At 49.0% G+C, this 56,705-nt stretch carries 60 protein-coding genes (2 of these 60 cut by a window edge); 2 read left to right on the top strand and 58 right to left on the bottom strand.

From position 1 onward, the window contains the following. From flgG to smc, 37 genes are all read right to left on the bottom strand, one after another. Nucleotides 1-477, bottom strand: partial view of a flagellar basal body rod protein FlgG gene (flgG, locus tag FGB90_RS02605; protein WP_138809009.1) — the 5' portion only. It extends 354 nt beyond the left edge of the window; only the first 477 of its 831 coding nucleotides appear in the window; it begins with the start codon at nucleotides 475-477; its stop codon lies off the left edge, out of view. A gap of 137 nt (nucleotides 478-614) precedes the next feature. Then, nucleotides 615-992 (bottom strand): TIGR02530 family flagellar biosynthesis protein, encoded by a 378-nt coding sequence (locus FGB90_RS02600; RefSeq protein ID WP_138809008.1) that lies wholly within the window; start codon nucleotides 990-992, stop codon nucleotides 615-617. A gap of 17 nt (nucleotides 993-1,009) precedes the next feature. Next, nucleotides 1,010-1,441, bottom strand: coding sequence for a flagellar hook assembly protein FlgD (gene flgD / locus FGB90_RS02595; protein WP_138809007.1), 432 nt, complete (start codon nucleotides 1,439-1,441; stop codon nucleotides 1,010-1,012). A gap of 9 nt (nucleotides 1,442-1,450) precedes the next feature. Then, nucleotides 1,451-2,704: a flagellar hook-length control protein FliK gene (locus FGB90_RS02590; protein WP_138809006.1), complete on the bottom strand. Its 1,254-nt coding sequence runs from the start codon at nucleotides 2,702-2,704 to the stop codon at nucleotides 1,451-1,453. Nucleotides 2,705-2,741: 37 nt separating this feature from the next. After that, nucleotides 2,742-3,296, bottom strand: a complete 555-nt coding sequence (locus tag FGB90_RS02585; protein ID WP_138809005.1) for a magnesium transporter MgtE N-terminal domain-containing protein — start codon at nucleotides 3,294-3,296, stop codon at nucleotides 2,742-2,744. Between the two features lie 14 nt (nucleotides 3,297-3,310). After that, complete coding sequence (gene fliJ / locus FGB90_RS02580) at nucleotides 3,311-3,748, bottom strand: flagellar export protein FliJ (RefSeq protein ID WP_171051670.1); 438 nt, start codon at nucleotides 3,746-3,748, stop codon at nucleotides 3,311-3,313. 5 nt (nucleotides 3,749-3,753) lie between these two features. Next, entirely contained in the window at nucleotides 3,754-5,064 is a 1,311-nt protein-coding gene (fliI, locus tag FGB90_RS02575; RefSeq protein ID WP_138809003.1) for a flagellar protein export ATPase FliI, read from the bottom strand. A 1-nt stretch (nucleotide 5,065) separates the two neighbouring features. Further along, nucleotides 5,066-5,836: a flagellar assembly protein FliH gene (gene fliH, locus FGB90_RS02570; protein WP_138809002.1), complete on the bottom strand. Its 771-nt coding sequence runs from the start codon at nucleotides 5,834-5,836 to the stop codon at nucleotides 5,066-5,068. Further along, nucleotides 5,829-6,839: a flagellar motor switch protein FliG gene (gene fliG / locus FGB90_RS02565; protein WP_138809001.1), complete on the bottom strand. Its 1,011-nt coding sequence runs from the start codon at nucleotides 6,837-6,839 to the stop codon at nucleotides 5,829-5,831. The genes fliH and fliG overlap by 8 nt, the downstream gene beginning before the upstream one ends. Before the next feature lie 10 nt (nucleotides 6,840-6,849). After that, the gene (gene fliF / locus FGB90_RS02560) at nucleotides 6,850-8,439 is read right to left on the bottom strand and encodes a flagellar basal-body MS-ring/collar protein FliF (RefSeq protein WP_138809000.1); all 1,590 of its coding nucleotides are present in this window, start codon (nucleotides 8,437-8,439) and stop codon (nucleotides 6,850-6,852) included. 237 nt (nucleotides 8,440-8,676) lie between these two features. Next, the gene (gene fliE, locus FGB90_RS02555) at nucleotides 8,677-8,982 is read right to left on the bottom strand and encodes a flagellar hook-basal body complex protein FliE (protein WP_138808999.1); all 306 of its coding nucleotides are present in this window, start codon (nucleotides 8,980-8,982) and stop codon (nucleotides 8,677-8,679) included. 23 nt (nucleotides 8,983-9,005) lie between these two features. Continuing rightward, nucleotides 9,006-9,452: a flagellar basal body rod protein FlgC gene (gene flgC, locus FGB90_RS02550; protein ID WP_171051669.1), complete on the bottom strand. Its 447-nt coding sequence runs from the start codon at nucleotides 9,450-9,452 to the stop codon at nucleotides 9,006-9,008. Beyond that, complete coding sequence (gene flgB, locus FGB90_RS02545) at nucleotides 9,452-9,853, bottom strand: flagellar basal body rod protein FlgB (protein WP_138808997.1); 402 nt, start codon at nucleotides 9,851-9,853, stop codon at nucleotides 9,452-9,454. Before flgB ends, flgC begins: the two co-directional genes overlap by 1 nt. A 729-nt stretch (nucleotides 9,854-10,582) precedes the next feature. Continuing rightward, complete coding sequence (codY, locus tag FGB90_RS02540) at nucleotides 10,583-11,359, bottom strand: GTP-sensing pleiotropic transcriptional regulator CodY (protein WP_138808996.1); 777 nt, start codon at nucleotides 11,357-11,359, stop codon at nucleotides 10,583-10,585. Between the two features lie 12 nt (nucleotides 11,360-11,371). Next, a complete protein-coding gene (gene hslU, locus FGB90_RS02535; protein WP_138808995.1) occupies nucleotides 11,372-12,769 on the bottom strand; it encodes an ATP-dependent protease ATPase subunit HslU in 1,398 nt (465 codons plus the stop codon). Between the two features lie 25 nt (nucleotides 12,770-12,794). Continuing rightward, entirely contained in the window at nucleotides 12,795-13,343 is a 549-nt protein-coding gene (hslV, locus tag FGB90_RS02530) for an ATP-dependent protease subunit HslV (RefSeq protein WP_138808994.1), read from the bottom strand. Nucleotides 13,344-13,424: 81 nt separating this feature from the next. Next, entirely contained in the window at nucleotides 13,425-14,318 is an 894-nt protein-coding gene (xerC, locus tag FGB90_RS02525; protein ID WP_138808993.1) for a tyrosine recombinase XerC, read from the bottom strand. Nucleotides 14,319-14,422: 104 nt separating this feature from the next. Further along, nucleotides 14,423-15,727 carry an FADH(2)-oxidizing methylenetetrahydrofolate--tRNA-(uracil(54)-C(5))-methyltransferase TrmFO gene (gene trmFO / locus FGB90_RS02520; RefSeq protein ID WP_138808992.1) on the bottom strand — a complete coding sequence of 435 codons (1,305 nt, stop codon included), beginning with the start codon at nucleotides 15,725-15,727 and terminating at the stop codon, nucleotides 14,423-14,425. Nucleotides 15,728-16,007: 280 nt separating this feature from the next. Continuing rightward, nucleotides 16,008-18,080 carry a type I DNA topoisomerase gene (gene topA, locus FGB90_RS02515; RefSeq protein WP_138808991.1) on the bottom strand — a complete coding sequence of 691 codons (2,073 nt, stop codon included), beginning with the start codon at nucleotides 18,078-18,080 and terminating at the stop codon, nucleotides 16,008-16,010. 196 nt (nucleotides 18,081-18,276) lie between these two features. Continuing rightward, nucleotides 18,277-19,167 carry a DNA-processing protein DprA gene (gene dprA / locus FGB90_RS02510; protein WP_138808990.1) on the bottom strand — a complete coding sequence of 297 codons (891 nt, stop codon included), beginning with the start codon at nucleotides 19,165-19,167 and terminating at the stop codon, nucleotides 18,277-18,279. A 106-nt stretch (nucleotides 19,168-19,273) separates the two neighbouring features. After that, nucleotides 19,274-20,179 (bottom strand): succinate--CoA ligase subunit alpha, encoded by a 906-nt coding sequence (sucD, locus tag FGB90_RS02505; RefSeq protein WP_138808989.1) that lies wholly within the window; start codon nucleotides 20,177-20,179, stop codon nucleotides 19,274-19,276. Nucleotides 20,180-20,197: 18 nt separating this feature from the next. After that, nucleotides 20,198-21,361 carry an ADP-forming succinate--CoA ligase subunit beta gene (gene sucC / locus FGB90_RS02500; RefSeq protein WP_138808988.1) on the bottom strand — a complete coding sequence of 388 codons (1,164 nt, stop codon included), beginning with the start codon at nucleotides 21,359-21,361 and terminating at the stop codon, nucleotides 20,198-20,200. A 312-nt stretch (nucleotides 21,362-21,673) separates the two neighbouring features. Next, nucleotides 21,674-21,859, bottom strand: a complete 186-nt coding sequence (locus FGB90_RS02495) for a hypothetical protein (RefSeq protein WP_138808987.1) — start codon at nucleotides 21,857-21,859, stop codon at nucleotides 21,674-21,676. Next, nucleotides 21,856-22,041: a hypothetical protein gene (locus FGB90_RS02490; protein WP_138808986.1), complete on the bottom strand. Its 186-nt coding sequence runs from the start codon at nucleotides 22,039-22,041 to the stop codon at nucleotides 21,856-21,858. The genes FGB90_RS02495 and FGB90_RS02490 overlap by 4 nt, the downstream gene beginning before the upstream one ends. A gap of 104 nt (nucleotides 22,042-22,145) precedes the next feature. Next, nucleotides 22,146-22,907, bottom strand: a complete 762-nt coding sequence (gene rnhB, locus FGB90_RS02485) for a ribonuclease HII (protein ID WP_138809949.1) — start codon at nucleotides 22,905-22,907, stop codon at nucleotides 22,146-22,148. A 145-nt stretch (nucleotides 22,908-23,052) separates the two neighbouring features. Next, nucleotides 23,053-23,901, bottom strand: coding sequence for a ribosome biogenesis GTPase YlqF (gene ylqF / locus FGB90_RS02480; protein ID WP_138808985.1), 849 nt, complete (start codon nucleotides 23,899-23,901; stop codon nucleotides 23,053-23,055). 11 nt (nucleotides 23,902-23,912) lie between these two features. After that, the gene (gene lepB, locus FGB90_RS02475) at nucleotides 23,913-24,458 is read right to left on the bottom strand and encodes a signal peptidase I (protein WP_138808984.1); all 546 of its coding nucleotides are present in this window, start codon (nucleotides 24,456-24,458) and stop codon (nucleotides 23,913-23,915) included. Nucleotides 24,459-24,970: 512 nt separating this feature from the next. Further along, entirely contained in the window at nucleotides 24,971-25,312 is a 342-nt protein-coding gene (gene rplS / locus FGB90_RS02470) for a 50S ribosomal protein L19 (protein ID WP_138808983.1), read from the bottom strand. A 123-nt stretch (nucleotides 25,313-25,435) separates the two neighbouring features. Then, on the bottom strand, nucleotides 25,436-26,173 hold the full coding sequence (trmD, locus tag FGB90_RS02465) for a tRNA (guanosine(37)-N1)-methyltransferase TrmD (RefSeq protein ID WP_138808982.1): 738 nt from the start codon (nucleotides 26,171-26,173) through the stop codon (nucleotides 25,436-25,438). Continuing rightward, on the bottom strand, nucleotides 26,170-26,691 hold the full coding sequence (gene rimM / locus FGB90_RS02460) for a ribosome maturation factor RimM (protein ID WP_138808981.1): 522 nt from the start codon (nucleotides 26,689-26,691) through the stop codon (nucleotides 26,170-26,172). Before rimM ends, trmD begins: the two co-directional genes overlap by 4 nt. Continuing rightward, nucleotides 26,681-27,100: a YlqD family protein gene (locus tag FGB90_RS02455; protein ID WP_138808980.1), complete on the bottom strand. Its 420-nt coding sequence runs from the start codon at nucleotides 27,098-27,100 to the stop codon at nucleotides 26,681-26,683. The genes rimM and FGB90_RS02455 overlap by 11 nt, the downstream gene beginning before the upstream one ends. Before the next feature lie 72 nt (nucleotides 27,101-27,172). After that, nucleotides 27,173-27,400, bottom strand: coding sequence for a KH domain-containing protein (locus FGB90_RS02450; protein WP_138808979.1), 228 nt, complete (start codon nucleotides 27,398-27,400; stop codon nucleotides 27,173-27,175). A gap of 86 nt (nucleotides 27,401-27,486) precedes the next feature. After that, nucleotides 27,487-27,759 (bottom strand): 30S ribosomal protein S16, encoded by a 273-nt coding sequence (gene rpsP, locus FGB90_RS02445; protein ID WP_138808978.1) that lies wholly within the window; start codon nucleotides 27,757-27,759, stop codon nucleotides 27,487-27,489. Nucleotides 27,760-27,908: 149 nt separating this feature from the next. Next, nucleotides 27,909-29,261 carry a signal recognition particle protein gene (ffh, locus tag FGB90_RS02440; RefSeq protein WP_138808977.1) on the bottom strand — a complete coding sequence of 451 codons (1,353 nt, stop codon included), beginning with the start codon at nucleotides 29,259-29,261 and terminating at the stop codon, nucleotides 27,909-27,911. Between the two features lie 13 nt (nucleotides 29,262-29,274). Beyond that, the gene (locus FGB90_RS02435) at nucleotides 29,275-29,583 is read right to left on the bottom strand and encodes a putative DNA-binding protein (RefSeq protein WP_246056081.1); all 309 of its coding nucleotides are present in this window, start codon (nucleotides 29,581-29,583) and stop codon (nucleotides 29,275-29,277) included. A gap of 113 nt (nucleotides 29,584-29,696) precedes the next feature. After that, nucleotides 29,697-30,701, bottom strand: a complete 1,005-nt coding sequence (ftsY, locus tag FGB90_RS02430) for a signal recognition particle-docking protein FtsY (RefSeq protein WP_138808975.1) — start codon at nucleotides 30,699-30,701, stop codon at nucleotides 29,697-29,699. 14 nt (nucleotides 30,702-30,715) lie between these two features. Next, the gene (smc, locus tag FGB90_RS02425; protein ID WP_138808974.1) at nucleotides 30,716-34,285 is read right to left on the bottom strand and encodes a chromosome segregation protein SMC; all 3,570 of its coding nucleotides are present in this window, start codon (nucleotides 34,283-34,285) and stop codon (nucleotides 30,716-30,718) included. A 744-nt stretch (nucleotides 34,286-35,029) separates the two neighbouring features. Between smc and FGB90_RS02420 the strand changes: the two genes are divergently transcribed. Beyond that, nucleotides 35,030-35,263, top strand: a complete 234-nt coding sequence (locus FGB90_RS02420) for a DUF1128 family protein (protein ID WP_246056023.1) — start codon at nucleotides 35,030-35,032, stop codon at nucleotides 35,261-35,263. 88 nt (nucleotides 35,264-35,351) lie between these two features. On the opposite strand, the gene rnc is transcribed toward FGB90_RS02420, so the two are convergent. From rnc to FGB90_RS02360, 12 genes are all read right to left on the bottom strand, one after another. Then, nucleotides 35,352-36,116, bottom strand: coding sequence for a ribonuclease III (gene rnc, locus FGB90_RS02415; RefSeq protein WP_138808973.1), 765 nt, complete (start codon nucleotides 36,114-36,116; stop codon nucleotides 35,352-35,354). 123 nt (nucleotides 36,117-36,239) lie between these two features. Then, nucleotides 36,240-36,473 carry an acyl carrier protein gene (acpP, locus tag FGB90_RS02410; RefSeq protein ID WP_110517611.1) on the bottom strand — a complete coding sequence of 78 codons (234 nt, stop codon included), beginning with the start codon at nucleotides 36,471-36,473 and terminating at the stop codon, nucleotides 36,240-36,242. Between the two features lie 64 nt (nucleotides 36,474-36,537). After that, complete coding sequence (gene fabG, locus FGB90_RS02405) at nucleotides 36,538-37,281, bottom strand: 3-oxoacyl-[acyl-carrier-protein] reductase (protein WP_138808972.1); 744 nt, start codon at nucleotides 37,279-37,281, stop codon at nucleotides 36,538-36,540. Next, a complete protein-coding gene (gene fabD / locus FGB90_RS02400) occupies nucleotides 37,282-38,226 on the bottom strand; it encodes an ACP S-malonyltransferase (protein ID WP_138808971.1) in 945 nt (314 codons plus the stop codon). Continuing rightward, on the bottom strand, nucleotides 38,219-39,223 hold the full coding sequence (plsX, locus tag FGB90_RS02395; protein ID WP_138808970.1) for a phosphate acyltransferase PlsX: 1,005 nt from the start codon (nucleotides 39,221-39,223) through the stop codon (nucleotides 38,219-38,221). The genes fabD and plsX overlap by 8 nt, the downstream gene beginning before the upstream one ends. After that, nucleotides 39,207-39,800: a transcription factor FapR gene (fapR, locus tag FGB90_RS02390; RefSeq protein ID WP_138808969.1), complete on the bottom strand. Its 594-nt coding sequence runs from the start codon at nucleotides 39,798-39,800 to the stop codon at nucleotides 39,207-39,209. Before fapR ends, plsX begins: the two co-directional genes overlap by 17 nt. Nucleotides 39,801-40,005: 205 nt before the next feature. Further along, nucleotides 40,006-42,036, bottom strand: a complete 2,031-nt coding sequence (gene recG / locus FGB90_RS02385) for an ATP-dependent DNA helicase RecG (protein ID WP_138809945.1) — start codon at nucleotides 42,034-42,036, stop codon at nucleotides 40,006-40,008. A gap of 11 nt (nucleotides 42,037-42,047) precedes the next feature. After that, nucleotides 42,048-42,929 carry an L-serine ammonia-lyase, iron-sulfur-dependent, subunit alpha gene (gene sdaAA, locus FGB90_RS02380; RefSeq protein WP_138808968.1) on the bottom strand — a complete coding sequence of 294 codons (882 nt, stop codon included), beginning with the start codon at nucleotides 42,927-42,929 and terminating at the stop codon, nucleotides 42,048-42,050. Nucleotides 42,930-42,942: 13 nt separating this feature from the next. Further along, the gene (sdaAB, locus tag FGB90_RS02375; protein ID WP_138808967.1) at nucleotides 42,943-43,605 is read right to left on the bottom strand and encodes an L-serine ammonia-lyase, iron-sulfur-dependent subunit beta; all 663 of its coding nucleotides are present in this window, start codon (nucleotides 43,603-43,605) and stop codon (nucleotides 42,943-42,945) included. 175 nt (nucleotides 43,606-43,780) lie between these two features. Then, a complete protein-coding gene (locus FGB90_RS02370) occupies nucleotides 43,781-44,635 on the bottom strand; it encodes a DegV family protein (RefSeq protein WP_138808966.1) in 855 nt (284 codons plus the stop codon). 18 nt (nucleotides 44,636-44,653) lie between these two features. Beyond that, nucleotides 44,654-46,339, bottom strand: coding sequence for a DAK2 domain-containing protein (locus tag FGB90_RS02365; protein ID WP_171051668.1), 1,686 nt, complete (start codon nucleotides 46,337-46,339; stop codon nucleotides 44,654-44,656). 23 nt (nucleotides 46,340-46,362) lie between these two features. Continuing rightward, nucleotides 46,363-46,725, bottom strand: a complete 363-nt coding sequence (locus FGB90_RS02360) for an Asp23/Gls24 family envelope stress response protein (protein ID WP_110517592.1) — start codon at nucleotides 46,723-46,725, stop codon at nucleotides 46,363-46,365. 271 nt (nucleotides 46,726-46,996) lie between these two features. On the opposite strand from FGB90_RS02360, the gene rpmB reads away from it, so the two are divergent. Then, a complete protein-coding gene (gene rpmB / locus FGB90_RS02355; RefSeq protein WP_138808965.1) occupies nucleotides 46,997-47,185 on the top strand; it encodes a 50S ribosomal protein L28 in 189 nt (62 codons plus the stop codon). Between the two features lie 201 nt (nucleotides 47,186-47,386). On the opposite strand, the gene spoVM is transcribed toward rpmB, so the two are convergent. From spoVM to priA, 9 genes are all read right to left on the bottom strand, one after another. Continuing rightward, nucleotides 47,387-47,467, bottom strand: coding sequence for a stage V sporulation protein SpoVM (spoVM, locus tag FGB90_RS02350; protein ID WP_138809942.1), 81 nt, complete (start codon nucleotides 47,465-47,467; stop codon nucleotides 47,387-47,389). A gap of 116 nt (nucleotides 47,468-47,583) precedes the next feature. Beyond that, complete coding sequence (locus FGB90_RS02345) at nucleotides 47,584-48,231, bottom strand: thiamine diphosphokinase (protein ID WP_138808964.1); 648 nt, start codon at nucleotides 48,229-48,231, stop codon at nucleotides 47,584-47,586. 329 nt (nucleotides 48,232-48,560) lie between these two features. After that, complete coding sequence (rpe, locus tag FGB90_RS02340) at nucleotides 48,561-49,211, bottom strand: ribulose-phosphate 3-epimerase (protein ID WP_138808963.1); 651 nt, start codon at nucleotides 49,209-49,211, stop codon at nucleotides 48,561-48,563. Between the two features lie 2 nt (nucleotides 49,212-49,213). Beyond that, nucleotides 49,214-50,095 carry a ribosome small subunit-dependent GTPase A gene (gene rsgA, locus FGB90_RS02335; RefSeq protein ID WP_138808962.1) on the bottom strand — a complete coding sequence of 294 codons (882 nt, stop codon included), beginning with the start codon at nucleotides 50,093-50,095 and terminating at the stop codon, nucleotides 49,214-49,216. Between the two features lie 24 nt (nucleotides 50,096-50,119). Continuing rightward, entirely contained in the window at nucleotides 50,120-52,198 is a 2,079-nt protein-coding gene (pknB, locus tag FGB90_RS02330) for a Stk1 family PASTA domain-containing Ser/Thr kinase (protein ID WP_138808961.1), read from the bottom strand. After that, complete coding sequence (locus tag FGB90_RS02325; RefSeq protein ID WP_138808960.1) at nucleotides 52,195-52,962, bottom strand: Stp1/IreP family PP2C-type Ser/Thr phosphatase; 768 nt, start codon at nucleotides 52,960-52,962, stop codon at nucleotides 52,195-52,197. Before FGB90_RS02325 ends, pknB begins: the two co-directional genes overlap by 4 nt. A gap of 271 nt (nucleotides 52,963-53,233) precedes the next feature. Further along, complete coding sequence (gene rsmB, locus FGB90_RS02320; RefSeq protein ID WP_138808959.1) at nucleotides 53,234-54,586, bottom strand: 16S rRNA (cytosine(967)-C(5))-methyltransferase RsmB; 1,353 nt, start codon at nucleotides 54,584-54,586, stop codon at nucleotides 53,234-53,236. Next, complete coding sequence (gene fmt / locus FGB90_RS02315; protein ID WP_138808958.1) at nucleotides 54,573-55,529, bottom strand: methionyl-tRNA formyltransferase; 957 nt, start codon at nucleotides 55,527-55,529, stop codon at nucleotides 54,573-54,575. The genes rsmB and fmt overlap by 14 nt, the downstream gene beginning before the upstream one ends. An 18-nt stretch (nucleotides 55,530-55,547) precedes the next feature. Further along, on the bottom strand, nucleotides 55,548-56,705 hold the end of the coding sequence (gene priA, locus FGB90_RS02310) for a primosomal protein N' (RefSeq protein ID WP_138808957.1). 1,260 nt of this gene lie beyond the right edge of the window; only the last 1,158 of its 2,418 coding nucleotides appear in the window; its start codon lies beyond the right edge, outside the window; the stop codon is at nucleotides 55,548-55,550.

Raw genomic sequence — 56,705 nt, 5'->3', positions numbered from 1 at the left:
ACCCAACTCCCCAAAACCAAGATTAATCGGTTCTTCATCAGTATTGATCTCATCTCCATCCGATCCGTATCCCTGAACAATCATCCCTGACCCGTTTACGAGGTTGCCATCATTATCCAGATAAAAATTGCCTGCCCGGGTATATTGTGGCTCGCCACCATCGGACACCATGAAATACCCGTCACCTGAAATAGCCATATCAAGCTGACGACCGGTTGACTGAAGGGAGCCCTGATTCTGAATCGTGTCAATGGAACTCATCCCCGATCCAAGCCCCACCTGAAGGGGATTGGTTCCCCCGCGGTTTTCCGCTGCTGCACTGGCGCCGCCCACCTGCTGGCTTACAAGATCCTGGAACGTGGTGCGTCCCTTTTTAAAACCGTGGGTGTTCACGTTGGCAATGTTATTTCCGATTACGTCAAGCTTTGTCTGAAAGTTTTTCATACCTCCGATACTTGCGTACATGGATCTGATCATAGTAAAAGCTCCTTTTTTACCGGCGGGACACGGCTATCGTGACCCGGCAGTTTATTGTCTGTCTGTATCCCCCACCTGGATGACGCTGCGTCAGTCCGTCAGCAGCATCCGGCTTCCTTCCGGTCCGGCCGAACAGGTTAATGATCGTCGATAATTATCGTTCCGTTAATGTTGGTAAACAGGCGTGATGATGCTTCTTCCCGCAGCATCGCTGTAATTACCGTGCTCGAGCTCGCATTGACGATGAATGCTGCTTCCTTTGTAAGGACAAGGGAATCCTTTACACCTTTATGTTTTGCTTGATTTACATCTGCTTCAACTCTGCTCCAGAGCTGGTCACTGATGGCAATTCCACGCTGGCTGATCCTTTTTTCCGCATGACTGCTTACTTTCAGCCTGCCCCCGGATGCTTCTGCGAGGGCTTCAGCAAATCCAGCACCTGGATCGGAAGCTGTTCTGCTGTTTTTAACCGGCGGAAAAACAGGTTCATGTACGCGATGATTCGTTATTTTCACGGTGCTCCATCACCTCTTCACTCAGCTGCATCTCCGGTAAGGGACATTTGACGCACCTGAGCCGGGCTGATTTTTTTATCCCCGTCAATAATGAAGGCCGCTGTTCCCTCCTTAAAGGTGACAGAAGTGACTGTGCCTGTAATCAGGCTGCTTTCGTCTTCGAATTCCACCCGCTTGCCAATCATTTCAGCGTAATCGGAAATCGTCCCGGTCCCACCGGCCATTTTTTCAACCGATGTGCCAATGTTCGTCAGCTGTTCCAGTGAGGTGAACTGGGCCATCTGGGCGATAAATTCCTTATCTTCCATCGGATTTAACGGGTCCTGATTCTGAAGCTGCGTGATGAGTATTTTAAGGAAAGCATCTTTGTCCAGATCACCTGACGGCTTCTCATTCTTTGCTTTTCTGTAATCATCGAGATAGAGACTGTCTGTAACCGACATAACCATTTTTTTCACCTACACTTTTATGTTGAGCGTTTCTTCAAGGATGTTACTGAAATCCGTAACCTCCCCGGATGAATCATCTGTCTCTGCATGCTGTTCATTCTCTTTTTCCCGGTCCCTTCTGTCCGGTTCTTCATCTGCCTGGCCCGGCAGCTGGCTGATCTCAATCTTTTCAACGTTCAGGTTCTGATGAAGGAATGCCTGGCGAAGCTGATGGATGTTTTGTTCAACCATTTCTCTTGTCAGTGGAGCGGAAACAGCTATTCTTGCTGTGAGCTGCCCTGCGTTCTGCGTGAGCGTCACATCCATTTTGCCGAGGTGTTCAGGATGAAGGCGTACGGAAATCTGTTGGACACTTTCCTGTCTGAAAATTCTCTGGGAAAGAATAGAGTCAAATTGTCTTATAAGCAGACGGACTCTGTCCTCCTGTTTCTGCTCCTCCCCGGCCAGGAGGCTATGCTGCTGAACAGCTGGCATCACCCTGGAAAAAGACTGCAGGCTCTCAGGCGGACGCGCCACTTTGCCTGTATACCCTTCCGGCTCGCCTGTATGGCGGGTAATGATGGACCGAAGCAGCCTTTCACGCTCACTGGGCAGAAGCAGGGCATTCCGGTCCCCTTTTTCTCCTCTGTTCTCAGCTGTGTTCCTTTCTGCGAGCTGTTCTTCATTTTTAGAGAGGAGAGCTTCCAGGCGGTGGAGTATCTTTTCTGCTGTCCTGTTTTCATGAGGCGGATTAACTGACTGGTCCGCGTTCCTTTCCTTCATCCCGGCAGAAATAAAGAACGCCTGCACGGTCTCCCTGAAACCGCTCAGAAGTCTGCTCCGCTCTTCCCGGCTAAGGAAATCGCCTGTCAGCATCCTTTCAACAGCAGAAAAAACGGCTTCCAGTTTCAGCTCATCAGGCAGATCAGCTTTGAGGAGCTCCTGAATGGTTTCAGACTCCGATATCAGCATTTCAGCTTCTTCTTTCAATTCATCCGGCAATTCTCCGATAAGCTCCAGCAGATTTTCCTCCTCAGAAACCACGTCCTGAAAATCTATGTATATGGGCAGCTCTGAAAGAGTTAAAAGGAGATTTCCCAGAATTAAATCCTCCCGGTTACCGGAATCGGGATCACGTGCCACCGGAGCTCCGGCGTTCAATTCTCTGTTTTGCTGAAGATCGAGTAAGCCTGAAAAAAGTTTTTTCCCTGAACCGGTATCTTTTTTCCTCTCAGACTCATGGCTGGGAAACAGATGGGACAGGGTCTGTAATTGAACATTCATGTTTTCACCCCCTTTTCATTCACAATAGTGAACGATATTACTCACTCATCAGCGCTATAATGCCCGCTGCCCTTTCTGCATCGATTCTGGCAAGAATCTGTGACCGTTCGGAAGTCCGCATCGCATCAAGGTAAAGCGCGGCCTGACGATCCTCCATACTCTCCAGAATATCCGCCGCTCTTGAGGCGGTCATACCTTCAAGTGTGCGGACCATCTCCCTCAGCCGGTCCCCGGCCGGCTCCTCCTCTTCGGCTTCTGCGGCCGGCTCTTCTCCGGAATCCGCGGGTTCCTCCAATTCTGAGATCAGCTGATCTTTCTGTTCGATTTCATAAACGAGCTGCGCGATTTCCCTGTTTAAACCTTCGTTTTCTTCCTTAAGCTGCTCGATTCGTGATTCCAGCCCTCCTCTGGCCACCTCTCCATCCGGCTTGATAAGAGGACCCGCAACAGGAATACTGTAAACCACTTCCCTTGCCTCCTCCCCTGCCAGGGTGAAAATAATAAAGCCGAGAATGCCTGCAAAAAGCAGCGGCACAGCAATAAGAAAGAGAACTGCCTGGAACTTGTTTGTTTTTTTCTGTTCGGCCCCCATTGGTTTTCCTCCGATCACTTTCTCAGGTACTGCTGAAGGGCAATATCGTCAAGCTGCTTCGCTTCTCTGTTTTTCTGCTCTTCCTTATAGTCACTCAGTTTTATTCCTCGGATTTTTTCATATTTCAGCACATCTGCAGCTTTCCGGCTTACTTTTGACCTGGATGTCTGCATCCGCATCCTCGCCCTGTCCGTTGTCTTCCTGCTTGTCTCAATCAGTGATTCAAGAAAACCTATCTGGTTTTTCACATCATTAAGGCGGGATATGGTCGTGCCCTCGGCAAGAGCATGTTCGTATGCCTCTTCCAGCTTTTCCTTCTGCTTTAAAAGTTCATAGAGTCCGGTGGCAGCTTTCTCAAAATCCCCGGTGGCTGCGGAGAATTTCTGTTCTGCTTCCTTTTTTTCATGTTCTTTCAGTTTCAGCACGTTCTGAAGGGAAAATGAAAATGTCACCCTGCTCATCCTTTCTGCATGAGAGTTATCAGTTTTTCCACCGATTCATTCCGGCTGACTCCCCCGGAATTACCCTGTTTAATAAAGGAAATAAGTTCAGGCATCATCGCGATCGCCCTGTCCACTTCCGTGCTTGAGCCCCGTTTATAGGCACCAATGTTAATCAGATCCTCTGATTCCGAATAGACTGACAGGAGATTCCTGGCGCTGTCTGCAGCCTGCTGGTGCTCTTCAGTGGAAATGTCCTTCATAACCCGGCTGACACTTTTTAATAGATTCACGGCCGGGAACTGGCCTTTGTTGGCAAGTTTTCTGTCCAGTACAAGGTGACCGTCGAGGATCCCTCTCACCGCATCTGCAACCGGGTCGTTAAGATCGTCCCCATCTACAAGAACCGTATAAAAAGCCGTAATGGAACCGAACCGATTCGTCCCGCTCCGTTCGAGCAGACGGGGCAGGCTGGCAAAAACAGAAGGGGTGTAACCTTTCGTTGTGGGAGGCTCTCCAATTGCCAGTCCAATTTCACGCTGAGCCATGGCAAACCTCGTTACACTGTCCATCATAAGCAGCACATTCATGCCGAGATCCCTGAAATACTCCGCCACTGCCGTTGCTGTCATTGCCCCTTTTATCCGCATCAGGGCAGGCTGATCCGATGTGGCGGCTACTACGATGGATTTCTTCCGTCCATCCGGTCCCAGATCACGTTCGAGAAAGTCTTTTACTTCGCGGCCCCTCTCGCCAATCAGACCAATAACAATGACATCGGCCTCGGAGTGCTTTGCAATCATGGCCATCATCGTACTTTTACCGACACCGCTTCCGGCAAAAATACCGAGCCTCTGCCCTCTTCCTACCGGCAGGAAAGCATCAATTGCCTTTACCCCGATACTGAGTGGGTCTTTAATTCTGGGACGCTCCAGAGGGTTCGGCGGGGAACCGTCCGCCTGAACGGGAGTAAGACCTTTATAAGCTTTTTCAGGCTGAAGGGGACGCCCAAGACCGTCAATGACTTCCCCAACAAGACTGGTACCAACCTGAATTTTCAGCGGGGACCTCGTGCTTGATACGAGACTTCCCGGAGCCAGATCATTCACAGAATCATAGGGCATCAGAAGAACCCTTTCATCCCTGAACCCGACGACTTCGGCCATCACTTTCCGCTGTCCGCTGTTTGCCTCAATCGTGCAGAGCTCACCGATTGAAGCACGGGGTCCTATGGACTCAATCATCAGTCCGGTTACCTTTGTGACCCGGCCGTAGTGGCGAAAAGAATGAAGCCCGGGAATTTCATTGATCAGATTTTGAATGCCCATTCTAATCCCCTTTTTCAAGAAGCTGATGCAGCTGGTTTTTCAGTTCCGAGAGCTGACTGTCTACTCCTGCATCCACCTTGCCGCTCTCGGTTTCAAGGACACATCCATCGTCGGGAAGTGAAGGGTCGGGGTAAACAAACACTTCATCGGTTCTGGCCGCAATCTGTTCAAATTCGTGCTTATGAAGCAGAGTCTGTTCATAGCGGCCGGGGTGAACGTAAATGGAAATCTCCTGTCTTTCCCTCACCTCGTCAACCGCTGTCTGGACAAAACGGATCCAGTTACCGTTCTGCCCCAGAGCTTCACCGATTATTTTCTTTGAAACAGCTGCGGCCAGTTCAAGAAGAACCGGCTCCGCCTCTGTGAGTTTTTTCCGGTAATCGCCTTTCGACTGAACCACTGTCTCCCTGGCCTGCGCATAAAGACCGTCACATGACGCCAGTCCTTCTTTTCTGCCGTCTTCAAACCCTTCTGTAAAACCCTTCTTCCTGCTTTCCTCATACTGCAGCTGTGCATCCCTCCTGGCAGTTTCCAGTGTCTGCTCGATCTGCTTCTCGGTTTCAGCTGCCTTTGCTTCAGCATCCCTGATCAGTTTTCCCGCTTCCTCACGTGCCCTGTTTAAAATCTCCCCGGCGTTTTCCAAAGACAGATTCCGGGCATTGTCTTTCTCAGTATCAGCCTCTTCCGTGAGACCGGTTTTCACTTCCATCTGTTTAATTGAAATAACTCTCCCGGAAGATCTGCAGGGCAGATTCTTTACAATGCTAGACAATCACATCATCTCCTCCGCCGCGGGCAATGACGATCTCCCCGGTTTCTTCAAGATGTCTGATCACCGTAACAATCCGCGTCTGGGCTTCCTCCACATCCTTAAGTCTCACAGGACCGAGGTATTCCATTTCCTCTTTAAAGTTTTCCGCCATGCGCTGGGACATGTTCCCAAACAGTGTTTCTTTCACTTCATCAGAAGCGACTTTAAGGGAAAGCTGCAGATCTTCATTCTCCACATCACGTATAATCCGCTGGATGGAGCGGTTATCAAGCGTTACAATATCCTCAAATACAAACATGCGCTTCTTGATTTCCTCTGCAAGTTCGGGATCCTTAATTTCGAGGCTGTCAAGGATCGTCCGCTCAGTTGTACGGTCCACGCTGTTCAGAACTTCCACAACACTTTCAACACCACCGGCTTTTGTATAATCCTGAGTCACAGTGGCACTGAGCTTCTGCTCGAGAATGGCTTCCACTTCGCTTATAATTTCTGGCGTTGTCCCTTCCATAGTTGCAATCCTCCTTGCTACATCAGCCTGTACGTGCTGAGGAAGCGAGGACAGAACCTGGCCGGACTGCTCACTTTCAAGATAGGAGAGAATGAGCGCGATCGTCTGTGGATGCTCATTTTGTATAAAGTTCCTGATCTGTCCCGGATCAGCCTTTCTGGCAAAATCAAACGGCTTCACCTGAAGTGTTGAAGTAAGGCGGTTTATAATGGACATTGCCTCTTTTTCACCGAGCGCTTTTTCCAGTACATCTTTTGCATATCCGATCCCGCCCTGGGATATGTAGTCCTGCGCTTTCGCCATCTGGTGAAATTGTGTAAGAACGTATTCTTTAGTCGTTGAATTTACTTTCCTGACGTTGGAAATTTCAAGCGTGAGATCCTCAATTTCCTCTTCCGTAAGGTGCTTGTATACGCTGGCGGAAACATCCGGACCGAGAGATATCAGGAGGACAGCGGCTTTCTGTTTCCCCGTAAGTTTTTTGTCATCTGTCATACCGATCCTCCTATTCTTCCGAAAGCCAGGTTCTTACGAGTTTTGAAAACTCCTCCGGCTTTTCCTTTGCCAGTTTTTCCAGCTGCTTTCTCCTCGCCACTTCTTCTGAATCCCGGGCTGCACCAAGCTGTTCCTGTGCAGTGGTTTCGTTCTCCATGAGGATGCTTCTATCAGACTCCTCAACTGCCTTTCTCCGCTTCAGAAGCATGACCACGAGTACAGCGACAGCCACGGCAAGTACAGCCGGAATCACCCATGACCACCACGAAAATGCGGTACGGGGGCTCTCCCCAGGCGGTGTGTTTCCTGTAAACGGCTGGGCTGATACAAAAATCCGTTCCTCGATCTCATTTTCCTCCCACTGGGCGAGAACATCGTTGGAGATGGAAGTCCTCACGACCTGACTCAGAATCTCTGTAATATCATCCAGCCGTTCCTGCGGAAGGGAAAGAGGATCTTCAGGGTCCGGCGGTTCCACCATCACCTGAATACCGAGATCCATCACCTGGTAGGGACTTTCCTCGATTTCCCGTGTAACCCGGTTAAAATCGTGATTGATCCGCTCTTCAATCCGCTCGTAATCCCCTTCACCTGAATCAGTGAGACCGGGATAGCCGGGAATATCGGTTTCTCCGGTGCCGTCAACTCCAGCTTCGTCAGGTTCATTGCCGGTGTAGGTTTCCGTGATCCGTTCCACACTCACTGCCAGCCCTTCCATGTTTTCTTCATCCACCGGTGTGACAAGTTCCTCCAGTCTGTTCTCTTTAGTGAAATCAATGTCAGTTGAAACCGAAACCAGCACTTTATCCGGCCCCATCATGGTTCCGAGCATCTGCTGGAGCTGACGCTGAATGTCACGTTCTACATCCTGCCTTATCTGCCGCTGCTGCTCGTACGCAGACAGCGCTGTATTGCTGTTAGCAGTATCCTCATATTCATAGTACCTGGACATCTGGTCCATCATCACAATGTTTTCTTCCGGAAGGTCAGGCACACTTCTGGAAACGAGGTGGTAAAGGGCCCTGACCTGCTCCTGCTGAAGAGCAGACCCTGGAGTCAGGTGAAGGATGACCGATGCAGACGCTGACCGCTCTTCCCCGTGCAGCCAATGGCTCGCTTCCGGCATGGTCACCATAACCTGTGCGGACTGCACGCCGTCTATACCGCGAATCAGGTTCTCCAGTTCAGATTGAATCAGTCCCCGTTCAATAACGCTGAATTCCTTATCTGTGGTCCCAAACCCCATGTTTTCCTGGAACGAACTGTAGTCAATCGATCCGGAACGTGGCAGGCCTTCCGCGGCCAGTTCAACCTTTAATTCATCCACCATCCCTGACGGCACTTTTATGACAGAACCGGACTCGTCAATACGGGAATCCACTCCCCTCGCATCCAGCGTGGCTTTTACCTCACCTGTTTCCTGGGCAGTGAGATTTGTATATAAAGGGGCGTAGGAGGTCCTCATTGTAAACATTAATAATCCAATCAGGAGAACGGCTCCCAGAAGGACGGAGCCTGCCAGAATTCCTTTTTCTTTTTTGGTGCGCGAAGACCACATTTCCATGGTCCTGCTTTTCCATGCTGTAATTGTTTCGTTCATGGCTCCTCCCTGATTCTTTTTCCTAATTTCCCGCCGTTCTCCGGCAGGTTACCGGAAAAACTGACATTATTTCAGGAAATAAATTTGTAAATTTTTTATAATTGCTTAACAATTGCAGAGTTTTATCCGATAAATACCGTGAAAGACCCCCTGAAATCATTTTTCAGGGGCGAATATGTAGGTAAAGAAACCAAGAGGCCGATGCTTCGGTTCACGATCCGTTTATGTACTTACAGGTCACACCTGCATGCGCATCATTTCCTGGTAGGCCTCAATTGCCTTATCACGTACTTCGACAGTGGTCTGAAGGGCGATGCCTGCCTTCTGGGAGGTAATCATCACATTATGTAGATCGACGTTTTCGCCTCGGACAAGTTTTGCCGTCATGTCCTGGGAATCAATCTGCTTCTGGTTTACATCACCAATCGCGCCGTTAAGCCAGGAAGAAAAGGACTCCCCTTTATCTCCGGCCGAGACCGGCTGTCTTATCTGACTGGTGAGAGGTGCCATGACAGAAGCACCGGTTTTCATAACTGGATCCATACTGCTTTCCCTCTTTCCTTGTTTTATCTGCCAATTTCCATTGCTTTCATAAGCATATTTTTATGTGCGTCCAGAGCGGTTACGTTCGCTTCATATGCCCTGGTGGCATTCATCATGTCAACCATTTCCTTGAGTGGATCCACATTGGGCATGGCTACATACCCATCCTCACCTGCATCCGGGTGTTCGGGGTTATACACCTGTTTAAAAGGGGTCTGATCTTCGACAATTCCGGTGACTTTTACCCCGTTTCCGTCTGAAGTACCTTTTGCCCGCGTCAGATGGTTTGCAAACGAATCCCCGCCCGCTTCCATGACAGTCATTTTTCTCCTGTACGGCTCCCATTCACCTTCTACCAGTCTCCCTCTCGTGGAATCGGCATTTGCCATATTAGCAGAAGTAACATCCATTCTAAGCCGCTGGGCAGTCAGTGCGGAAGCAGAAATATTCATTCCATGAAACATTCTCATTACCTCCCTTTGCCGAGTACAGTCTGAACGGATTGAAATCTTCCGTGCATTCTGTCGGAAATCGCCTGGTAGTAAAGCTGATTTTCAGCAAGTTTTGCCATTTCCCGATCCATATCCACATTATTGCCGTTATTGTTCATGACTGTGGATCCATCTCTCACTACGACTGCATCCCCCCGGGGATTTCCCCCGAATTGAAGATGACGGTGATCCGTCCGGTTCGCTTCCATTTCCAGGCGCCCCGACGCTTTCGAGAGCTCATTCCCGAAAACAGTCCTCCTGGCCTTGTAGTTTGGTGTATCTGCGTTTGCTATGTTGTTCGATATCGTACGCTGACGGGTCATGGAAGCATTCAGCGCCGATTCAAGAAGCCGGTTGGTTGAATTATTTAATATATCCATTACATCAGCACATCCTTAAATGTAATATCATCTCCGGAATTGCAGAAATATTTAAACCTTCTACCTAGTCGTATTTTATAGAAAGAACCAGGTATTGTCTAACGGTGTAGAGAAATGCATTATTTTGTGTAAAAAAGACCTAATTTGCTGTCCCGGTAAACATAGAGCCCAGGAGATGGTGTTAACCTGAAGCAGACAAAGCGCGTAATTACAAACATTCAGTATTGCAGGGAAAGAGATCCGTAAGCTTTGCGCATTCTGTCTGAAGGTCCGGAGAGGGGAACTTCTGCTGTTTCCCTTCGTGACTTTTGGCTCATTACCTTTCTCGTTCTCACACCGCGTGAAAACAAGGTCAGAAGTTTCAGGGAATGCTCGGATATGATGAATTTGCGTTCCCAAAAAGCCGGCGTTCAGAAAATATATTAAAATAAATTAAGGTATGTTGATTGTTCAAAAATCACAAGACGCCTGCGGGAAAAGCAAGAGCTGCGAGCGTTTACACCCTGTGTAGGCTTCGAGCTGCTTCGACGCAGACAGCTTCGAAGTTCAACTTGCAGAGGAAGAAGCAGAAGTACCTCCCCGGTTAGCTGAAGCCTTGCCCGCGGCAAGCGAGTGTATTTTTGAACAATCAACATACATATATAATACTGCCCAAAGCAAAAGGCCCTCACCAACGGTGAGGGCCCTTCTATTTAGCTGAGCTTTGTCCCAGCAGCTTTTAACAATGGTTTAGTTTTTAAGTTTATCAAGTTCAACAAGGAACTTATCGTTGAGTACTTTAATGTACGTACCTTTCATTCCCAGGGAACGGGATTCAATTACACCGGCACTTTCAAGTTTACGGAGGGCGTTTACGATAACAGAGCGGGTAATGCCCACGCGGTCGGCAATCTTACTGGCAACAAGCAGCCCCTCATTACCTTCGAGTTCCTCGAAGATGTGCTCTACAGCTTCCAGTTCGCTGTAGGACAGGGAGCTGATCGCCATCTGCACCACTGCTTTGGAGCGGGCTTCCTGTTCAATTTCCTCTGTTTTTTCATGCAGAATTTCCATTCCTACTACTGTCGAACCATACTCGGCAAGGAGAAGGTCGTCATCATCGAAAGAATCAGACAGGCGGGCCAGGATCAGTGTCCCCAGACGCTGGCCTCCCCCCTGAATTGGTACAATGGTAGTAAGACCCTGCTCAAAAAGATCACGGTTCTCCACCGGAAACGCCGTATATTCGCTGTCTATATCAAGGTTGGAGGAAGTCTCCTCCACTTTGAAAAGGCCGGATGTGTATTCTTCCGGAAACTGACGGTCCTCCAGCATCTGCTTCATACGCTCGTTTTCGATTTCCTGCTTGATAGCATAGCCAAGCAGCTTTCCGCGCCGGCTTACAATAAAAGTGTTTGCTTCAATTACATCACGGAGAGTGACCGCTACGTCCTTGAAGTTTACCGACTGTCCTCCGGTTTTCTGGAGTAGTTCATTAATTTTTCTTGTTTTTGTCAATAGATCCATCGTAGATCCTCCCTATAGAATATATTGGCTCAAGTCCCTGTTCTTTGCCACATTTTCGAGTTTTTCTTCCACGTATTGAGGTGTGATCACTACTTCTTCAAGATTGATGTCCGATGCTTCAAAGGACAGATCTTCAAGCAGTCTCTCAAGAATTGTGTGGAGCCTGCGTGCTCCGATATTTTCAGTTTCTTCATTTACTTTAGCTGCAATCTCGGCAATCTTACGAACAGTTTCGTCAGAAAATTTTAAATGTATACCTTCTGTTTCAAGAAGTGCCTTATATTGTTTGATCAGAGCGTTATCCGGCTCTACAAGAATACGGACAAAATCCTCAACAGTCAAGCTGGAAAGCTCCACACGAATCGGAAAGCGCCCCTGAAGTTCCGGAATGAGATCAGAAGGCTTTGAAAAGTGAAACGCTCCCGCAGCAACGAACAGCATGTGATCTGTTTTTACCGGACCGTATTTTGTCATCACCGTTGAGCCTTCCACGATCGGAAGAATATCGCGCTGGACACCTTCACGGGAAACATCGGCAGACTGCTGCTGACCTTTTCCTGCCACCTTATCGATTTCGTCGATAAAGATCATCCCGTTCTGTTCAGCCCGGATGACCGCCTGCTGTGTGACTTCGTCCATGTCGATGAGCTTCTGGGCCTCATCATCCGTCAGCACTTTTCTTGCCTCTTTTACAGTGAGACGGCGCTTTTTTTTCTTTTTGGGCATCATGTTCCCAAGCATATCCTGCATGTTCATGCCCATCTGCTCCATACCGGACCCCTGGAACATATCCATAAAGTTTCCCTGCTGCTCTTCCACTTCCACAGACACATGATGATCTTCAAGTTCTCCCATGGCAAGCTTCTGTGCGGTCCGTTTTCTGCGGTCCTTGATACCTTCTTCTTCCTGCTGATCGGATGTGTCCTGCTGGTTATCCTGATTCCCTCCAAAGAGCATTTCAAACGGATTCTTGTGGTTTGCATCCTTTTTGCGGGATGGTACCAACAGTTCAACAAGGCGGGCATTGGCATTCTGCTCGGCCTGATCCCTTACGCTCTGCATACGCTGATCCTTTTCTATTCTGATTGAGGTTTCAACAAGATCACGCACCATGGACTCCACATCCCTGCCCACATAGCCGACTTCAGTAAATTTCGTTGCTTCGACTTTTACGAAAGGGGCACCCGTAAGCTTTGCCAGACGCCTCGCAATTTCGGTCTTACCGACCCCCGTAGGACCGATCATGAGGATGTTTTTCGGCGTTATTTCATCGCGGATGCTTTCATCCAGCTTCGATCTTCTGTACCGGTTCCGAAGCGCTACCGCTACAGAGCGCTTGGCTCCCGACTGTCCCACAATATACTGATCCAGCCGTTCAACAATTTGACGAGGTGTAAAGGATTGACTCATTCTGTCTGCCTCCTTTTTGATCTGCTTACTGCTCCTGTATTTCCTCTACGATAATTTCATTGTTTGTATACACACAGATATCCGAAGCAACTTCCAGAGCCGAAACAGCAAGCTGTTTTGCTGTAAGTGAATCACCGTGCTTTTTCAGCGCCCTTCCGGCAGCAAGAGCGTAGTTGCCCCCGGATCCGATGGCAATAATGCCGTCATCAGGCTCGATCACTTCCCCGGTACCGGCAATAAGGTAGAGATTTGTATCGTCCATCACGATAAGCATGGCCTCAAGTTTACGAAGAACACGGTCACTCCGCCACTCTTTCGCCAGTTCAACCGCTGCCCGCTGCAGATTTCCGCTGTATTCCTCGAGCTTGGTCTCGAATTTATCATACAGAGTAAAAGCGTCCGCAACAGATCCTGCGAACCCGGCAACAACTTTACCTCTGTACAGTCTGCGGACTTTTTTGGCTGTATGCTTCATCACTACCGCGTTTCCGAATGTGACCTGGCCATCGCCGGCCATGGCAGCCGTTCCGTTATGGCGGACGGCAAATATTGTTGTACCCCTGATCTGATCCATTGAATACCCTCCTGACATGTAGATCCGCTTTAAAATATGTTAACCGTTACTTATTAAAACAGAGCAGATATTAAAAACGGGTTAAGCTCTGGGATGAAACTTCGTTATTGTATCCTTAAGCCGGTCTGTCGTTACATGAGTATAGATCTGTGTTGCACTCAGGCTGCTGTGGCCGAGGAGTTCCTGAACGGTTCTCAGATCAGCCCCTGCATTAAGCATATGTGTGGCAAATGTATGCCGGAGCACGTGAGGACTCATGCGTGATTTGAGTGAGGCATCCTCCACAAGCCGGTTCAGGATTGTTCTAATGCTTCTGTCCGAAAGCCTCGTTCCCCTGTAGTTCAGAAAGAGCGCCTCATCGTCTCCCCCACTGGCAAGCAGCTTCGGACGAGCCGTTTCAATATAGTGATCGAGAGCTTCAAGGGCAAATCCCCCTGCAGGAACGAAGCGTTCTTTACGGCCTTTTCCCCGAACCAGAAGAACCCCGGTATCAAAGTCAACATCCCTTAAATTAATCCCGGCGCATTCACTCACACGGATTCCCGTTGCATAAAGCAGTTCGGCAATTGCAAGGTTTCTCTGTCCGAGCGGTGTGGAAACGTCCGCCGCCTCAAAAATAGCCTTCATTTCCTGTTCATAGAAAAAGGAAGGCAGCCTTGAACCTTTTTTCGGAGTGGAAGCTGTCAGAAAGGGATTACTGCTTATATACTCTTCCCTTACAAGGAAACGGTAAAACGAACGAAGGGCGGATAATTTGCGTGCCGCTGTCTTTCTTGCGTACTCTTTTTTATGTAATACAGTAAGGTAATCTCTTACATCGGCATACGAAACAGCAGCAAAACCGTGTGCCGGCTGCTGCTTCAGAAACACTTCGAATTCGACTATATCCGATCGGTAATTCGTAATGGTGTGTTCCGACGCATTCCGTTCAATCTGCAGATAACGCACAAACTGCTCAATCCAAATGTCTGCCATAACCCCGGTCACCTTAACTTTCGGTTAGACGTTCCTGATAAAACAGGGCTTTCAAAGAAGAGCTACTAAATCGTATCACAATTCAGCAGCCCTTTCAATAAACTTTACATTTTTTTCACAAAATTCTGAATTGTTGCCAATGCCCGTTCACCGTGGGCTTCGTAGCGCTCTTTTTTATTTCGGATCCTTTTCTCGAATGGTGGAAGCAGACCCATATTGGCGTTAATCGGCTGGAAGTTGTCAGGGTTGGCCGTTGTAATGTAATTGGCCATCGCCCCGGTCATCGTTTCATCAGGAAAGACAAGCGGCTCTTCTCCCTCGGTCAATCTGGCTGCATTAATTCCTGCCACCAGACCTGCAGCTGCACTTTCCACATAGCCTTCAACCCCGGTCATCTGTCCGGCAAAGAACAGGTCGTCTCTGTCTTTGTACTGGTAAGTCTTTCTGAGCAGATTCGGCGAATTGACGAATGTGTTGCGGTGCATAACTCCATAGCGGACGATTTCAGCGTTTTCAAGTCCGGGAATGAGAGAGAACACTTCTTTCTGGGGACCCCATTTCATGTGGGTCTGAAATCCAACGATGTTGTACAGCGTGCCGGAACTGTTATCCTGACGAAGCTGAACGACAGCATAAGGCCGCTTGCCCGTTTTAGGATCTTCAAGTCCAACCGGTTTCATCGGACCGAACAGAAGGGTTTTCTTCCCGCGGCGGGCCATCACTTCGATGGGCATACAGCCTTCGAAGAACATTTCCTTTTCGAAGTCCTTCACCGGAACCGTTTCTGCGCTGATCAGCGCTTCGTAAAAACGGTCAAACTCCTCCTCTGTCATTGGACAGTTCAGGTATGCAGCCTCACCTTTATCATAGCGGGATTTAAGATATATCTTATCCATATCAAGGGAGTCTGTTTCCAGAATCGGAGCAGCTGCATCGTAAAAATAAAGATATTCTTCTCCTGTCAGAGCCTTCAGTTCATTTGACAGAGCTTCCGATGTCAGTGGCCCGGTGGCAATAATCGTAGGTCCATCCGGAATCCGTGTCATCTCCTCTGTCATAACCGTCACGTTCTCATGGCCTTTCACCCGGTCGGTTACGAGCTGGGCAAATTCATGACGGTCTACAGCCAGTGCACCTCCTGCGGGAACGGAACAATCGTCTGCAGAACGGATAATAACAGAATCAAGATTCCGCATTTCCTCTTTCAGAATGCCTACTGCGTTTGCAAGTCCGTTCGCCCGAAGCGAATTACTGCAGACCAGTTCGGCAAATTTATCTGTATGGTGAGCCGGTGTCTGTTTGGCAGGGCGCATTTCGTAAAGGTGTACTTTTACACCGCGTTTGGCAAGCTGCCAAGCTGCTTCACTGCCTGCAAGACCGGCACCGATTACGTTAACGTGCTGTGTCATTTTCTTTCCCTCCTCTTGCCTGTACGTCCGCTAATATACATGAACGGCTGTGTAAATGCAACATATTTCGATTTCCCGGCACCAGCCGGGTGAAATAATTAACTGGTTTTGTAAATTACGCTGCAGGCACTGCTTCCGGCAGAAGTAATGGAATTTCTTTCCTGCGGAGAGCGTCCGCCTGCAGCGTATAATACAATTACCGTTCTGAAAAGAACTTTTTTCCAAGTCAGAAAAGGGAACCGCCGGTACACAGAATCCCGGCAGTTCCCCTTTTTCTGAATCAGTTTTCTTCCTCTTTGTAATCACACTCTGAACACTGGACATGCTTGCCTTTTTTTGTTTTCTTTTCAACAAGCATGTTCGAACATTTCGGACACGTTCTTGCAATAGGTTTATCCCAGGAGATAAATTCGCATTCGGGATACCTGTCGCATCCGTAGAAAATCCGCTTTTTCTTGCTTTTTCGTTCAACGATGTTTCCTTCTTTACACGATGGGCATTTCACACCGACATCTTTTACAATTGCTTTCGTATTCCGGCATTCGGGAAAGTTGGAGCAGGCCATGAACTTACCGTAGCGGCCCATTTTATATACCATTTCGTGGCCGCACTTTTCACAGTCTTCACCGGCGGGTTCATCCCGGATCTCCACTTCCTTCATTTCCTCTTCCGCTGTTTTCAGCCGTTTTTCGAAATCCCCGTAAAAGTCCCCGATCACTTTCACCCAGTTTTCTTCGCCGTCTTCAATCGAGTCAAGGTCCGTTTCCATCTTTGCGGTGAATTCAACGTTGAGAATTTCCGGAAAGAACTCGATAATCAGGTCGAGGACGATTGTACCCAGTTCAGTCGGGATAAAACGCTTATCTTCCAGAGCCACATAACCTCTGCGCTGGATAGTATCAAGTGTCGGTGCGTACGTGGACGGACGGCCGATGCCCAGCTCCTCAAGTGTCTTAACAAGCCTGGCTTCAGTGTATCTTGGAGGAGGCTGGGTAAAGTGCTGGTTCGGCTCGATGGTTTCCACATCGACTTTTTCGCCTTCCTTAAGATCAGGAAGCATTTTGTCTTCCTCTTTTTTGCCGTCATCCGTGCCTTCAATGTAAACTTTCATGAACCCCGGGAACTTCAGCTTTGATCCGGTCGCACGGAACAGTACGCCATTGTCAGTCAGATCCACACTCATGGTATCCATTACCGCCGGTGCCATCATACTCGCTACAAGGCGGTCCCAGATGAGCTTATAAAGACGGTACTGATCCCTCGTCAGGTACGGTTTGACTGACTTGGGATCTTTCATTACAGATGTAGGCCGGATTGCTTCGTGTGCATCCTGTGAGTTGGCACTCTGCTTTGATTTCTGTTTTGATTCATTGAGATATTCTTTACCGTAGTTTGCTTCAATGTAATCTCTTGTTTCGCTGCGGGCAGTATCTGATACTCGCGTGGAATCTGTACGCATGTATGTAATCAGACCGTCTGTTCCGCCTTTGCCAACGTCAATCCCCTCATACAGCTGCTGGGCAAGCATCATTGTCTTTTTTGCCCGGAAGTTCAGCTTTCTTGCCGCTTCCTGCTGAAGTGACGAGGTAGTAAAAGGAACTACAGGATTGCGTTTCCGTTCTTTCTTTGTCACTTTGTCAACGTTCAGTGTGTTCCCTGTTAACCTTTCGAGAACACGGTCAACGTCTTCTTTTTTCTTCAGTTCTGTCTTTTCCCCGTCTGTACCATAAAATTTCGCTTCAAACGGTTTGCCGCTCTTATTCAGTTTCGCTTCAACGGACCAGTATTCTTCCGGCTCGAAAGCCTGGATTTCCTTTTCACGGTCGATAATCAGCTTCACTGCCACTGATTGTACCCGGCCGGCGCTCAGTCCCTTTTTAACTTTCTTCCATAGTAATGGGCTGATATTGTAACCGACAAGGCGGTCAAGGACTCTTCTTGCCTGCTGGGCGTCTACTAAATTCATGTTAATGGTTCGCGGTGTTTTGAACGAATCTTTAATGGCCTGTTTCGTAATTTCATTAAAAACAACACGGCATTTCGCACGGTCATCAATGTTAAGACTGTGAGCGAGGTGCCAGGCAATGGCTTCCCCTTCGCGGTCAGGGTCGGCTGCGAGATAGACTTTCTTTGCTTTTTTCGCAGCGGTCTTCAGTTCCTTCAGAACCGGTCCCTTGCCCCTGATGGTAATGTATTTCGGAGTGAAGTTATCCTCCACATCAACGCCCATCTGGCTCTTGGGCAGATCGATGACATGTCCCATTGACGCTTTTACAGCATAACGTTTACCAAGATATTTACCGATTGTTTTTGCTTTAGCCGGGGATTCGACGATCACTAGGTAATCGGACATACAGTTGTTCCTCCCCTTCAGAGGTAAAATCATAACAGTTCTTCATAAAATGAAATCCCCACTATTATTAACCACATATTTACGGTTTGTCAAACAGCTGACCGGAAAAAAACGGATATGAGTACAGAATCAGGACTGATTCAGCCCGCAATTTCTGATTTTTCCGACGCTGTTAACTGTAAGTTATGCTCGATATTTATTTTTTCATACCATTAATCTGAAATTCTTCCATAATATCTTCAGGACGGAATACAGGCTTGGCCCCTTCCTGAATCAGAATATTACACCCTGCCGCTTCCTTTTTCAGAGGGGATCCGGGGACTGCAAAGACATCCCTCCCCTGTTCAAGGGCGGCCCCCGCTGTAATCATAGTTCCGCTTTTTTCACGGGCTTCAATAATCAGAACAGCACGGGAAAGCCCGCTGATCAGCCGGTTCCGTTCGGGAAAATGCCACTTCTGCGGTTTCTGCCATGGGGCATATTCGCTCAGCAGAATAGCTGATCCGGCAATTGTCCTGGCAAGAGATATGTTTGACCTCGGATAAATGTGATTAAAACCTGAACCAAGTACAGCAGCTGTAGGACTCTTATACCTTAGACTCAGTTCGTGAGCAGATGAGTCCACACCTTCAGCGAGGCCCGAAACAATGAGAAACCGGTGTTTCAGTAAGGGGGGAAGGAGTTCTTTTAAAATTTCCGAAGCTTCAGGAGAAGGCTTTCTGGGCCCGATAACAGCGAGGGGGAAACAGTTTTGAAGAATTCGCGGGGACCCCTGATAAAAGAGAACGGCAGGCGGGTCATAAATCGTTTTCAGCAGAGCAGGATAACTGTCATCAAAGATTGTCATCCACCCTGCTCCTGAAGCCGCATAGGCGGCTGGGAGATCGGTACTTCCGATGGCCTGCAGCCGCCTGCAGATCAGCTGTGCCCTGTTAAGTGTGATCTTCCCGACAGCAGCCAATTCTTCAGGGGCCATGTCAAAGGGAGCATGAAGCTCCTTATCATAATCAAGCAGATGATGCACAAATAGAGCACCTGCACCTGCAGCATGCTGAAGATAAAGAAGCCGTTCACGGAGAGTATTCATTTGTTATCCCTGCCTTTGCGGTGGTTTGGAGATTTGAGGATCGGATGGGGGAAAGAGGGTATAAGAACACACTCCCCCGATCCGGGGGAGTGCACTTATATTGAGGTTACTTATGCGTTACGCATTTCTCGAAAATGTCGTTATCCTTGAGGGTACTGATGAGCGTCTCACCCATAACAGCCGGAGTCTGGGCCACTTTCACGCCGCAGCTCTCAAGAGTTTTAATCTTTTCGGCTGCCGTTCCCTTACCGCCTGAGATAATCGCACCGGCATGACCCATGCGCTTCCCTGGAGGTGCTGTCTGTCCGCCGATAAAGCCGACAACCGGTTTTGTCATATTGGCTTTAATCCACTCGGCAGCTTCTTCCTCTGCAGTACCGCCGATCTCACCGATCATGATTACTGCATAGGTATCGTCATCTTCGTTAAACTGCTTAAGCACATCAATGAAGTCTGTACCGTTTACAGGGTCACCGCCGATACCTACAGCCGTAGACTGTCCGATTCCTTCGGTGGAGAGCTGATGGACAGCTTCGTAGGTAAGGGTTCCTGAACGGGAAACAACACCTACGTGTCCTTTTTTATGAATGTAACCAGGCATGATTCCGATTTTACACTCATCCGGTGTGATGACACCCGGGCAGTTCGGTCCAATCAGACGCGTTTCCTTGTCTTCAAGGTAGCGTTTTACTTTGATCATATCTGTTACAGGAATACCTTCTGTAATTGTGATGACCAGTTCAATGCCTGCATCGGCTGCTTCCATTATCGCATCAGCAGCAAATGCCGGTGGAACGTAAACAACGGAGGCGTTTGCGCCTGTCTGTTCCACTGCATCAGTTACAGTATCGAAAACCGGGATGCCTTCCACTTCCGTACCGCCTTTACCCGGCGTTACACCGCCTACCACGTTTGTTCCGTACTCGACTGCCTGTTTGGTATGAAATAGTCCGGTTGCACCGGTAATACCTTGTACAATCAGTTTTGTGTCTTTATTAATAAGGATACTCATCTGCTGTCCCGTCCTTTCTTACTGTTTCACAAGTGAAACGATTTTTTGAGCGCCGTCTGCCATTGAATCAGCGGCTGTGATGTTCAGTCCGGAGTCTTCAAGAATCTGCTTGCCAAGTTCCACGTTTGTCCCTTCAAGACGTACAACAAGCGGCAGCTCAAGACCCATTTCCTTCGTTGCTGCTACAACTCCCTCGGCAATAATATCGCACTTCATAATTCCACCGAAGATATTTACGTAGATCCCTTTCACACTCTTGTCCGAAAGAATGATCTTAAACGCTTCCGTTACTTTTTCCTTTGTCGCACCGCCCCCGACATCAAGGAAGTTTGCAGGGTCGCCGTTGTAATGCTTAATAATATCCATTGTCGCCATTGCAAGGCCGGCGCCGTTAACCATACAGCCGATATTGCCGTCAAGGGCAATGTAGCTGAGGTCATGTTTGGACGCTTCAATTTCCTTCTCGTCTTCCTCATCGAGATCACGGAGTTCAATAATGTCCTTTTGACGATAAAGGGCATTGGAATCGAAATTCAGTTTTGCATCAAGAGCCATTACCTTTCCGTCCCCAGTAGTGACAAGCGGATTGATTTCGGCAATGGAGCAGTCCTTTTCTTCAAATGCTTTATAAAGTCCCATCATGAACTTTACCGCGTCACGGACAAGCTCTTTAGGAATGTTGATATTAAAAGCAAGACGGCGCGCCTGGTAAGGCATAAGCCCTACTACCGGGTCGATTACTTCCTTGAAGATTTTTTCAGGGGTTTTTTCAGCCACCTCTTCAATTTCAGTACCGCCTTCTTCTGAAGCCATCATTGTAATACGGGACGTGTCACGGTCAACAACGACACCAACGTAGTATTCACTTTTAATGTCGCAGCCTTCTTCGATAAGTAAGCGCTTAACTTCTTTACCTTCTGGACCAGTCTGGTGTGTCACCAGAGTCTTACCGAGAATTTCGTCGGCATATGTACGCACTTCATCCAGGTTTTTGGCTACTTTAACACCGCCCGCTTTACCGCGGCCGCCTGCATGAATCTGGGCTTTGACAACGGTTACATCCGTGCTTAGAGATTCTGCTGCTTCAACAGCTTCATCCACTGAATAAGCCACTTTTCCGTTAGGAACTGCGACACCGTAACTTCTTAATACTTCCTTGCCTTGATACTCATGGATATTCATTGCCATCCTCCTAACTTAATTGTGCATCGGTAAATCTTAACAGGATTCGCTAAATCCTTCACAAACCTTTGTAAAAAAATAATAATTCTCTCGCTGTTTGTGCAGACTGGAGGGAAAAATTCTGTCCTTTTCCGTCACACAGCTTTTATTCTACTATACTTTTGTCAGATTTGTGAATCAAATGCTTAATTTTTTTTGTAAATTTATGATCTGAACCATAAGTCACCGTAACATTCAATTTTTTATGAGCTCTGATCAGTGCCGGGCGGCCACGAGTGACCGGAAAGGAAAAAACCGCCCACAGGAGGCGGTTTAATATGGGCCCCGGCGGTTTTCCATCACGCCGGCGTCGGTATGGTCATTATCACGTTTGTACATATCTTCGTTATTGACTGCCGGACCAACCATCGTATCTTCAAGTTCCTCGCTGTCGTAGGCTGTGTGATCGGATTCGGCTGCAGTTCTGTTCCTGCCTTTTCTGCCTCCGGGGTTCTTCACTGCTTACGGTCTCTTTTCATTCGGTCAATAACGCTCTTTGTAGCGTTCTGTGTAATCTGGTCAGATTCACCGGCTGAACGGTACACACCAAACTCTTCGGCAATTTCCTGACGGTAGGAATTCATGTAATCATCAATTCCGTCCACCAGAAGCCCGTTGCGGAATGGTTCTTTCTTATCCACTGGTCATCCCTCCTGTTATGTCAGTCAGCATTAGCTTAACCAGTGACGGAGGGAACAAACATGAAATTTTAACCAGCAGCCGTGTACATCACCGGTAAAATGATTTACAGGAATTCCCTGACCGGAGCAAATGTTTTTCTGTGTTCAGGGGTTGCCCCGTGATTTTTAAGACCTGCCAGATGATCTCTTGTTCCGTATCCCATATTCTGTCCGAAAGCATACCCCGGGTATTGAGAATCCAGACCCTTCATACAGCTGTCCCGCTTCACCTTCGCAATAACTGAAGCAGCTGCAATACTTATACTTCTGGAATCGCCCTTTATAAGTGAAGTCTGTGGAATATTTTCAGGGAGTTCCATCGCATCGACCAGAAGAAAATCAGGATCTGTTTCCATGCTGTGCACAGCGCGCTGCATTGCCAGTTTCGAGGCCTGGTAAATGTTCAGACGGTCAATTTCCCCGGCTGAAACGGCCCCTGTCCCCCAGGCCAATGCATGTGTTTTTATGTATTCTGCATAGCTCTCCCGCTTTTCCTCACTCAATTTTTTGGAGTCATTCAGTCCTGGTAAATAAAAATCCTCCGGAAGAATAACACTTGCTGCAATAACGGGGCCTGCCAGTGGACCTCTGCCGACTTCATCCACTCCGGCAATGGCTGTATAGCCGTTTTTTCTGCGATCTTTTTCGTACACGGACATTTCTGTGAACTGCCGGGCCAGCCTGGCTTCCTTTTCCACAGTTCTGTCATAAGCTGCAAGCAGCTTCCGGACACCCTTTCTGCTATCCTTCCTGATAGCAAGAATGTCCGCTTCGCCGGGCTCCCCCGTGAGAAGCTCTTTTATTTCGGAAACCGTCTTTCTTTTTATATCCAAGCCCGCTCCCCCTTTTCAAAATAGCTCTTTTAAAGCCCTTTTAATTTTCGTTCACTGCGCTCCCTTTCCTCGGACATCACTGCAGCCGGCAGAGAAGCTGCCGAAAACATAAAAAGCACGCCGGCAGCGCGCTTTCCTTTTAAACCCGTGGCTGTTCGAGGCTGATCCGGCCGAATTTACCGGAGCGGAAGTCCCTGAAGATAAGTTCGGCAGTCCTGTCGTAATCAATATTTCCCCCGCTTACAAGGCAGCCTCTTTTCCGTCCAATTGCATCAAAGAGCTCAAGCAGGTCTTCCGGAACATCACTCAGTCCGTATCTGCTCCTGAGAAGTTCAGGATAGGACCGGGCCAGTTCCTTTAACAGAAACGCCGAAGAGTCCTGAAAATCAAAGATTTCCTCTTTTATTGCTCCCGTAAGCGCCAGACGGTAGCCGACAGCCTCGTCATCGAATTTTGGCCACAGAATCCCCGGTGTATCGAGAAGTTCCATTTCCTTACCGACTTTTATCCACTGCTGACTTTTCGTCACTCCGGGTCTGTCTCCGATCCGTGCGATCTTCTTGCTGGCCAGACGATTGATAAGGGTTGACTTGCCCACGTTCGGGATACCGAGAATAAGTGCTCTGACAGCACGGGGGTTCATGCCTTTCCGTTTCATTTTTTCAATCATTCCGGCTGCCTGGACGCGTACTGCGGGGCCGATTCCCTGAACACCTTTACCTTTCTGGGAATCTGCCTCCAGAACATGATGACCCTCTTCCTCAAAGAAAGCCTTCCACGCTTTTGTCACTTCCGGATCAGCGAGATCGGCTTTATTAAGAATGATCATACGCGGTTTTCCGCCTGTTATTTCATCGATCACGGGGTTTCGTGAAGAAAGGGGAATCCGTGCATCCAGAAGCTCAATCACAACATCAATAAGCTTCATTTTTTCTTTTGCTTCACGCTTTGCTTTCGCCATATGGCCGGGAAACCACTGAATGGTCATGACTGACACTCCTAGTTTACAATTCTGAAATCATTAACGGGCCAGAATACAAAATTTGCCTTTCCGACCACTTCATCATAGGGAATCATTCCAATATGGCGGCTGTCCTTGCTGTGCTGGCGATTATCACCCAGTACAAACATGTGGCCTTCAGGCACCGTTTCATATCCGGTCGTTTCCTCCAGTGTAAAGTCTGAAGTAAATGGTCCGGTGCCGGCATTTGCTTTGTACTCGTCAAGATAAGGCTCGTCAACAGCCTCTCCATTTACATAAAGTACATCGTCCTCATAGGCGATCGTATCACCCGGCAGACCAATGACCCGTTTTATATAATCTTTCGTATGTGTAGCGTGGAAAACCACGATATCAAACCTGTCAGGTTCAGATATGTTATAACCGATTTTATTGACAATCATACGGTCGTTATGCTCGAGTGTCGGCATCATGGATTCCCCGTCAACGACGATCGGGGCAAAAAAGAAATACCGGATCACCACAGCTAACAGAAGGGCAACGGCTACAGCTTTCAGCCACTCCCATGATTCAGACTTGGCCATTCATTCTGCCTCCAGTTTGTGAGAATTCCTACAGTAACTCCTCTTTATTGTAAAGGATATCGATACACCGTGCCACACAAAATCAGTTTTGCGAAATAATAAAGATACTGTGTGAGAACGGATTTTGTATTAGACACTGAGTCTCCGAATACGGCTGAATTAAAAAGCTGTTTTCGGAAAGATTGTTGTTTTATTCCGCTGCAGGCGGACGCTTTCACCACAGGCACAAGTGCGACATCCGTTCATGCTTCACGGTGTCTTCTATGCCGCGGGCATCGCTTCAGCAGGGAAGGATTCCTGCTTCTTCCTCTGCGAGTTAAGCTCCGAAGCCGGCTACGTCGAAGCAACTCGACGATTACTCTTGAAGTTAACGCTCGTCGCTGGAGTCGCCGCCTTTCGCTGCATAATAAATTTGGTCAATAACAACAATCCATGCGAACACAGCCATTAAAAAAAGCGCCCTGAAGAAGATCGGCTGATCTTTTCCAGGAGCGCCTCTTTTCTGAATCGATTTAGCGTTCTTTAATTCGGGCAGCTTTACCGCGAAGTGCACGCAGGTAATATAGCTTCGCACGACGTACTTTACCGCGGCGGGTCACTTCAATCTCTGCAAGACGAGGTGAATGTACCGGGAATGTACGCTCGACTCCAACACCGTTGGATACCTTACGAACAGTGAACGTTTCGCTGATGCCGGATCCGCGGCGTTTAATTACAACACCCTGGAAAACCTGGATACGCTCGCGAGTACCCTCAACAACTTTCACGTGCGCGCGGACTGTGTCACCGGCACGGAATACAGGAAGGTCACTTTTCAGCTGATCTTTAGTAATATCGCGAATGATTTGTTCCATTTCTGTTCGCCTCCTTCCTCCAGATGTTCTTGCCCGTCATGCGGACAGCGGAGCATCTTGATCACGTGGCCAAAAACCACAACTTATATATTAGCATACGGGAGCGCCTGAAACAAGATTTATTTACTCTGTTTCTTCTTTCAGGCTTCTGATAAAGGCTTTGTCCTCTTTGGAAAGGTCTGCTTTTTCAAGCATATCAGGCCGTCGTTCAAATGTACGCCTGAGCGCCTGTTCCCTCCGCCATCTTTCAATACGGGCATGATGACCGCTGAGCAGCACGTCCGGCACTTTCATGCCGTCGAATTCAGCAGGCCTGGTGTAATGAGGATATTCAAGAAGACCCGTACTGTGGGAGTCGGTTACCGCACTCGTTTCATTTCCCAGGGCACCCGGAAGCAGTCGGGTGACACTGTCTGCGATCGTGATCGCACCAAGTTCACCACCGGTAAGTACAAAATCCCCTATGGAAATTTCATCAGTTACGAGATGTTCGCGAATTCTTTCATCATACCCTTCATAATGACCGCACAGAAGGATAAGATGATCTTCCTGAGCCAGTTCCTCGGCTTTACGCTGGTCATAGCGCTCACCCTGGGGACAGAGAAGGATCACCCTCGGCTCCTTCTCACCTTCTTTTCGATGAGCCTTTACAGCTTCAAAAAGAGGCTGGGGCGTAAGAACCATTCCCCCTCCGCCACCGTACGGATAATCATCCACGCGGCTGTGACGGTCCTGACTGAAGTCCCTGAAATTGACAACATCGTAGGATACGATCCCTTTTTTCTGAGCCTGTCCGAGAATGGAAGTATGGAACACACCTTCAAACATTTCGGGAAAAAGGGTGAGAACAGTCATTCTCATTCGTCAATCAGTCCTTCCAGAAGTTCTATCGTAATCCTTTTGTTAAGGGGGTCCACATCCTTGACCACTGGTTCAATATAAGGGATCAGGGCATCCTTTTTTCCGGGCCGTTTTACGACCCAGACATCATTTGCACCCGGAGAGAGAATCTCGGCAACAGTACCGATCTCCTCTCCGCCGGCAGTTACGACCCGGCATCCGATAATGTCCCGGTAAAGATATTCCCCTTCCTCCAGATCAGGTTTCTCCGATGCCGGTACCTGAAGGAGCTGTCCCTTAAACTGTTCCACGTCATTCACGTTTTCCAGTCCTTCAAATGTGAGCAGGTCAAACTGCTTATGTTTCCGGGCAGCGGTCACCTTTACTTCTCTGCGGTGATCCTCTCCCGTCTTTATAAACAGGCTGGCTCCCGGTACGTATCTCTCCTCTGGAAAATCCGTACGGGAAATCACGCGGACTTCTCCGCGAATGCCGTGGGTATTGACAATCTTACCCACGTTCAGCCACTCAGTCGTCATCCTGCATGCCGCCTTTACGGATTTCATGAACCATACCGTCTTTTACGACAATCTCAGTACCTTTCATGATTTCCTCCCAGTTGTCCCCTTCTTCCACTTCCTCGATCATCTGAATGGATCCTTCACGCACTTCGGCACCAAGGTCCAATTCATCAAGCTGGGAAAGTTTCAGTTCAAGCTGGCGGATACGCTCTTTACGGCGCTGCATTTCCCGGCGGAAACTTTCTTTCAGTGAGTTCTGATAATTAGCGTTATTTTTAGTGTCTTTCAGCTTCTTATGAAGGACAAATTCAAGCTGCTGAACTTCCTTATTCAGCTGGTACTGCTTAGAAAGAAACTGCTCTTTCAGGCGCGTCTTGCTGTTATCTGTCAGAATCTGCTTCACGACTACTTTTTTCAGGATTTGCACCCTCAACACCTCCGCTTTTTTTGCCCATCACCCCAATATATACGTAAAAAGGGAGAGGTCTCCCCCCACCCTTTACCCGATTTCCAGGTTGATGCGCCTGTTCCTGTTTGCTCCGGCTGCATACACGACAGATCGAATTGCCTTGGCAATGCGCCCCTGTTTCCCGATTACTTTGCCCATGTCATCTGCGTGTACCGATAGCCTGACTGTGAGTGAACGACCTTCGTCGTGTTCAGTGACGCGGACATCTTCAGGATGATCAACAAGGGATTTAGCAATTGTCTCGACTAATTCTTTCATCTCACTCACCTCACGGGGCAGATGTGTAAAAAAGAAGGAGACAGCCCTGCCTCCTTCTTTTCGTCATCTGCTTCTATTTGAAAAGCTTACTTTGCGTTTTTCGCATTGTGAAACTTTTCCATCAAGCCGACGTTTGAGAAGAGGTTACGTACTGTGTCAGAAGGCTTAGCTCCTTCTTCCATCCATTTCAACGCTTTTTCTTCGTTTACGTCAAACTTAACAGGGTTTACCAGAGGGTTATATGTTCCAATCTCCTCGATGAAGCGGCCGTCACGTGGTGAACGGGAATCCGCAACTACTACGCGGTAGAAAGGAGATTTTTTAGCTCCCATACGCTTAAGACGAATTTTAACTGCCATGTGTTTCACCTCCAAATAAAATTCACACAATCCATTTCACACTTAAAGAATGTTATCATAGTCTCCGGCTGTTCACAACCCCCGTAAAGGAAAAAAACTTAACACAGTGAAATTTCCTTATGGAATGCGGGATCAGCAGGGATTTAACGTTACATAAACGGGAATTTCATGCCGCCGAGTCCGCCTTTTTTCTTGCCTTTCTGCATACCGGACATCTGTTTCATCATCTTCTTCATTTCGCCGAACTGCTTGATTAGACGGTTTACATCCTGAATGGATGTCCCGCTTCCTTTGGCAATCCGCCTTCTCCGGCTTGCATTAAGAATCGAAGGGTCCTCTTTTTCGGCTTTCGTCATGGAACGGACGATCGCCTCGATCTGACCGATCTGCTTTTCGTCCACCTGGACATTTTTGAGCCCTTTCATTTTGCCGGCACCCGGCATCATGTTCATAAGCTCGTCCAGCGGCCCCATATTCCTTACCTGAGCAAGCTGTTCAAGAAAGTCATCAAACGTAAGCTCGTTTGTACGCATCTTGCGTTCAAGCTCTTTGGCCCGTTCTTCATCAACATTGGTCTGCGCTTTCTCGATCAGGGTCAGCACATCCCCCATGCCGAGAATCCGGGAAGCCATACGCTCCGGATGGAACGGCTCAAGGGCGTCTGTTTTCTCACCCATACCGGCAAATTTAATCGGTGTACCGGTAACGGCCCGGACACTGAGTGCCGCACCTCCCCGGGTATCACCATCAAGCTTTGTCAGCACAGCGCCGGTAATTCCGAGACGGTCATTAAAGCTTTCCGCTACGTTCACCGCATCCTGACCGGTCATGGCATCGACCACGAGCAGAATTTCATCGGGTCTGGCAACTTCCTTGACTTCATCCAGTTCCGTCATGAGCTCTTCGTCAACGTGAAGACGTCCGGCAGTATCAATCAGCACATAATCGTGATGTTCTTCCTTCGCCCTGGCGATCGCTTCTTTTGCAATTTCAACCGGACTTACCTGATCACCCATGGAAAATACAGGCATGTCCAGCTGCTTACCGAGCGTTTCCAGCTGCTTGATCGCAGCAGGCCGGTAAATGTCCGCCGCTACCATAAGAGGATTGCGGTTATGCTTTTTCCGAAGGTGGTTTGCAAGTTTCCCGGTCGTTGTCGTTTTACCGGCACCCTGCAGACCGACCATCATCACAACTGTCGGCGGCTTCTGGGCTGTGGCGATTCTGCTCTGTTCGCCCCCCATCAGGGCTGTAAGCTCTTCGTTTACGACTTTAACAACCTGCTGTCCGGGCGTGAGCGATTCAAGTACTTCCTGTCCCACAGCCCTTTCTTTTACACGGGCGATAAAATCCTTGACGACTTTAAAATTTACATCCGCTTCAAGAAGGGCCAGTCTGACTTCACGCATCATGACTTTTACGTCAGCTTCAGAAACTTTTCCCTTCCCGCGGATTTTATTTAAAGTCCCCTGGAGCCGCTCCGCGAGTCCTTCAAATGCCATCCGGCTGCCCCCTTTATTCCAGATTCTCCAGTGTTTTCAGGACACGGAGAATAGGTTCGCGTTCCCCGCCGTCCTCTATCAGGGTCCGGAGCTCACTGATGAGTTCACTCCGTTCCTGGTACCGCTTTAACAGCGAGAGTTTATTTTCGTATTCTTCCAGCAATGCTTCCGTACGCCGAATATTATCATACACTGCCTGCCGGCTCACTTCAAAGTGGTCGGCAATCTCCCCGAGAGACCAGTCATCCAGATAATACATCCGCATGTAATTGTTCTGTTTTCCGGTCAGAAGGGACTGGTAAAAATCATAGAGATAATTCATTCGTATCGTTTTGTCGATCACAGGACGCACCGCCTTGTTAAGGTATGATCCTTTACAATCCCTAATATTACAGGACGGCAGGGTGAGTGTCAAGAAAATATCTTGACGCTTGTTTATTCACTTTTTTCGGCCGCTTCTTCGGCTTCCTTAAGTACATCGGCAAACAGACCGTGCACATACTGGTCTGCCTGAAACTCCTGGAGGTCATCCAATCCTTCGCCCAGCCCCACGAATTTAACGGGAATGTCCAGCTCATTACGGATAGCAAGGACAATTCCGCCTTTGGCTGTACCGTCAAGCTTCGTAAGAACAATTCCTGATACATCAGTGGATTTGGAAAACGTTTTTGCCTGACTCATGGCATTCTGGCCCGTAGTGGCATCCAGTACGAGAAGCACTTCGTGAGGCGCATCTGGAATTTCTCGGCTGATCACCCGTTTCACTTTTTCCAGCTCATTCATAAGGTTTACTTTGTTCTGAAGGCGGCCGGCCGTGTCACAAAGAAGCACGTCAGCCTTCTTTGACCGGGCGGACTGTACAGCATCATACATCACCGCGGCCGGGTCGGAGCCTGCCTGCTGCTTCACCACGTCCACACCCGTACGTTCGCCCCAGACTTCAAGCTGCTCGATGGCGCCTGCCCTGAACGTATCACCTGCTGCAAGGACGACCTTTTTGCCTTCTTCTTTGAATTTATGAGCCATTTTTCCGATGGTTGTCGTTTTGCCGACTCCGTTGACACCTACAAACAGAATAACGGTCATGTCGTTTTCCTGCATGTTAAGACCGCCTTCTTCATCATCCTTTTGAAGAAGTTCCGCCAGTTTCTCCGAGATAAGCGGCTGAATGTCCTCTGCTTCACTGATATTTCTACGCTTCGCTTCCTCCCTTAGTTCATCAATCAGCTCCATTACGGTGTGTACACCAACATCGGCGGAAATCAGAATGTCTTCAAGTTCCTCGAAGAACTCCTCGTCTACTTTCCGGTAATCCTTAACAAGCTCATTCATCTGGCCTACAAACGAATCCCTTGTTTTTGTCAGACCGTCTTTAAATTTCGAAGTTACAGAATCGGTCTGAGTAGTGATTTTTTCCTTCAGTTTTTTAAAAAAGCTCATGTCAATTCCTCCAATCAGTTGGCGCCTACAAGGGCTTCCGTTTCTTCAAGTTTTACGCTGACAAGCCTGGATACACCGGATTCCTGCATGGTCACCCCGTACAGGACGTCCGCTTCCTCCATCGTGCCTTTTCTGTGGGTCACCACTATAAACTGGGTCTCCCCGCTGAATTCCTTCAGATATTGGGCAAAGCGTGCCACGTTGGCATCATCAAGTGCTGCCTCCACTTCATCCAGCACACAGAATGGAACCGGTCTTGCCTTCAGGATCGCAAAAAGGAGTGCAATAGCGGTAAGTGCCCGCTCTCCTCCGGAAAGAAGGCCGAGGTTCTGCAGCTTTTTCCCAGGTGGCTGGGCCACGATATCGACACCGGAAGTGAGAAGATCATTTTCATTGGTAAGAACGAGATCGGCCCGTCCGCCACCGAAAAGCTGTACAAAGACCTGTCTGAAATGCCCCTGAATCTGATCAAATGTCTCACTGAAACGCCGGATCATTTCCTCATCCATTTCCTCGATAATCTGAACGAGTGTCGCTTTCGCCGACTCAAGATCTTCTTTCTGCCCCAGAAGAAAATCGTACCGTTCCTTTATACGGTCATATTCTTCAATCGCGCCTGTGTTGACAGTGCCGAGTTCATCAATACCCATTCTGATCAGCTTTACTTTTGTCCGGGCTTCTTCAATGGACAGGTCTATGGCATGCCCTGACCGGGCTGCTTCAAACGTAAGCTCATATTCTCCTTCCAGTTTTGAGAGCCGGTTATCAAGTTCAACCTCGGTCCGGTTTGCAGCAATCTCCGTCTCTTTTACTGCATGATTCATCTGCTGCACAATTCGTTTCTGTTCTTTCAGCTCCCGCTCGGTATCGTCGAGATCCTGCTGGATATTCAGCCGTTCCGATTTGCGCCTGGCAATCAGACGGATGGTCCGTTCCTTCTCGTGACGCTGTTTTTCGATCTGTTCCTCGAGTGTATTTCCGTCATCAGCCTGCGAATCAATTTCGCTCCTGAGCTGATCATATTCCTGCTGCTTACTGTTCAGTTCGTCTGTAACCGACTTCCAGGATTCCCGGACTGTACTCAGCGTTTCCTCTATATAGTGAAGCTGCTCCTTTTCCTTCGTTTCCTGTATTTGAAGTTCTGTTACGATTTTCTGTACCGTTTCCCTCGAAACAGCCTGCTCTTCCCTGGCTGACTGTGCTTTGGCGATTTTTTCATTGAGCTTCCCGGTCTGGGCTTCCGCTTCTGCTATCTTTTCATCAAGCTCCGAGAACCGCTGCTCCCGCTCGGTTCGGTCCCGCGTATATTCATCTTTTTCCTGATCGTAAATACGAAGCCTTTCATTTAAGCTTGAGATTGCCGTCTCGCACTCCCGCAGCCGGTCTTTTTCTTCGTGCTCACGCTCTCTGAGTGCTTCTCCGTCTGCTCTGGCTTTGTTAATCTGCTCCCGGATTGAGGCAAGAACCTCCTTGCGTGAAGCGAGGTCCTGCCGTATGGATTCTGCTTCCTGTTCCAGTTTATCCAGTTTTGAGGAAACTCTCTCCAGTTCCTGCTGTCGTCCAAGAAGCTGGGATTTCTTTCTGTTCGAACTTCCGCCGGTCATGGCGCCTCCGGGATTGACAACGTCACCCTCAAGAGTTACCACTCTGTAACGGTAGCGGAGCAGTCCTGCCAGCTCCGTTGCCTCCTTCATCCCTTTGGCTACAATGACGTTGCCGAGAAGCTGTGCAGCCACCCCTTCGTAGCGGTGATCATAGCTCACAAGATCTTTTGCCACTCCTGCAAAACCCGGGGCCCCCTCAAGTGCTCTTCTGTCACTGTCGCTCAGACTACGGGGCTTTATTACACTCATCGGCAGAAAGGTAGCTCTTCCGAGACGCTTCTGTTTAAGCCATGCAATCGCTTTGCGTCCGGTCACTTCGTCTTTGACAACCACATGCTGCTGTGCAGCACCGAGGGCGGTTTCAATTGCTGTCTGATAATCGGGCTTGACGTCAATCAGCTCGGCCACAGCACCTTCGATCCCCTCGAAAGTCCGGTCACGTTCCTTCAGAATTTCTTTTACCCCCTGAAAGAACCCGGCATAATCGTTCTGCATGTCCTCAAGGATTTCTTTTTTTGAGCGGAGCTGCTCCACGTGCCGATAGGCTTCATAAAGCATGGATTCCTTCTGCCGGTAACTGTTTTCATCCGTTTCCAGCTGGGCCTGTTTTCCGCGGAAAGAAGAGACTGCCGAATCAAGTTCGCGGCGGATCTCCTCAAGCGCGCGGGAACTGTCGCCTTTCTGCCTGCTCAGCTGTTCCCGTTTTTCAATAAGACCTTTATTGTCAGTTTCGAGTCTCTGTTCCTTGAATGACTGTCTTGAGAGCTGGTCTTCAAGATACCTTTTTTCGTTCTTTAAGGCAGCTGCTTCGTTCAGAAATTCTATGTAATCTGCTTTAAGCTGTTCAATTTCCTGCTCACTGTTTCTGCTGAGCTCCTCAAGCTTTTTTCTGTTTCGTTCCAGATCGGTGCGGGTTTGTGAGAGCTGTTCCCGAGCCTGCTCCCCTTCCGCCTCTTTCCGGGCCAGTTTCTCCGAGAGTTCCTCACTCTGCTGCCCGAGACGCACAATCTCCTCCCTGAACTGTTCCCTGTTCCTGATAAAGTTCTTTTTCCGCTCCTGCCATACCTGTTTCCGGCCTTCTTTTTTCTCGAGGTCCTCACTTGCCGAAAGAAGCATTTCCTGCAGCTTCTGGATTGAATCATCATATTCCTGGATATCCTGCTTGAACTGCTCGGCTGCTTCCTCTTTACCGGCCGTTTCCGCCTGAAGGGCAGCTTCCTTTTTTTCAAATAATGCGAGGTTTTCCTTTTCCTGCGTCCATCTCCGGTGAAGCTCTTCTATTTCCTTTACGAAGAGCCCAACCTCCACTTCCTTCAGTTCGGCTTTTTTGTCCAGATAATCCCGGGCGATGTCCGCCTGTTCCCTGAGCGGTTCCACCTGTCCGTGAAGCTCGTGGAGAATATCATCGACGCGGTTCAGGTTGTCCTGTGTATCCGCAAGCTTTTTTTCCGATTTCACTTTTCTTGTTTTGTATTTTAATACTCCTGCAGCTTCTTCAAAGATCTTCCGGCGTTCTTCAGGCTTGCTGCTTAGAATTTCCTCTATTCTTCCCTGGCCGATAATGGAAAAAGATTCCCTGCCTAGTCCGGAGTCCATGAAAAGATCAATAATATCTTTCAGCCGGCACGTCTGGTTGTTAATCAGGTATTCACTGTCTCCCGAACGATACACGCGGCGGGTTACACTGACTTCGCTGTAATCAATTGCCAGATGCTGGTTTTCGTTGTTAAGTGTAAGTGTTATTTCCGCCATATTGAGCGGCTTTCTCGAATCGGTGCCGGAAAAAATAATATCCTCCATTTTTCCGCCTCTGAGGTTTTTTGCTGACTGTTCGCCGAGCACCCAGCGTATGCCGTCCGAGATATTGCTTTTACCGCTTCCGTTTGGACCGACTACAGCAGTCACTCCGGAAACAAAATCTATTGACAGCCGGTCTGCAAATGACTTAAAGCCGACCAGGTCGAGCCGTTTTAAAAACAATGCTATCCACCTCTTTATTTATACCACTAGCTTTTTATTCTTTTCATTTTCTATAAAAGCTCCGCTTCACGCCTTACGCCCGCTTTCCGCGGCGGTGGCGCTGAGCCTCCTCGGGCTGTGCCCTCCGGGGTCTCATCCTGCCAGCCCACTGCCGCAGGAGTCTCGCTTCCGTCGTTCCGCTTCACTCAAATACCATTTTCATTCTCTATCGAAGCTCCGCTTCACGCCTTACGCTCGCTTTCCGCGGCGGTGGTGCTGAGCCTACTCGGGCTGTGCCCTCCGGGGTCTCACCCTGCCAGCCTGCTGCCGCAGGAGTCTCGCTTCCGTCGTTCCGCTTTGCTCAAATACCATTTTCATTCTCTATCGAAGCTCCGCTTCACGCCTTACGCCCGCTTTCCGCGGCGGTGGCGCTGAGCCTCCTGCGGCTGTGCCCTGCGGGGTCTCACCCTGCCAGCCCACTGCCGCAGGAGTCTCGCTTCCGTCGTTCCGCTTCGCTATTATATTTTTTTAATTGTCTATTGAAGCCCGCTTCACCCCTTACGCCCGCTTTCCGCGAGGGTGGCCAGCCGGGGCAGTAATTTATGTTTTCCTTCTCGTTTAGAAATTTCGTTTCCCGCTTCAGGGGTAAGGCTATTTAAGCTTGTAACTTTACTATTTTACCACACTCTGTTTGCCATTTGGAATGACCGGGAACAGCAGGTGGTTAAATTACGAAACCATGTTAGAATAGGAAATGATAAGGATTTGGAACAGGAAAGGACTGACACGATGAAAACCGAGGAACAGGTAAACAGAATGCTCGATGATATTAAGGAAAAACTTCAGATTGTCAATGCAGGTGCGATTAAGGCGAAGGACTTTGATCTGGATAAGTTTGACGACCTGGAGGAAGTTCATGCCCATGTCATGAGCCGGAACAGCTTCAGTGTGAATGAAATGGATGCCATTGTTTCAGAACTTGGCCAGATGAGAAAATAAGTACGACCGCGTCTGCCCTTATGCAGACAAAACGGCCCCCTCCGGAATGGAAGGAGCCGTTTTTTTATATCTGCAAAACTCTGTGCACTTAGTCCCTGGTCAGTTTTTCAAGGGCCTGCTGGGCAGCGTGCTGCTCAGCTTCCTTTTTTGATCGTCCTGTGCCAGTGCCGAGACTTTCTTCATCAAGCCAGACTTCACTTACAAATTCACGGCAGTGAGCCGGGCCTTTTTCGTTAACAATCCGGTATTGGACCTGCCCGTGTCCTTCCCGCTGAATAAATTCCTGAAGCTGGCTTTTAAAATCCATCATGTGGGAAAATGCACCCTGTTTCACTTTCGGATAGACGTTCTCTTCCAGAAAGCGGTAAACGGCATCAAGACCCTGATCAAGATACAGAGCACCTACAAAGGATTCAAATACATCTGCCAGCAGGGCAGGACGGGTACGTCCTCCGGTCATTTCCTCACCTTTGCCAAGCAGGACATACTCCCCGAAATTCAGCTCCCCTGCAAATGCTGCGAGTGACGGTTCGCATACGATGGCAGCTCTGAGTTTGGTCATCTCCCCTTCACTCATTGTATCGAAGGATTTAAAAAGAAACTGTGAGATGGCCAATTCCAAAACCGCATCGCCAAGAAATTCGAGCCTTTCATTGTCATCGTGGGGACGGATCCGGTGCTCATTTACATAGGATGAATGGGTGAAAGCCTGAATAAATAAGTCCTCGTTTTCAAAGTTAAATCCAAGTGACCGGAGAAACTCATTGTACTTCGTTTTCTGTGCTTTGGACATCTGAATCTTTCTGGGCTGCCGTTTCAACCCTTTTTTCCGGATTTTTCGCGACTGTTGCATGAGTACCCCCATCTGTTGTTCCAGTTCGTTGATGATTAATGAAAGCCTGAGTCTGCGTGCTGCGCGGACAAAATCAGGGAGTCCCAAACCAGCAGCAGAATCTCAGGCAAACTGCAGTAAATGTTATTTCTGATTGTCTATGTAAGTGATTACATCACCAACAGTAGCAATTTTTTCAGCATCCTCATCGGAAATTTCAAGGTCAAACTCGTCTTCAAGTTCCATTACAAGTTCCACTACATCCAGGGAGTCTGCACCGAGATCTTCTTTAAACGTTGCCTCTGGTTTAACCTCGGCTTCGTCAACTCCAAGACGCTCGGAAACGATTTTGGCGATTCTATCAAGTGTCGCTGCCATGTCTTTCACCTCCTCTCAAGTCATTATAGGATAATCCGGTCTGCAAAACCAGTACATTTTCGCGTTACATCACCATTCCGCCGTCCACATGAAGCGTCTGTCCGGTCATGTAGCCGGCCCCTTCACCTGCAAGGAAGGTGACCACCTGGGCAACATCGGAAGCGGATCCCAGCTTGCCCAGCGGAATCTGGCCAAGCATAGCTTCTTTTACCTCGTCACTGAGGGCATCAGTCATGTCCGTCTCAATAAATCCGGGAGCAACCGCGTTTACATGAATGTTCCGGTTTGCCAGCTCCCTGGCAAGAGACTTGGTAAGTCCGAGCACGCCGGCCTTACTCGCCACGTAGTTTGCCTGTCCTGCATTTCCAAGCACACCGACCACAGATGAGATGTTGATAATTCTTCCGTAACGCTGCTTCATCATCTGACGGGTTACCGCCTTGGAACAGTTAAACACACCTTTAAGGTTGATATCAATAACGGATTCAAAATCCTCTTCCTTCATCCTCATCACAAGACCGTCTTTTGTAATCCCTGCGTTGTTTACAAGGATCTCAAGACTGCCAAACTCAGCGAGAACGACTTTAACCATATCCTGTACATCTTTTCCGTCTGCTACGTTAGCCTGCACAGTGATCGCCTTCACTCCGTAACTCTCGCACTCTTTTGCTGTTTCGAGAGCACGTTCCTCACTGCCTGCATAATTAATCGCCACATTGGCTCCGTTTTTGGCAAGGTGGATGGCAATTTCCCTGCCAATTCCACGGGAAGCACCTGTAATAAGTGCGTTTTGTCCTTCAAACTGCATCTAGTTCCCCTCCTTCAGTGTCTCTACAGCTGCCATAAGCGTCTCTTCGTCAAACACAGGCAGCACCTTCGCCCGGCGGTTTACTTTCTTCACCAGACCACTCAGCACTTTTCCCGGGCCTGCCTCAATAAACGTATCAACACCTTCATCTGCCAGTGTACGGATCGTGTCCTCCCATAGAACCGGTGAATAGATCTGCTCCACAAGAAGCTTTTCAATTTCCTCCGATCCTTCTGCAGGGCGCGCCGTGACATTGGCAATAACAGGTATCTGCGGGTCTTTGAATGTCAGATCTGCAAGTTCGGACTGCATCTTTTCCGCTGCCGGCTTCATCAGATCCGAATGAAACGGCCCGCTCACATTAAGGGGAAGAACTCTCTTCGCTCCAGCTTCCTTAAGGGCAGTCCCGGCTGCTTTTACACCTTCTGCCGATCCCGAAATGACAATCTGGCCCGGGCAGTTGTAGTTTGCTGCCTGAACAGAACCTGCAGTCTGTGAAACTTCCGCTGTAATTCTGTCAAGCTCATCACGTTCCATGCCAAGTACCGCAGCCATTGTTCCCTGCCCCGCAGGCACAGCTTCCTCCATCAGCTGACCGCGTTTACGGACAGCACGGCAGGCGTCTTTGAACGATAAGCTTCCCGCTGCCACAAGAGCCGAATATTCTCCGAGACTGTGGCCGGCCGCAAAGTCAGCTTTAATTCCTTTTTCCTTAAGAACCTCCCAGATCGCCATACTCGCTGTCAGAAGAGCCGGCTGCGTATTTTCCGTCCGTTTCAGCTCATCTTCGGTACCCTGGAAGATCAGGGCCGAGAGTGAAAACCCAAGTGCTTCATCCGCCTCGGAAAAGATTCTCCCCGCCTGTTCGTACTTGTCTGCAAGTTCCTGTCCCATTCCGATTTTCTGGGACCCCTGACCTGGAAATAACACTGCTGTTTTACCCATTTCCCGGTTCCTCCTTATCGGATCTGATCTCCTGCGCTATGAGATCGACCACATTTTCCTTATACATTGTTCTTGCCTGGCGGATTGCACTGAAAATTCCCTGTGCATCTGATGACCCGTGGGCTTTTATCACAGGTGCATTCAGCCCGAACAGGCCGGCTCCCCCATACTCGGAATAATCCATCTTCTGTTTAATTTTCCTGAAAGAAGGTTTAAGCACGCCGGCTGCCAGTTTGTTCTTAACGGATGAGGTCAGTTCTTCTTTCAGCAGGGAAAACATGGACAGTGCCGTTCCCTCGATGGATTTGAGCACGAGGTTACCGGAAAAACCGTCACACACGACAACATCCGCTGCACCGTCCAGCAGATCCCTCGCTTCCACGTTTCCAACAAAATTGAGCTCTGTCTGCTGCAGCTGCTGGTACACGTGTTTTGTCAGATCATTTCCCTTACCGGCCTCGCCTCCGACATTCAACAGGCCGATGCGGGGCTTTTCAATATCTCTTACCTTCTCCATGTAGATGCTGCCCATTGTGGCGTACTGAACCAGGTGGGAAGGTTTCGCATCCATATTTGCCCCTACATCAAGAAGAAGAAATCCATCCCCTCCCAGTGTTGGAAGCATAGGTGAAAGGGCCGGTCTCTCAATTCCTTTTATTCGTCCTACTACAAGGAGCCCCGCCGTCATATAAGCCCCTGTGTTACCTGCCGAGATGGACGCATCTGCCCGTCCGTCTTTTACTTCCTGAACAGCGCGGACCATGGAGGAATTCTTCTTTCTTCTCACCGCTCTTACAGGGGAGTCCGTGCTTGAAATGATCTCATCTGTATGCTCTACAGCAACTCTGCTGTTTTCATTTATGTACTGGCGGATATTTTCCGAGTCACCAAAAAGCGTAACTTCAAGATCGTCATAGGTGCGAAGGGCTTTTTCCACCCCTTCGATAACAGCCTTTGGGGCATGGTCGCCTCCCATCGCGTCAATTGCCAGTTTCATTGCGATCTCCTTCCTTTTCCTCTGAATACGGCTGGCGGAACATGGCAAACTCTCCGGAAAAAACGAGTTCCTGTTCCACGTAACTGCTGACTTCCACATATGTGCGGCCTTCCCTGATTCCTGTTACCACCGCTTTGGCTACAACTCTCTCACCCTGTTTCACCTGTCTCTTAAAGGAAACGCTTGATTTTACGGTAAGGGCAAGTTCGTCATCAATTACAGCCACAGCGAGGGAATTCGCCTGGGCAAACAGGTGGTGGCCCCTTGCAATGCCTGTACGGGAAAACACGTGTTCTTCCCGGATATCGAGGATGGATATGGCATACTCATCAAGCTCGAGATCCACCATTTCACCAATAACTTCTTCAAGGGCAAGAGCTTTTACAGTATCGTACTGCTGCCTTGCAACGTCTTTTATCCGTTCTCTTACTTCAGGTATATTCAGTTCAAGCCGGTCGAGCCTGATTGTCTGCACACTGACACCAAAGGAGTCGGCAAGTGCATCATCCGTGACAAACGGATTCTTTTCAATCTCTTCCTTCAGTTTGGGCTGCCGGTCCTTTTTTGACAGTTTCATCTATATATTCACTTCCAGACAGTAACTCCTAAATGGAATCATAGGTTATTTATATGACTAGGTACTAACAGTAGTATATAATTGCCGGTTGCAGTTTTCAAGTAAATAAATAAACCCCTCATTGATCCAGCCTGGCGTCTGTACACTGCCGGAAATACGGCGGAGAGAGAGGTTACAGGACAGGGAAAACAGCGGATCTGCCCCGTCAGTCCAGACGCTCCATTTCAAACACGCCTTCTTTTTCAAGCCAGTCCCTCAAACCTTTATAATCCCCTGATGTCCAGAAAGCATCTGATTCCACAAGCCTGGCCGCATCCTGCCTGGCCACTTCAAGAACACGGTAGTCATGAACAAGGTCGGCAACCTTGAATTCCGGCAGCCCGCTCTGTTTACGGCCGAAGAAATCCCCGGGACCGCGAAGCTCGAGATCACGTTCGGAAAGTTCAAATCCGTCGTTTGTCTCCGTCATCACACGCATCCGTTCTTTCCCTGTTTCTGACTTCGGGTCGGCAAGCAGGATGCAGTACGACTGTTCACTCCCTCTCCCGACTCTCCCTCTCAGCTGGTGAAGCTGTGCGAGTCCGAAACGTTCGGCATCATAAATTACCATCAGGGTAGCATTTGGAACGTTTACACCAACCTCCACTACTGTAGTGGAGACGAGGAGACGGGTCCGGTTTTCGGCAAAGGCCTTCATCACTTCATCCTTTTCCTCCGGGTCGAGTCTTCCGTGCATCAGCCCGCAGGCGAAGTCAGGGAGGGCTTCCGTAAGCTTTGCATGGATATCAATCGCGTTTTGTACATCCAGCTTATCCGATTCCTCGATCAAAGGACAGATCACATAAACCTGATGCCCTGCACGCATCTGCTTTTCCATAAAAGCAAGGACACGGGCAAACATATCAGGTCTCGCCCAGTAGGTTTCAATTGGTTTACGCCCTTTCGGCATTTCATCGATCACAGATACGTCCATATCGCCGAAGACCGAGATTGCAAGTGTACGGGGGATAGGAGTGGCCGTCATAAACAGAACATCGGGAAACAGCCCCTTTTCCCTGAGAACTCTGCGCTGGTTCACACCGAACCGGTGCTGTTCGTCAGTGATTACGAGACCGAGGTTCTGAAAATCCACTCCATCCTGGATGAGTGCGTGGGTGCCGATGAGAATATCCGTTTTTCCCGAAGCAAGGTCCCCAAGGATTTCTCGCCGCTCCTTAACCCGTGAACTGCCTGATAGAAGTCTCACCGTAATCCCTTCAGAAGCGAGAAGCGACTGGAGAGATTCGGCGTGCTGCTCCGCAAGAATTTCAGTCGGCACCATCAGTGCTCCCTGAAACCCTGCTCTGACACAGGCAAAAAGGGCGATGGCAGCGACTACCGTTTTACCCGAGCCCACGTCCCCCTGGAGAAGACGGTTCATTCTGTAGCCGGAACGCAGATCTTTCAGTATCTCATTTTTCACCTTCTCCTGAGCTCCGGTAAGAGGGAACGGGAGACGCTTCACAAACGCCTCCACATCTTCATCGGCAAACTGCCGGCTCTGCCCTTCCGTCTGTTCCCGCTCCTGCTTCCTGAAGGTCTGCATTTTCAGCTGAAAAAGAAGCAGCTCCTCATATACCATCCTTCTTTTTGCCTGTTTAAGGCTCTCCGGGGAGGAAGGAAAATGGAGCTGCCTGATCGTTTCCTTTCGCTCCATCAGTTTATAGGCTCTGATCAGCTGTTCAGGGAGCGTTTCTTCAATTTCACTGCCGCAGAGATCCATCGCTTCTCTGATCCACTTTTTCAGTGCAGACATTTTCAGATCGCCCTTCAGCGGATAAACAGGGTCAAGCCCCTGTTCTTCTGCCTGCTTTTTTGCTGTCATAACTGCAGGTGTCAGCTGGGCGCGGTTCCGGTCCCATTTACCTGTTACGACCACTTCCTCTCCAAGGACGAACTTGGATTTCAGATAATGCTGGTTGAAAAAAACAGCCTGAATAAGAAGACCGTCCACAAGGAGACGGACTGTAAGTCGTGATTTCTTTTTTCCGTAAAACCGGAGTGCGGGTTCACTGTGAACGATTCCTCTCACTGTTGCCCGTTCATCGTGGGCAATTTCCTCCAGCGGCCGGACTGCATAGTCTTCATGCCGGAACGGAAAGTGTTCAAGGAGATCTCCAATTGTATGTATGCTCAGGGAGGCGAGAAGCTCTGCCGAGCGTTCTCCCACTCCCTTAACTTCACTTACCGGCTGCATCAGCTTCACGGTCAGCGCGGCTTATCACCGAAGATTTCCTTTTGCAGACGCCGGCCTGTCGGTGTCGCCGCTAGCCCCCCTTCAGCGGTTTCTCTCAGAGCTGACGGCATTGTCTGTCCGATCCGGTACATGGCGTCGATTACTTCATCTGCAGGGATTCTGCTTTCAATACCCGCAAGTGCGAGATCTGCTGAGACAATGGCATTTGAAGCACCGGCTGCATTACGTTTTACACATGGTACCTCCACCAGGCCTGCAACAGGGTCGCAGACAAGTCCGAGCATGTTCTTAAGTGTAATTGCCATGGCTTCAGCACTCTGTTTCGGAGTGCCCCCTGCCATTTCAACGGCTGCTGCTGCAGCCATGCCGGCGGCGGATCCCACTTCAGCCTGACATCCCCCTGCTGCCCCAGAGATTGACGCATTGTTTGCCACTACAAATCCGAATGCCCCGCTCGTAAAAAGAAAACGGAGCATATCTTCCCGTTCCGGTTTCAGTTTTTCCTTAAGACTGAACAGGACACCCGGAACTACGCCGGCGGAACCTGCTGTCGGTGTGGCACAGATCGTTCCCATAGCTGCATTCACTTCGTTTGTGGCCATTGCCTTTGCCACCGCATCGAGGAGAAGCGGGCCCGCAAGCGTGTCATTGGTCTGGATATACTCATAAAGCTTTTTGCCTGCTCCTCCCGTAAGGCCGGAAACAGACTTGACCTGTTCCTTAATCCCCCGCTCAACCGCCTGTTCCATGACAGTGAGGTTCCGGTCCATCTGGGCAATGACTTCTTCCCGTGTCCGGTTGTGGATCTCCATTTCCTGTTCAATCATCACCTCGGAAATGGGAATGTTTCGTTTCTCTGTGATTTCCAGCAGTTCTTTGACGTTATGAAACATTGACTGTCCCTCCCTAGTCATGAATTTTCGTTACTTTTTCGATTGAAGCAAGGGTACCAATTTCAGCGAGCAGCTCTTCATCAACATTCTGATCCACTTCAATGACCATAAGAGCCTCTTTCCCTTTATCTTTTCTCGACACTTCCATATGACCGATATTAATTTCGTTTTCTGCCAGAAGTGCTGAAACAGACGCAATCGCACCGTAGCGGTCATTATGGACAACGAGAATGGCAGGGTGGTTTCCGCTGAGCCGTAGCTTGAAGCCGTTCAGCTCCTTTACTTCCACTTTCCCGCCGCCAATGGATATGCCCATAAGCTCCATCTGTTCTTTTCCTTTCCCGAGACGGATTTTCACGGTATTCGGATGATCGTGCTCGTCTTCTTCCTCTATAAATGTCACTTTGATTCCCCGTTCCTCTGCAAGTTTTATCGCTTCCGGAATACGGGTGTCGTGAGTATCGAATCCGAGAATCCCCCCAACGAGTGCCACGTCCGTGCCATGCCCCTGATAGGTTTTGGCAAACGAACCGTAAAGGTGTATGTCGGCCCGCTCCGGCTCTGTCTGAAACAGGTGACGTGCCACCAGGCCGATTCGTGCTGCTCCGGCTGTATGGGAACTTGAAGGTCCTACCATTACCGGACCGATAATATCAAAAACACTTCGGAATTTCATGGTGCCTCTCCTCCTCTGCGTGCCCGTCCCCGGTCCGCCGAGGAGGCACGTTCTATTATTCCGTATTTGTCTCTATCGTAACAAATCACAGTGAAAAACACTATGTCCCCGTCCATGGAAACGCTGACAGTGATGCATATAAAAAATCCTCCCTTTACAGGCAGGATTTTTTATATCAGTCAGCTTTCATAACCGAGATGGAAACAGTGCCCGGACCCACGTGAGCCCCGATGACAGGACCGATCGTTGTTATGACCGTGGATCGTACATCCAGGTGTTCCTTTGCCCTGGAAGCCAGGTCTTCCGCAGCCTGCTCTGCGCGTGCATGGGATAGACCTATATGAACCGGACTGCCGCCGGCTGCCTTTTCGAGCTCGGCAATTATCTTTGATACTGCTTTTTTGGAACCTCTGGCCTTATCTGCAGGATACACTTCCCCTTCCCCGTTGAGGGAGAGTATCGGCTTGATTTTCAGAAGTGAACCGAGAACAGCCGAAGCCTTCCCGATCCGACCGTTCTTTTCGAGATACTCCAGTGTATCAACCATAAAATAAACAGCTGTGTTCGAAAGAAGTTCATCCAGACGGGCAAGACATTCGTCTTTTCCTGCTCCATCCTTTGCCATCCGGGCGATTTCAGTAACGATGATGCCAATCGCATAGGAGGCTTTTTTTGAATCAACGACCGTAACATCCACTTCACCTTCAAGCTCCTGTGAAGCAATCACGGCAGATTGATATGTTCCGCTCAGCCTCGATGAAAGATGAATCGAAATAATGGACGAATAACCGTCCTCCGCAAATGAGCGGTACTGTTCCTCAAATTGGAAAGGGGTTGGCTGGGATGTGCTTGGCATAAGTTCGGAGTTGCCGAGTTTTTCGTAAAACTCATCCGGACTGAGGTCTACCCCGTCTTCATATGTGTCGCTTCCGAAATGAACTTTCAGTGGTACGACCGAGATATTAAGTGCCTCGATCAGTCCCTGCGGCAGGTCCGCTGTTGAATCTGTAACAACCTTAACGTTTCCCACACAATCAGCCCCTAATTTTTATTCTACGGAAATAATGTAGGAGTACAGTGGCTGGTCTCCCTTATGAATTTCAACCTCAATATCCTCGTATTTATCCTCCAGGAAGGATGCCAGTTCCTCTGCTTCTTCCTCTTCCCGGTCCTCACCTGTAATAATCGTTACGATTTCATTGTTTTCATCCACCATCCGGACAAGCAGCTCCCGGGCTACTTCCTGAACTGAAGGGCCGGTTGAAATTATCTCTTTTCCTTCAATACCCATGAAGTCGCCTTTCTTAATCGCCGTACCATTTAAACTGGTATCACGTACAGCATACGTAACTTCCCCGGTTTTCACGTCCGCCATAGCTCCGGTCATGGCTTCACCGTTTTCCTCAAGTGAAGCTGCAGGGTTAAAGGCAAGCAGCGCCGCGAGTCCCTGAGGTACTGATTTGGATGGGACTACAGTCACTTTCTCCTCCACAACATCATCAGCCTGCTGTGCGGCCATCACGATGTTTGAGTTGTTTGGAAGAAGTATGATTTTTTCAGCATTGGCTTCCTTAATTGCTTTTACGAAGTCTTCAGTGGAAGGATTCATTGTCTGTCCACCCTGAATGACACCTCCGGCCCCAAGGCCTTTAAAGAGTGAGGCAATTCCTTCACCCATTGCTACCGTAATCACTGCATATTCCTGTTTTTCGGCTGCAGGCCGGCGGCCGGCGGCAGAATCCTGCTTTTTCATCTCATCTTCAAGAATGGTGGTGTGCTGTTCGCGCATGTTCTCAATCTTAACGTGAGTCAGCCCTCCATACTTCTGGGCTTCCGTTATGACATGCCCCGGATGCTCTGCATGAATGTGAATCTTAAGTAGATCCTCATCCGATACGACCAGAAGAGAATCACCGTATTCGCTCAGCTTATTACGGAAAGCGTCTTCATTGTAAGGGTTTTCATTGGTTTTCTCGGCTTCGAACCTCACCATTACTTCCGTACAGTAGCCGAACTCAATATCCTCTGTGGCCATGTGACTCTGAGCGGACTGATGATGCTCTACTTTAACGAGCTCGTCCATTGAAGGGCTCTGCTGAATGGTGGAAGACGCTTTTTCCCCTTTCAGTACTGCGAGGAATCCCTCGTAGATCGTGACAAGTCCCTGACCGCCCGAATCCACAACGCCGACTTCCTTAAGAACCGGTAAAAGATCAGGCGTCCGTTTTAAGGATTCCTTTGCTTCTTCAAGCACAGCGCTCATCACTTCAACAGCATCTTCAGTCGTTTCAGACTTCTGAACCCCCGTCCGTGCTGCATCTTTCGCAACCGTAAGGATCGTGCCTTCAACCGGTTTCATTACGGCCTTGTAAGCCATCTCCACCCCGTGTTCGAAAGCTTTCCCCAGATCTTTTCCGGACAGGACTTCCTTGCCTTCCACGGATTTTGAAAAACCGCGGAAAAGCTGGGACAGAATAACTCCGGAATTACCCCGGGCCCCCATGAGCAGCCCTTTTGCAAATGCGCCGGCCACTTTTCCCACATGATCCTCAGAAGAAGCACGTACTTCCTTTACACCGGATGTAATGGTTAAGTTCATATTTGTACCTGTATCCCCGTCGGGCACGGGAAAAACATTCAGGGCATCAATTGCCTTGGAGTTGTCTGACAGGTTATTTGCACCTTCTATAATCATCTGGGCAAATTTCTTTCCTTTAATTGCTTCGTTACTCACTGATGTTCCTCCTAACTCTGGACCTATGGATTGGTTACCCGCACACCCTGCACAAAGATGTTTACAGAATCCACGACCAGTCCGAGCATCTGCTCAAGCTGATATTTCACTTTAGACTGCACATTATGGGCAACCTCAGAGATTTTTGTGCCGTAGCTTACAATTATGTACATATCAATCTGCACTTCGTCATTTTCTTCCCGAATAACGACACCTCTGCTCAGATTTTCTTTTCCCAAAAGGTCTGTAATGCCGTCTTTCAGCTGCTTTTGTGATGCCATACCGACTATACCGTAACAATCAATAGCTGCACCGCCTGCGATCACAGCCACAACGTCTCTTGATACATCAATGTTTCCGTAATTTGTCTTCATTTCGATCGTCATGCCAAAAGCCTCCTTTTGGTTTTGCCCTACAGGCTATCGTCATTTTACTATACTCTCCCCTATTTTGAAAGAAAACCTTGCAATTTCTCCATTTTACTCCCTATTCCCCTTCAATCCCTGTTCTACACCGCCTCTTTATATGGTGTAAAGAGATTTTCCTTGATAAACTGATTTGAACACTTGAATTATGAAAATCGGTATGCTAAGATTTATTAGTATTTATTGCAGATGAAACTTACTGTGGTTTGTTTTCATGAAGGAGGGAAAGTCTATGTCACGTAAATGTGTCGTAACCGGCCGCGGACCAAGCTCCGGTAACAAACGCTCACACGCTTTGAACGCAACGAAGCGCCGCTGGGGTGCCAACGTACAGAAAGTACGGATCCTCGTTAACGGTAAACCAAAGCGCGTATACGTATCCGCTAAAGCGTTGAAATCCGGAAAAGTTCAGCGCGTATAATGAAATTGACAAAACCCGGGTCCGCCCGGGTTTTTGAAATCTCATGATGCGTGTACATACAAAAAAACGGTGCCTCCTGGGGCACCGTTTTTTCGTATGTCCGTTTATGTCCGATAAGAGAATGCGGGTTCAAAAAGGAGGGTTTTTGCCCAGCAGCAATCTTCCTCCGTCCTTCTTGAACAGTTCAGCCGTACACATTGACTATTCTTTCTTAAACGTTCCCAGCATTGCCCGGATAACCCCGCCTAAAAACTTGGGCAGTTTAATCGTATAGAATTTCATAGTTCCCCCTCCTTGATTGAGTTCCCGCCTTATCTGTTATCAGTGATAAATGAATGGAAAATGACGTGCTTCGTTATTACAAGTATATTCACAACCCAGAAAATAGTACCGGTTTTTTATCCGTCGCCTGTTTCAAGGAGCAGGAGAAGCCCCTCTCTGAAGGAGAGAAACCCCCGGGTTTCCAGCAGTTCATTGCTCACTCCCCTGCTCTCTCCTGCACTCAGCCCCATATCTGCTACATTATATTTAAAGCCAGTCAGCGTTATGCCCTTCACCTCCCGGGTAAAGGGGATGAGGGAGACGTACGGCATTTCTGTCGTGACCGTATAGCTTCCCGGCTCAAGAAGCCTTACACAGTTCTGACGGTCTGCAAGGATCAGGTTTCTTTTAACTTCCAGTCCTTTTAACATCAGCTGAACATTGGCAAGGAGGTGGTCAAGGCGCCCCCCTGTTGCCCCGTAGATCCATATATCCCCGTCCCCTTCTGCAGACGCCAGGGCGTTCAGGGCAAGTTCAAGATCGGTTTCGTCCTTCTCGCCGGGGTAGACAGCAAGCTCTGCCGCTGTTCTGTTTATCCATTCCCGTTCTTCAGGAGACACAGAATCGAAATCACCAAAGGCATAGGAGGGGGTGATACCGGCTTTCAGGAGGTGGAAGGTGCCCCTGTCAACGCCTGCCCATACTGCACCACGGTGTTTTTTCTTTAACCCGGTGAATGAAGGGAGGTAATCTTCGGGTCCGCCTGCAACGATAACAATATCCATTATTACTGAACCTCCATCCTTTTTTAAGTTATGAGACAAATAGATCCTCACTCGCCGGATTCCCGCCAAATAATAAAGACGAGGCTGGGACAGAAGTGTTTTTACAGAGGAAAATTCCGAACAATTAATATGCGATGCTGAAAATCAATCCTGAAATATACGCCGCTTTCCGCGGGAAGCGGCTGAGCATCCGCGCGCTTCGCTGCTTCAGGGGTCTCACCTGCGCTTTTCCTCCGGCAGGAGTCGGCGAATATTTCATTTGCTTGTCAGCTTTTTGTTCGGATTCTAATCTAAACACTTTCTTTATGTCCCAGCCTCGCCTTTTCCCGTTATCGGCCTCTGATCTGTTCAATCGCAGCCTTCCGGTCCTCCTGGTTATAAACAGCAGATCCGGCCACCAGCACATTCGCACCTGCTTCCACGCAGAGCCGTGCCGTTTCCGCGTTAACTCCACCGTCAATTTCAATTTCCATATCAGGACGCCCTGCCTGTTCGCAAAGCTTTTTTACCTGCCTGATCTTGGGTACAACCGAGTGAATGAACGACTGACCACCGAACCCCGGATTAACTGTCATCAGCAGGATCAGATCCACGTCTTCCACAATATGTTCGATCGCCTGAACAGGGGTGGCCGGATTCAGAACGACACCCGGTTTAACCCCGTGTTCCCGGATCATATGTACTGTACGGTGCAGGTGGGGACAGGCTTCAGCATGCACGGAGATAATATCCGCACCTGCTTCGGCAAACTGCGGTATATATTTGTCCGGATTTTCAATCATAAGATGAACATCCAGAGGAAGTTCCGTCACCGGACGCACAGCCTTTACAATTAATGGGCCAATTGTGATATTCGGAACAAAATGGCCGTCCATTACATCAATGTGAATGTAATCGGCGCCTCCCTGTTCAACATCTTTTACTTCATTCCCAAGTCTGGCAAAGTCAGCAGACAGGATGGATGGTGCAATTTTAGTCACAGTCAGTACCTCCGCTTCTGATTTTGAATCTCTTCTCTGAATTGTACGTAATGCTCATACCTGGAAGAGGCAATTTCCCCCTGATCCACTGCATCCTTAACTGCACACGATGGTTCGTTTACATGCGTACACTGGCGGAAACGGCATTCACTGGACAGCTGTTCCATTTCAGGGAAGCATACTGCCAGTGTTTCAGGAGTAATACCCTGAAAATCAAGTGAACTGAAGCCCGGCGTGTCGGCAACATACCCGTTTTCCACCGGGATCAGTTCAACATGGCGGGTCGTGTGTTTTCCGCGGCCGAGGTGTCTTGAAATTTCGGCGGTTTCGAGTTTCAGCTCAGGCTTAAGCGCATTCAGGAGAGATGATTTACCTACTCCCGATTGGCCGGCAAAAACAGAAACCCGTTCCTGAAGGTAAGGCCTCAGCATCTGAATTGTTTCATCCACATAAATAGATGTACTGAGGACACTGTAACCGATTTCCCTGTAAAGCTTCTCGACATCCTCCAGTGAAAACTCTGTCTCATCGTCCAGAAGATCAATCTTAGACAGGCAGATGAGCGGTTCAATTTCATTTGCCTCTGCATGAACCAGGAACTTGTCCAGCAGCTGCGGACTGAAATCCGGTTCCTGGGCGGAAAATACGAGTACTGCCTGTTCCACATTGGCAATAGGCGGACGAACTAGCTCATTATCCCGTTCATGGACGTCAAGAACATATCCGTCCGTCTTATTTTCCGCTTCAAACGTCACACGGTCCCCTACGAGAGGCGTGATCTTCCTTTTCCTGAAATTCCCGCGCCCCCTGCACTGGAAGACGCCTTCTTCATTTTCCACGTAATAAAAGCCACTCAGTGCCTTAATAATCCGGCCTTCTTTCATTGGTACCTCCCAGATTTTTGGGATCTACCCGTTATTCTGGGCATCCCTCACTTCTTTGTACGTGAACTCGATAGGACTCTTTTCAATCTCTACGTCATCCTGGTAAATATAAAAGTATGCCACCTCATCCTCCGACTCGAGAGTAACAGGGAGGGACACAGTCTCCGACTCCTCTATTGTAACGGTTTCATCAAACCTTGTCTCCGCATCGCCGCCTGTTGTTGAATCGATTAAATCTATACGGACGTTATAATCCTGAGGTTCATCCGCCTCATCATTACCCGGTGATTTCAATTCAATGGACATGGAAGCAGTCACTGCCGTGAAATCCTCTCCTTCGTATTCCCCGTTCCCGGTCTCCGCCCAGTCTTCCGGTTCATCCGACTCAGGTTCTGGCCCCCGCGAAAAGAAAACCGTTACTTCCGTGCCTTCTTCCAGTTCAGTTCCATAGCCCGGTTCATGACGAATGACTCTTCCGTCAGCTACAGTATCACTGTACTCCTCCTGAAATTCCGGGATCAGATAGTCGTGATCACTGATGTAATCGAGGACCTTTTCCATGGTGAGCCCAATAAGATTGTCCATTGTCTCTACCGGACGTTCACTGATTGTAAGGATCACATCGGTTTCAGAAGGAACGACATTCTCTCCGGGCAGCGGAAACTGACGGAGAACTGTTTCGTCATCTTCGTTTCTGTTGAGTTCTGTCTGAACTTCCACACTTCTGAAGTCACTCAGTTCTTCTTCCAGATTTGTGTAGGGCTGGCCTGTATAGTCATCCATCTCGACAGGTTCCCCGCCCTCACTGATTCTGAGGATCACAAGTGTGTCCACTTTTACCGTCCTGCCTGCTACAGGGTTGTGACTGACAACGGTGCCTTCTTCCGCCTCGTCATGGTAAACCGTATCATGCTGAACCCGGAGATCCAGGGATTCAAGCTCTTCCTCCGCCTCATCTGCCGGCATGCCGATCAGATAGTCGGGAATGGTTACTTCATCCACATGCAGCCATTTGGGTATCCACGTGAAAGCGAGATAAACAGCTCCCACAAGAAGAAGAGCCAGAAGTGACGTTACTGTAAGCCACCTCTTCCATTTCTTTTTCTTCACGGGTTGAGGTGCTTCGTCCTCTTTTCCATCAGATGCTGACACAAGCGGTGTACCGGCTATCATTGTTTCTTCGCCTGTTGTATTCCCGCTGCTTTCCCCGTCTGAAACAGGTCTGATTGCTTTTGTATGTTCATCCGGCAGATAACCGGGGATATATTTATCTTCATTTATTCGTGATGGACTCAGAACACCGGAAAGATCTTCCTCCATACTTCCTGCTGTCATATACCGGTCATCCGGATCTTTCGCTGTCGCTTTAATAATAACATTTTCCACACTCTGGGGAATGTAGGCAAAACGTTCCCTGATTGAGGGAAGCGGTGTCTGAATATGCTTAATCGCTATAGATACAGCAGTATCCCCGTTAAAAGGAACTTCCCCGGCAATCATCTCATAAAGGACAATCCCTAGTGAATAAATATCGGATTTATAAGTGACATGTCCTCCCCTCGCCTGTTCAGGAGAAAGGTAGTGTACAGAGCCGAGTATGGAATTGGTGTGGGTTATCGTTGCTTCACTGATTGCCCGTGCGATACCGAAATCCGTTATTTTTGCCTGCCCGTCTTCTCCGATTAAAATATTGTGGGGCTTAATATCCCTGTGAATAATATGATTGGCATGTGCATGGGCAATAGCAGAGGCCACTGCTCCCATTATGGAAACGGCCTCATCCACTTTCATTCCATCCTGTCTCTGGATATATTCCTTGAGGGTCTGGCCTTTTACATATTCCATTACGATGTAGTAAAGCCCGTTTTCCTCCCCCACATCGTATACATTAACGACGTTCGGATGAGCAAGGCTGGAAGCAGCCTCTGCTTCTCTGTGGAACCGGCGGATAAAATCATCATCCCTGGAAAACTGTTCTTTCAGTACTTTAACCGCCACATCCCTGTCCAGAATGATGTCATGGGCAAGATAGACGTCCGCCATTCCACCCCCGCCAATGCGGTCAAGAATTTTGTAACGCTCATTAATCCGGCTGCCGATCATTGGTCACCGCCGCCTTCTCGGCCCTTTCTCCGCCGGACTATGGCTATAGTCACATTATCCTCTCCGCCCCGGTCATTTGCCATTCGGATCAGGGAATCGGCAATACCCGAAAGATCGTTTTCCCGCTGCATTTCGAGTCCGATTTCATCGCCCTGTACTTTGTCGGTAAGGCCGTCGGTACAGAGAAGCAGACAGGACCCCGGCTCCCAGCCGATCGTCTCGGTGTCTACTTTTACATCCACTTCAGTTCCGAGAGCACGGAGTACGACATTCCTTCTCGGGTGATGCATGGCTTCATCTTCGGTAATTTGTCCGGAGCGGACCAGTTCGCCTACGAGGGAGTGATCCGTTGTAATCTGCCGGAAATTCCCGTCCTCATCCTCTTCCATGAGATAAATCCTTGAATCCCCTACATGTCCAGTAGTTACATACTGGTCAGAGCAGACCGCTGCAACAACAGTCGTACCCATACCCTGGCAGTCCGGGTTACCTGCAGCATGATGATAGAGTTCCCGGTTGATCTCACGAATCGTTTTCTCAAGCCACTGTTCTGTTTCCACAGGCGTTCGGAGCGGTTCGGATTCCCGCCACTTCTTCATGAGAAGTTCCTTTGTCATCCGGCTTGCAACGTCACCGGCCTGGTGGCCACCCATTCCGTCAGCTACGACGACGAGAAGCTGGCCCTCATTGTTGGAGGCATAGGCTCCATCGTCTTCGTTGTGGGCTCTTACCAGCCCGGTATCTGTTTTAAAAACAGCTTCCATCTTTCCAATCCCCTCTTTTCTTTCTCCTCCGTTCCTGATGGTATTTAATGTGGAACGGTTTTTCCTTTATCCCCGGTCACGTCCCGGTCAGGTGACTATACATTCGCTGGCCGATACTTATTTCCTTCCGGTTCTCTGAAATTATGTTTTATGGAAGCTCCGCTTTGCGCCGTCGGTCCGATGAGCTTCGACTGTATCAGAAGACCGTGGTACCGTATTGGCGTTCATGCGAAGTATGGATCTGATTTGAACGGCTGTTTTATGTCTGTACTCAGCTCTCTTTTTTCCTAAAGGAGTGTATATAAAATCCGTCTGTACCGTAATCATCCGGGAACAGTGCCAGTTCAGCACCGTCCTGACAGCGGTCACGCAGCTTTTCCGGAAGACGGTTCTTCATTTCAGCATCTTTCACGGCGTTATCAGTGTGGGCATAAAATTCGGATGATACACGGCTATTTTCCTCTTTATCCACCGTGCACGTACTGTAAACCAGGGTTCCTCCCGGTTTAAGCAGTGGCCACACGGATTTCAGGATGTCAAGCTGGATTTCTCCGAGACGGGAAATATCTTCTTCCTTTTTGGACCATTTCAAATCCGGCTTTCTTTTAATAACGCCAAGACCGGAGCATGGTGCATCCACAAGAATCTTATCGAATGTATCCTCCGCGAACACTCCCCCTGCTTTTCTCGCATCGAGGACACGGGGATGGATAATAGTCAGGCCCAGTCTGTTTTTCTGTTCTTCAATGAGCTGGACTTTATGCTGATGAATGTCGAGAGATTCGATTTTTCCCCGGTTGTTCATTGTTTCTGCTATGTGGGAGGATTTCCCGCCGGGAGCCGCACAGGCATCCAGTACTGTTTCCCCTTCGCCTGCCCCCAGGGCCCGGGCAACGAGCATGGAACTCTCATCCTGGATCGACACAGCACCATCCTGAAAAGCCCTGGATCGGGCGATGGCTCCCTGACTGACTGTGAGCGCTTCGGGTACCAGCCCGCCGGCTGAAACCTCCAGGCCTTCTTCCCGCATCATTTCTGCAGCATTTTCCACACTTGATTTTGTCAGGTTTACACGAGCTGTCTGCTCCGGGTGTTCAAGGTTGGCACGGCAGATCCTGGCCGCTTTTTCCTGACCGAACTGCTCTGCCCACCTGGCTACGAGCCATTCCGGGTGGCTGTATTCGACTGCAATGCGCTTAATCGGATCGCTGATATCATCAAAGGAAGGAAGTCCCTCCCTCTGAAGTGAGCGGAGCACACCATTCACCATACCGGCGATGCCTTTGTGTCCCCGTTTTTTTGCAATCTGGACGGCTTCGTGAAATGCCGCCCGTTCAGGAACACGGTCCAGGTAAACCGTCTGATAGACGGTCATTCTCAGCAGCAGGTGCACCCAGCCGTCCAGCTTCGCAAGCGGCTTTTTCACAAACGGGCTCAGAAAATAATCAATTGTTTTCTGGCGCTGGATGGTACCATAGACAATTTCGGTAAACAGACCGGCATCTTTTCCGGTAATGCGGTGACTGTTCATCGTCTGGTTGAGAAGAAGGTGGCTGTAAGCCTGGTTTTTTTCCACTTTAAGGAGCACATCGAGTGCCGCTTCACGTACATTACTTCTGCTCATCGGATTCTCCTGCCTTCATGCCTGCTTTTAGTCTGCTTCCTGCGCCCCGGAAAAAGGTGGCTGCATCCATCCGCTTTTTGCCTGCAGGCTGAAGGTCGGTGATTTTAACGGCCTTCCCGTCTCCTGCTGTAATCGTTAAGCCTGTTTCATCAGCTTCGGCGATCGTTCCCGGCTCCAGGTTATAGGAACCGTCTGCTTTTTCGGCCCACCAGACTTTCAGGCGCGCGCCATCCAGTGTGGTATAGGCAACCGGCCATGGGTGAAGTCCCCGGATCTGGTTGTACACACTGTCTGCCGGAAGGGACCAGTCAATTATTTCTTTATCCTTTGTAATATTGGGTGCATATGTAACCAGTGATTCGTCCTGTTTCTGCGGCTGAATCGTTCCTGCTTCGATGGAAGGCAGCGTATCTTTAAGAAGGTCGGCGCCAAGAACCGAAAGACGTTCGAAGAGACTGCCGGCTGAATCATCATCGTGAATCGGAATCACCTTCTGTGACAGTATATCCCCTGCATCGAGGGCTTCAACCATATACATAATCGTAATACCGGTTTCTTTTTCCCCGTCAATGACAGCCTGATGAATCGGCGCTCCTCCGCGGTATTTCGGAAGCAGGGAAGCGTGGACATTTACACACCCCAGTGGTGGTATATCCAGCAGTCCTTTAGGGAGAATCTGTCCAAAGGCTGCAGTTACAATAAGATCAGGCTGGAGTTCAGCCACTTTTTTCCACTCATCTTCATTCCGGATTTTTTCCGGCTGAATTACCGGAAGGCTGTACTTCAGGGCCTCTTCTTTTACTGGAGGAGGAGTGAGTGTTCTTTTTCTGCCTTTCGGACGGTCAGGCTGTGTCACAACTGCCCTGACGTCGTAATCTTCCTCCATGAGCATCCGAAGCACAGGCACGGCAAAGTCCGGTGTACCCATAAACACAATTTTCATAAAGATCGCTCCTTTAACCTACATGAGCATGTATGGATTTGTATCAATTGTTATCGCCAGATCTGTTCTCGTCATCTCTGTCTGGTACGTTTTCAGAATTTCCTTTAATGTACCGGTAAGTTTCGGTTCAATCTTATATTTTACCATGCACTGGTATCGATATCTATCTTTGATCCTCGGAACTGCTGATGCAGCAGGACCATGAACGACCGTGTTTTCGCCAAGGCTTCTCCTCAGGAACTCCCCTATTTTCGAGGAGACTGTAATAACCCGGTTCAGATCTTCCGAACTTACATTGACAATGGCCAGAAAGTAATAGGGCGGATAATCACTCTGTTTCCGCTCAAGCATTTCACGGCTGAAAAAGGAAAGATAGTCGTGGTTTTTCACGAGCTGAATACTGAAATGTTCCGGTGTGTAGCTCTGGACGATCACTTCCCCCGGCTTTTCATGCCGCCCTGCCCTTCCGCTCACCTGTGTCAGCAGCTGAAACGTTTTTTCCGAGGATCTGAAATCAGGGACATGAAGCATCGTATCCGCTGTCAGTACACCAACCAGTGTAATATTGGGGAAGTCCAGGCCTTTGGCAATCATCTGTGTTCCGAGGAGTATGTCCCCCTCCCCTTTTCCGAAAGCATCCAGAAGTTTCTCGTGACTTCCTTTTTTTCTGGTGGTGTCTACATCCATCCGGATCACCCGTGCCTCCGGGAGGGTTTTCTTCAGTTCCTCCTCAACCCGCTGGGTACCCGATCCGAAGAACCGGATATGATCACTTTCACATTCAGGACAGCGGTTTGGCCTTGTAATCTGGTAGCCGCAGTAGTGACACTGACAAGTCTGTGTGGAACGGTGATACGTAAGTGATATATCACAGTGCGGGCACTCGGCTACATATCCGCAGTCCCGGCACATAATAAAGGTGGAATATCCGCGGCGGTTCAGAAAGAGAACCATCTGCTCCTTTTTCCCGAGTCTCTCACGCATCGCATCGAGAAGTTTTCCCGAGAACATACTCCGGTTGCCGCTTCTGAGTTCCTCCCTCATATCCACGATCTCCACCCCGGGCAGTTTCACATCGTTGACCCGCCGGTCCATTTCCAGAAGACTGTATACTCCCTTTTTAGCTCTTGCAAAACTTTCAAGTGACGGCGTAGCGCTTCCAAGAACAACCGGACA

Source organism: Alteribacter natronophilus (assembly GCF_006007885.1).
Taxonomy (GTDB): Bacteria; Bacillota; Bacilli; order Bacillales; family Salisediminibacteriaceae; genus Alteribacter; species Alteribacter natronophilus.
Note: the sequence above shows the minus strand (reverse complement) of the source record. Positions and strands in the feature narration are given on the sequence as shown.

What these genes read in the sequence shown, in the direction of transcription:
- flgD (WP_138809007.1), bottom strand. Translation starts at nt 1,441, where the DNA reads ATGGTTATGTCGGTTACAGACAGTCTCTATCTCGATGATTACAGAAAA.
- FGB90_RS02590 (WP_138809006.1), bottom strand. Translation starts at nt 2,704, where the DNA reads ATGAATGTTCAATTACAGACCCTGTCCCATCTGTTTCCCAGCCATGAG.
- FGB90_RS02585 (WP_138809005.1), bottom strand. Translation starts at nt 3,296, where the DNA reads ATGGGGGCCGAACAGAAAAAAACAAACAAGTTCCAGGCAGTTCTCTTT.
- fliI (WP_138809003.1), bottom strand. Translation starts at nt 5,064, where the DNA reads ATGGGCATTCAAAATCTGATCAATGAAATTCCCGGGCTTCATTCTTTT.
- fliG (WP_138809001.1), bottom strand. Translation starts at nt 6,839, where the DNA reads ATGACAGATGACAAAAAACTTACGGGGAAACAGAAAGCCGCTGTCCTC.
- fliF (WP_138809000.1), bottom strand. Translation starts at nt 8,439, where the DNA reads ATGAACGAAACAATTACAGCATGGAAAAGCAGGACCATGGAAATGTGG.
- fliE (WP_138808999.1), bottom strand. Translation starts at nt 8,982, where the DNA reads ATGGATCCAGTTATGAAAACCGGTGCTTCTGTCATGGCACCTCTCACC.
- flgC (WP_171051669.1), bottom strand. Translation starts at nt 9,452, where the DNA reads ATGAGAATGTTTCATGGAATGAATATTTCTGCTTCCGCACTGACTGCC.
- flgB (WP_138808997.1), bottom strand. Translation starts at nt 9,853, where the DNA reads ATGGATATATTAAATAATTCAACCAACCGGCTTCTTGAATCGGCGCTG.
- codY (WP_138808996.1), bottom strand. Translation starts at nt 11,359, where the DNA reads ATGGATCTATTGACAAAAACAAGAAAAATTAATGAACTACTCCAGAAA.
- hslU (WP_138808995.1), bottom strand. Translation starts at nt 12,769, where the DNA reads ATGAGTCAATCCTTTACACCTCGTCAAATTGTTGAACGGCTGGATCAG.
- hslV (WP_138808994.1), bottom strand. Translation starts at nt 13,343, where the DNA reads ATGGATCAGATCAGGGGTACAACAATATTTGCCGTCCGCCATAACGGA.
- xerC (WP_138808993.1), bottom strand. Translation starts at nt 14,318, where the DNA reads ATGGCAGACATTTGGATTGAGCAGTTTGTGCGTTATCTGCAGATTGAA.
- trmFO (WP_138808992.1), bottom strand. Translation starts at nt 15,727, where the DNA reads ATGACACAGCACGTTAACGTAATCGGTGCCGGTCTTGCAGGCAGTGAA.
- topA (WP_138808991.1), bottom strand. Translation starts at nt 18,080, where the DNA reads ATGTCCGATTACCTAGTGATCGTCGAATCCCCGGCTAAAGCAAAAACA.
- dprA (WP_138808990.1), bottom strand. Translation starts at nt 19,167, where the DNA reads ATGAATACTCTCCGTGAACGGCTTCTTTATCTTCAGCATGCTGCAGGT.
- sucD (WP_138808989.1), bottom strand. Translation starts at nt 20,179, where the DNA reads ATGAGTATCCTTATTAATAAAGACACAAAACTGATTGTACAAGGTATT.
- sucC (WP_138808988.1), bottom strand. Translation starts at nt 21,361, where the DNA reads ATGAATATCCATGAGTATCAAGGCAAGGAAGTATTAAGAAGTTACGGT.
- ylqF (WP_138808985.1), bottom strand. Translation starts at nt 23,901, where the DNA reads ATGACCATTCAGTGGTTTCCCGGCCATATGGCGAAAGCAAAGCGTGAA.
- lepB (WP_138808984.1), bottom strand. Translation starts at nt 24,458, where the DNA reads ATGGCCAAGTCTGAATCATGGGAGTGGCTGAAAGCTGTAGCCGTTGCC.
- rplS (WP_138808983.1), bottom strand. Translation starts at nt 25,312, where the DNA reads ATGGAACAAATCATTCGCGATATTACTAAAGATCAGCTGAAAAGTGAC.
- trmD (WP_138808982.1), bottom strand. Translation starts at nt 26,173, where the DNA reads ATGAGAATGACTGTTCTCACCCTTTTTCCCGAAATGTTTGAAGGTGTG.
- rimM (WP_138808981.1), bottom strand. Translation starts at nt 26,691, where the DNA reads ATGACGACTGAGTGGCTGAACGTGGGTAAGATTGTCAATACCCACGGC.
- FGB90_RS02450 (WP_138808979.1), bottom strand. Translation starts at nt 27,400, where the DNA reads ATGAAAGAATTAGTCGAGACAATTGCTAAATCCCTTGTTGATCATCCT.
- rpsP (WP_138808978.1), bottom strand. Translation starts at nt 27,759, where the DNA reads ATGGCAGTTAAAATTCGTCTTAAGCGTATGGGAGCTAAAAAATCTCCT.
- ffh (WP_138808977.1), bottom strand. Translation starts at nt 29,261, where the DNA reads ATGGCATTTGAAGGACTCGCGGAGCGGCTCCAGGGGACTTTAAATAAA.
- FGB90_RS02435 (WP_246056081.1), bottom strand. Translation starts at nt 29,583, where the DNA reads ATGAATTATCTCTATGATTTTTACCAGTCCCTTCTGACCGGAAAACAG.
- ftsY (WP_138808975.1), bottom strand. Translation starts at nt 30,701, where the DNA reads ATGAGCTTTTTTAAAAAACTGAAGGAAAAAATCACTACTCAGACCGAT.
- rnc (WP_138808973.1), bottom strand. Translation starts at nt 36,116, where the DNA reads ATGCAACAGTCGCGAAAAATCCGGAAAAAAGGGTTGAAACGGCAGCCC.
- acpP (WP_110517611.1), bottom strand. Translation starts at nt 36,473, where the DNA reads ATGGCAGCGACACTTGATAGAATCGCCAAAATCGTTTCCGAGCGTCTT.
- fabG (WP_138808972.1), bottom strand. Translation starts at nt 37,281, where the DNA reads ATGCAGTTTGAAGGACAAAACGCACTTATTACAGGTGCTTCCCGTGGA.
- fabD (WP_138808971.1), bottom strand. Translation starts at nt 38,226, where the DNA reads ATGGGTAAAACAGCAGTGTTATTTCCAGGTCAGGGGTCCCAGAAAATC.
- plsX (WP_138808970.1), bottom strand. Translation starts at nt 39,223, where the DNA reads ATGAAACTGGCAATTGACGCGATGGGAGGCGACCATGCCCCAAAGGCT.
- fapR (WP_138808969.1), bottom strand. Translation starts at nt 39,800, where the DNA reads ATGAAACTGTCAAAAAAGGACCGGCAGCCCAAACTGAAGGAAGAGATT.
- recG (WP_138809945.1), bottom strand. Translation starts at nt 42,036, where the DNA reads ATGCAGCCGGTAAGTGAAGTTAAGGGAGTGGGAGAACGCTCGGCAGAG.
- sdaAA (WP_138808968.1), bottom strand. Translation starts at nt 42,929, where the DNA reads ATGTTTCATAACGTCAAAGAACTGCTGGAAATCACAGAGAAACGAAAC.
- sdaAB (WP_138808967.1), bottom strand. Translation starts at nt 43,605, where the DNA reads ATGAAATTCCGAAGTGTTTTTGATATTATCGGTCCGGTAATGGTAGGA.
- FGB90_RS02360 (WP_110517592.1), bottom strand. Translation starts at nt 46,725, where the DNA reads ATGACGATCGAAATGAAGACAAATTACGGAAACATTGATGTATCAAGA.
- rpmB (WP_138808965.1), top strand. Translation starts at nt 46,997, where the DNA reads ATGTCACGTAAATGTGTCGTAACCGGCCGCGGACCAAGCTCCGGTAAC.
- spoVM (WP_138809942.1), bottom strand. Translation starts at nt 47,467, where the DNA reads ATGAAATTCTATACGATTAAACTGCCCAAGTTTTTAGGCGGGGTTATC.
- FGB90_RS02345 (WP_138808964.1), bottom strand. Translation starts at nt 48,231, where the DNA reads ATGGATATTGTTATCGTTGCAGGCGGACCCGAAGATTACCTCCCTTCA.
- rsgA (WP_138808962.1), bottom strand. Translation starts at nt 50,095, where the DNA reads ATGAAAGAAGGCCGGATTATTAAGGCACTGAGTGGCTTTTATTACGTG.
- pknB (WP_138808961.1), bottom strand. Translation starts at nt 52,198, where the DNA reads ATGATCGGCAGCCGGATTAATGAGCGTTACAAAATTCTTGACCGCATT.
- FGB90_RS02325 (WP_138808960.1), bottom strand. Translation starts at nt 52,962, where the DNA reads ATGGAAGCTGTTTTTAAAACAGATACCGGGCTGGTAAGAGCCCACAAC.
- rsmB (WP_138808959.1), bottom strand. Translation starts at nt 54,586, where the DNA reads ATGAGCAGAAGTAATGTACGTGAAGCGGCACTCGATGTGCTCCTTAAA.
- fmt (WP_138808958.1), bottom strand. Translation starts at nt 55,529, where the DNA reads ATGAAAATTGTGTTTATGGGTACACCGGACTTTGCCGTGCCTGTGCTT.